The sequence below is a fragment of the Bradyrhizobium sp. 179 genome (assembly GCF_023073535.1).
Classification (GTDB): domain Bacteria; phylum Pseudomonadota; class Alphaproteobacteria; order Rhizobiales; family Xanthobacteraceae; genus Bradyrhizobium.
On the sequence record NZ_JADPJR010000053.1, the window covers coordinates 105,001 to 160,033 of the forward strand.

At 64.4% G+C, this 55,033-nt stretch carries 57 protein-coding genes and 2 pseudogenes (2 of these 59 running past the window's edge); 38 read left to right on the forward strand and 21 right to left on the reverse strand.

Annotation, left to right across the window (positions count from 1 at the left end; translation table 11 throughout):
- From IVB12_RS12105 to IVB12_RS12130, 6 genes are all read right to left on the reverse strand, one after another.
- A protein-coding gene (locus IVB12_RS12105) for an ABC transporter substrate-binding protein (RefSeq protein ID WP_247299107.1) crosses the window boundary here: on the reverse strand, positions 1–795 show its 5' portion. 294 nt of this gene lie to the left of the window's left edge; only the first 795 of its 1,089 coding nucleotides appear in the window; it begins with the start codon at positions 793–795; the stop codon falls past the left edge of the window.
- Between the two features lie 178 nt (positions 796–973).
- Positions 974–2,287 carry a Gfo/Idh/MocA family oxidoreductase gene (locus IVB12_RS12110; RefSeq protein ID WP_247299109.1) on the reverse strand — a complete coding sequence of 438 codons (1,314 nt, stop codon included), beginning with the start codon at positions 2,285–2,287 and terminating at the stop codon, positions 974–976.
- A gap of 158 nt (positions 2,288–2,445) precedes the next feature.
- Positions 2,446–3,246 carry a phytanoyl-CoA dioxygenase family protein gene (locus tag IVB12_RS12115; RefSeq protein WP_247299111.1) on the reverse strand — a complete coding sequence of 267 codons (801 nt, stop codon included), beginning with the start codon at positions 3,244–3,246 and terminating at the stop codon, positions 2,446–2,448.
- 140 nt (positions 3,247–3,386) lie between these two features.
- Positions 3,387–4,064 carry a GntR family transcriptional regulator gene (locus tag IVB12_RS12120; RefSeq protein ID WP_247299113.1) on the reverse strand — a complete coding sequence of 226 codons (678 nt, stop codon included), beginning with the start codon at positions 4,062–4,064 and terminating at the stop codon, positions 3,387–3,389.
- A 195-nt stretch (positions 4,065–4,259) separates the two neighbouring features.
- On the reverse strand, positions 4,260–5,516 hold the full coding sequence (locus tag IVB12_RS12125; RefSeq protein ID WP_247299115.1) for a M20/M25/M40 family metallo-hydrolase: 1,257 nt from the start codon (positions 5,514–5,516) through the stop codon (positions 4,260–4,262).
- Between the two features lie 84 nt (positions 5,517–5,600).
- Positions 5,601–6,458, reverse strand: coding sequence for a sigma-70 family RNA polymerase sigma factor (locus IVB12_RS12130; RefSeq protein ID WP_247299117.1), 858 nt, complete (start codon positions 6,456–6,458; stop codon positions 5,601–5,603).
- A 100-nt stretch (positions 6,459–6,558) separates the two neighbouring features.
- On the opposite strand from IVB12_RS12130, the gene IVB12_RS12135 reads away from it, so the two are divergent.
- Entirely contained in the window at positions 6,559–7,014 is a 456-nt protein-coding gene (locus IVB12_RS12135; RefSeq protein WP_247299498.1) for a carboxymuconolactone decarboxylase family protein, read from the forward strand.
- Between the two features lie 53 nt (positions 7,015–7,067).
- Here the strand turns inward: IVB12_RS12135 and IVB12_RS12140 are convergent, their stop codons facing one another.
- Together IVB12_RS12140 and IVB12_RS12145 are read right to left on the reverse strand one after the other, a co-directional pair.
- On the reverse strand, positions 7,068–7,880 hold the full coding sequence (locus tag IVB12_RS12140; protein WP_247299120.1) for an alpha/beta hydrolase: 813 nt from the start codon (positions 7,878–7,880) through the stop codon (positions 7,068–7,070).
- Between the two features lie 2 nt (positions 7,881–7,882).
- Positions 7,883–8,701, reverse strand: coding sequence for an alpha/beta hydrolase (locus IVB12_RS12145; protein WP_247299122.1), 819 nt, complete (start codon positions 8,699–8,701; stop codon positions 7,883–7,885).
- 136 nt (positions 8,702–8,837) lie between these two features.
- Between IVB12_RS12145 and IVB12_RS12150 the strand changes: the two genes are divergently transcribed.
- Entirely contained in the window at positions 8,838–9,380 is a 543-nt protein-coding gene (locus IVB12_RS12150; protein ID WP_247299123.1) for a methylated-DNA--[protein]-cysteine S-methyltransferase, read from the forward strand.
- A gap of 36 nt (positions 9,381–9,416) precedes the next feature.
- On the opposite strand, the gene IVB12_RS12155 is transcribed toward IVB12_RS12150, so the two are convergent.
- Positions 9,417–10,961: an acyl-CoA synthetase gene (locus tag IVB12_RS12155; RefSeq protein WP_247299126.1), complete on the reverse strand. Its 1,545-nt coding sequence runs from the start codon at positions 10,959–10,961 to the stop codon at positions 9,417–9,419.
- 120 nt (positions 10,962–11,081) lie between these two features.
- Positions 11,082–12,254 carry an acetyl-CoA C-acetyltransferase gene (locus tag IVB12_RS12160; protein WP_247299128.1) on the reverse strand — a complete coding sequence of 391 codons (1,173 nt, stop codon included), beginning with the start codon at positions 12,252–12,254 and terminating at the stop codon, positions 11,082–11,084.
- Between the two features lie 152 nt (positions 12,255–12,406).
- On the opposite strand from IVB12_RS12160, the gene IVB12_RS12165 reads away from it, so the two are divergent.
- The 8 genes from IVB12_RS12165 (at position 12,407) to IVB12_RS12200 (ending at position 21,589) form a co-directional block, all read left to right on the forward strand.
- Positions 12,407–13,066 carry a TetR family transcriptional regulator gene (locus tag IVB12_RS12165; RefSeq protein ID WP_346657673.1) on the forward strand — a complete coding sequence of 220 codons (660 nt, stop codon included), beginning with the start codon at positions 12,407–12,409 and terminating at the stop codon, positions 13,064–13,066.
- 53 nt (positions 13,067–13,119) lie between these two features.
- Complete coding sequence (locus IVB12_RS12170) at positions 13,120–13,878, forward strand: SDR family NAD(P)-dependent oxidoreductase (protein WP_247299132.1); 759 nt, start codon at positions 13,120–13,122, stop codon at positions 13,876–13,878.
- 182 nt (positions 13,879–14,060) lie between these two features.
- Positions 14,061–14,867 (forward strand): enoyl-CoA hydratase-related protein, encoded by an 807-nt coding sequence (locus tag IVB12_RS12175; protein WP_247299134.1) that lies wholly within the window; start codon positions 14,061–14,063, stop codon positions 14,865–14,867.
- A gap of 43 nt (positions 14,868–14,910) precedes the next feature.
- A complete protein-coding gene (locus IVB12_RS12180; RefSeq protein ID WP_247299136.1) occupies positions 14,911–16,782 on the forward strand; it encodes an AMP-binding protein in 1,872 nt (623 codons plus the stop codon).
- A 91-nt stretch (positions 16,783–16,873) separates the two neighbouring features.
- Positions 16,874–18,001: an acyl-CoA dehydrogenase family protein gene (locus tag IVB12_RS12185; protein ID WP_247299138.1), complete on the forward strand. Its 1,128-nt coding sequence runs from the start codon at positions 16,874–16,876 to the stop codon at positions 17,999–18,001.
- A 116-nt stretch (positions 18,002–18,117) separates the two neighbouring features.
- Positions 18,118–19,365: an acyl-CoA dehydrogenase gene (locus tag IVB12_RS12190; RefSeq protein WP_247299140.1), complete on the forward strand. Its 1,248-nt coding sequence runs from the start codon at positions 18,118–18,120 to the stop codon at positions 19,363–19,365.
- 133 nt (positions 19,366–19,498) lie between these two features.
- Entirely contained in the window at positions 19,499–20,743 is a 1,245-nt protein-coding gene (locus IVB12_RS12195; RefSeq protein WP_247299142.1) for an acyl-CoA dehydrogenase, read from the forward strand.
- A 147-nt stretch (positions 20,744–20,890) separates the two neighbouring features.
- On the forward strand, positions 20,891–21,589 hold the full coding sequence (locus tag IVB12_RS12200; protein WP_247299145.1) for a nitroreductase: 699 nt from the start codon (positions 20,891–20,893) through the stop codon (positions 21,587–21,589).
- Positions 21,590–21,679: 90 nt separating this feature from the next.
- On the opposite strand, the gene IVB12_RS12205 is transcribed toward IVB12_RS12200, so the two are convergent.
- Both IVB12_RS12205 and IVB12_RS12210 read right to left on the reverse strand, forming a co-directional pair.
- A complete protein-coding gene (locus tag IVB12_RS12205; RefSeq protein ID WP_008543571.1) occupies positions 21,680–22,228 on the reverse strand; it encodes a sigma-70 family RNA polymerase sigma factor in 549 nt (182 codons plus the stop codon).
- On the reverse strand, positions 22,228–22,461 hold the full coding sequence (locus tag IVB12_RS12210; RefSeq protein WP_247277731.1) for a NepR family anti-sigma factor: 234 nt from the start codon (positions 22,459–22,461) through the stop codon (positions 22,228–22,230). The genes IVB12_RS12205 and IVB12_RS12210 overlap by 1 nt, the downstream gene beginning before the upstream one ends.
- A gap of 229 nt (positions 22,462–22,690) precedes the next feature.
- On the opposite strand from IVB12_RS12210, the gene IVB12_RS12215 reads away from it, so the two are divergent.
- The 12 genes from IVB12_RS12215 to IVB12_RS12270 all read left to right on the forward strand — a co-directional run bounded on the left by IVB12_RS12215 (position 22,691) and on the right by IVB12_RS12270 (position 33,960).
- Positions 22,691–23,497 carry a response regulator gene (locus tag IVB12_RS12215; RefSeq protein ID WP_247299147.1) on the forward strand — a complete coding sequence of 269 codons (807 nt, stop codon included), beginning with the start codon at positions 22,691–22,693 and terminating at the stop codon, positions 23,495–23,497.
- A gap of 136 nt (positions 23,498–23,633) precedes the next feature.
- A complete protein-coding gene (locus IVB12_RS12220; protein ID WP_247299149.1) occupies positions 23,634–24,233 on the forward strand; it encodes a nuclear transport factor 2 family protein in 600 nt (199 codons plus the stop codon).
- A gap of 266 nt (positions 24,234–24,499) precedes the next feature.
- Positions 24,500–24,934: a hypothetical protein gene (locus IVB12_RS12225; RefSeq protein ID WP_247299152.1), complete on the forward strand. Its 435-nt coding sequence runs from the start codon at positions 24,500–24,502 to the stop codon at positions 24,932–24,934.
- A 114-nt stretch (positions 24,935–25,048) separates the two neighbouring features.
- Positions 25,049–26,926, forward strand: coding sequence for a molecular chaperone HtpG (gene htpG, locus IVB12_RS12230; RefSeq protein WP_247299154.1), 1,878 nt, complete (start codon positions 25,049–25,051; stop codon positions 26,924–26,926).
- A gap of 120 nt (positions 26,927–27,046) precedes the next feature.
- A complete protein-coding gene (locus IVB12_RS12235) occupies positions 27,047–27,325 on the forward strand; it encodes a DUF3551 domain-containing protein (protein ID WP_247299156.1) in 279 nt (92 codons plus the stop codon).
- Between the two features lie 34 nt (positions 27,326–27,359).
- Positions 27,360–27,629 carry a DUF3551 domain-containing protein gene (locus IVB12_RS12240; protein WP_247299158.1) on the forward strand — a complete coding sequence of 90 codons (270 nt, stop codon included), beginning with the start codon at positions 27,360–27,362 and terminating at the stop codon, positions 27,627–27,629.
- 235 nt (positions 27,630–27,864) lie between these two features.
- The gene (locus IVB12_RS12245) at positions 27,865–29,679 is read left to right on the forward strand and encodes a long-chain-acyl-CoA synthetase (RefSeq protein ID WP_247299159.1); all 1,815 of its coding nucleotides are present in this window, start codon (positions 27,865–27,867) and stop codon (positions 29,677–29,679) included.
- Positions 29,680–29,825: 146 nt separating this feature from the next.
- Positions 29,826–30,071 (forward strand): acyl carrier protein, encoded by a 246-nt coding sequence (locus tag IVB12_RS12250; RefSeq protein ID WP_015688794.1) that lies wholly within the window; start codon positions 29,826–29,828, stop codon positions 30,069–30,071.
- Positions 30,058–31,440 carry a fatty acid--CoA ligase family protein gene (locus IVB12_RS12255; protein WP_247299160.1) on the forward strand — a complete coding sequence of 461 codons (1,383 nt, stop codon included), beginning with the start codon at positions 30,058–30,060 and terminating at the stop codon, positions 31,438–31,440. The genes IVB12_RS12250 and IVB12_RS12255 overlap by 14 nt, the downstream gene beginning before the upstream one ends.
- A complete protein-coding gene (locus IVB12_RS12260; protein WP_247299162.1) occupies positions 31,433–32,155 on the forward strand; it encodes an SDR family NAD(P)-dependent oxidoreductase in 723 nt (240 codons plus the stop codon). Before IVB12_RS12255 ends, IVB12_RS12260 begins: the two co-directional genes overlap by 8 nt.
- Positions 32,156–32,282: 127 nt before the next feature.
- Positions 32,283–32,492, forward strand: coding sequence for a hypothetical protein (locus IVB12_RS12265; protein ID WP_247299164.1), 210 nt, complete (start codon positions 32,283–32,285; stop codon positions 32,490–32,492).
- A 322-nt stretch (positions 32,493–32,814) separates the two neighbouring features.
- On the forward strand, positions 32,815–33,960 hold the full coding sequence (locus tag IVB12_RS12270; protein ID WP_247299166.1) for a DUF3095 domain-containing protein: 1,146 nt from the start codon (positions 32,815–32,817) through the stop codon (positions 33,958–33,960).
- Positions 33,961–33,964: 4 nt separating this feature from the next.
- Here the strand turns inward: IVB12_RS12270 and IVB12_RS12275 are convergent, their stop codons facing one another.
- The 3 genes and pseudogenes from IVB12_RS12275 to IVB12_RS12285 form a co-directional block, all read right to left on the reverse strand.
- The gene (locus tag IVB12_RS12275; protein ID WP_247299168.1) at positions 33,965–34,399 is read right to left on the reverse strand and encodes a DUF2147 domain-containing protein; all 435 of its coding nucleotides are present in this window, start codon (positions 34,397–34,399) and stop codon (positions 33,965–33,967) included.
- A 109-nt stretch (positions 34,400–34,508) separates the two neighbouring features.
- Entirely contained in the window at positions 34,509–35,894 is a 1,386-nt protein-coding gene (locus IVB12_RS12280) for an MATE family efflux transporter (protein WP_247299500.1), read from the reverse strand.
- An 80-nt stretch (positions 35,895–35,974) separates the two neighbouring features.
- Positions 35,975–36,417 (reverse strand): annotated as a pseudogene (locus tag IVB12_RS12285) (GNAT family N-acetyltransferase).
- Here IVB12_RS12285 and IVB12_RS12290 point away from each other — a divergent pair.
- From IVB12_RS12290 to IVB12_RS12345, 12 genes and pseudogenes are all read left to right on the forward strand, one after another.
- Positions 36,325–36,693, forward strand: a complete 369-nt coding sequence (locus IVB12_RS12290; protein WP_247299514.1) for a hypothetical protein — start codon at positions 36,325–36,327, stop codon at positions 36,691–36,693. The pseudogene IVB12_RS12285 and the gene IVB12_RS12290 overlap by 93 nt on opposite strands.
- A 40-nt stretch (positions 36,694–36,733) precedes the next feature.
- Positions 36,734–37,330 (forward strand): superoxide dismutase, encoded by a 597-nt coding sequence (locus IVB12_RS12295; protein WP_027573470.1) that lies wholly within the window; start codon positions 36,734–36,736, stop codon positions 37,328–37,330.
- 273 nt (positions 37,331–37,603) lie between these two features.
- Entirely contained in the window at positions 37,604–38,215 is a 612-nt protein-coding gene (locus IVB12_RS12300; protein WP_247299170.1) for a permease, read from the forward strand.
- Positions 38,212–38,711 (forward strand): annotated as a pseudogene (locus tag IVB12_RS12305) (hypothetical protein). The gene IVB12_RS12300 and the pseudogene IVB12_RS12305 overlap by 4 nt, the downstream one beginning before the upstream one ends.
- Before the next feature lie 43 nt (positions 38,712–38,754).
- A complete protein-coding gene (locus tag IVB12_RS12310; RefSeq protein WP_247299173.1) occupies positions 38,755–38,979 on the forward strand; it encodes a hypothetical protein in 225 nt (74 codons plus the stop codon).
- A gap of 2 nt (positions 38,980–38,981) precedes the next feature.
- A complete protein-coding gene (locus tag IVB12_RS12315) occupies positions 38,982–39,737 on the forward strand; it encodes an ABC transporter ATP-binding protein (RefSeq protein ID WP_247299175.1) in 756 nt (251 codons plus the stop codon).
- Positions 39,738–39,743: 6 nt separating this feature from the next.
- The gene (locus tag IVB12_RS12320; RefSeq protein WP_247299177.1) at positions 39,744–40,613 is read left to right on the forward strand and encodes a metal ABC transporter permease; all 870 of its coding nucleotides are present in this window, start codon (positions 39,744–39,746) and stop codon (positions 40,611–40,613) included.
- 2 nt (positions 40,614–40,615) lie between these two features.
- The gene (locus IVB12_RS12325; RefSeq protein ID WP_247299179.1) at positions 40,616–41,479 is read left to right on the forward strand and encodes a zinc ABC transporter substrate-binding protein; all 864 of its coding nucleotides are present in this window, start codon (positions 40,616–40,618) and stop codon (positions 41,477–41,479) included.
- A 54-nt stretch (positions 41,480–41,533) separates the two neighbouring features.
- Entirely contained in the window at positions 41,534–42,559 is a 1,026-nt protein-coding gene (locus IVB12_RS12330) for a GTP-binding protein (protein ID WP_247299180.1), read from the forward strand.
- Positions 42,559–43,578: a WD40 repeat domain-containing protein gene (locus IVB12_RS12335; RefSeq protein ID WP_247299182.1), complete on the forward strand. Its 1,020-nt coding sequence runs from the start codon at positions 42,559–42,561 to the stop codon at positions 43,576–43,578. The genes IVB12_RS12330 and IVB12_RS12335 overlap by 1 nt, the downstream gene beginning before the upstream one ends.
- 30 nt (positions 43,579–43,608) lie before the next feature.
- Complete coding sequence (locus IVB12_RS12340) at positions 43,609–44,325, forward strand: MgtC/SapB family protein (protein WP_247299184.1); 717 nt, start codon at positions 43,609–43,611, stop codon at positions 44,323–44,325.
- A gap of 101 nt (positions 44,326–44,426) precedes the next feature.
- Complete coding sequence (locus IVB12_RS12345; protein WP_247299502.1) at positions 44,427–44,756, forward strand: hypothetical protein; 330 nt, start codon at positions 44,427–44,429, stop codon at positions 44,754–44,756.
- 114 nt (positions 44,757–44,870) lie between these two features.
- On the opposite strand, the gene IVB12_RS12350 is transcribed toward IVB12_RS12345, so the two are convergent.
- From IVB12_RS12350 to IVB12_RS12370, 5 genes are all read right to left on the reverse strand, one after another.
- Positions 44,871–46,313 carry a homospermidine synthase gene (locus IVB12_RS12350; RefSeq protein WP_247277706.1) on the reverse strand — a complete coding sequence of 481 codons (1,443 nt, stop codon included), beginning with the start codon at positions 46,311–46,313 and terminating at the stop codon, positions 44,871–44,873.
- Positions 46,314–46,362: 49 nt separating this feature from the next.
- Positions 46,363–46,752, reverse strand: a complete 390-nt coding sequence (locus IVB12_RS12355) for a RidA family protein (protein ID WP_247277705.1) — start codon at positions 46,750–46,752, stop codon at positions 46,363–46,365.
- 149 nt (positions 46,753–46,901) lie between these two features.
- Complete coding sequence (locus tag IVB12_RS12360) at positions 46,902–47,489, reverse strand: N-acetyltransferase (protein ID WP_247299187.1); 588 nt, start codon at positions 47,487–47,489, stop codon at positions 46,902–46,904.
- A gap of 131 nt (positions 47,490–47,620) precedes the next feature.
- The gene (locus tag IVB12_RS12365) at positions 47,621–48,763 is read right to left on the reverse strand and encodes a type III PLP-dependent enzyme (protein ID WP_247299188.1); all 1,143 of its coding nucleotides are present in this window, start codon (positions 48,761–48,763) and stop codon (positions 47,621–47,623) included.
- A 691-nt stretch (positions 48,764–49,454) separates the two neighbouring features.
- Entirely contained in the window at positions 49,455–49,709 is a 255-nt protein-coding gene (locus tag IVB12_RS12370; protein WP_247299190.1) for a hypothetical protein, read from the reverse strand.
- A 137-nt stretch (positions 49,710–49,846) separates the two neighbouring features.
- On the opposite strand from IVB12_RS12370, the gene IVB12_RS12375 reads away from it, so the two are divergent.
- The 3 genes from IVB12_RS12375 to IVB12_RS12385 are packed head-to-tail and all read left to right on the forward strand — an operon-like array spanning position 49,847 to position 53,669.
- Positions 49,847–51,928, forward strand: a complete 2,082-nt coding sequence (locus tag IVB12_RS12375) for a M3 family metallopeptidase (protein ID WP_247299192.1) — start codon at positions 49,847–49,849, stop codon at positions 51,926–51,928.
- Entirely contained in the window at positions 51,928–52,566 is a 639-nt protein-coding gene (locus IVB12_RS12380; RefSeq protein ID WP_247299193.1) for a DUF1007 family protein, read from the forward strand. The genes IVB12_RS12375 and IVB12_RS12380 overlap by 1 nt, the downstream gene beginning before the upstream one ends.
- On the forward strand, positions 52,563–53,669 hold the full coding sequence (locus IVB12_RS12385) for a nickel/cobalt transporter (protein WP_247299195.1): 1,107 nt from the start codon (positions 52,563–52,565) through the stop codon (positions 53,667–53,669). Before IVB12_RS12380 ends, IVB12_RS12385 begins: the two co-directional genes overlap by 4 nt.
- A gap of 69 nt (positions 53,670–53,738) precedes the next feature.
- Here the strand turns inward: IVB12_RS12385 and IVB12_RS12390 are convergent, their stop codons facing one another.
- Positions 53,739–54,137, reverse strand: a complete 399-nt coding sequence (locus IVB12_RS12390; protein ID WP_247299197.1) for an MAPEG family protein — start codon at positions 54,135–54,137, stop codon at positions 53,739–53,741.
- 80 nt (positions 54,138–54,217) lie between these two features.
- On the opposite strand from IVB12_RS12390, the gene hemH reads away from it, so the two are divergent.
- On the forward strand, positions 54,218–55,033 hold the 5' portion of the coding sequence (gene hemH, locus IVB12_RS12395) for a ferrochelatase (RefSeq protein ID WP_247299199.1). 222 nt of this gene lie beyond the right edge of the window; the window shows 816 of its 1,038 coding nt (coding positions 1–816); it begins with the start codon at positions 54,218–54,220; its stop codon lies beyond the right edge, outside the window.

The window sequence follows — 55,033 nt, forward strand, 5'->3', positions numbered from 1 at the left end:
CGAAATGGCCGCCTGATAATGCTTGGGCAGCGCATTCCACTTCTCGAGATTCATGATGTTGTGGCCCTGGCCGGTGCCTTCCCACCAGCCCGGATAATAATAGTACTTCGCCACCTTGACGAAGCCGAGCTTCTCGTCGTCATAGGGGCCCACCCATTCGGCCGCGTCGATCGTGCCCTTTTCCAGCGCGGGGTAGATGTCGCCTGCCGCGATCTGCTGCGGGACACCACCGAGCTTCGAGATGATGGTGCCGGCAAACCCGCCGACGCGGAATTTCAGTCCCTTGAGATCATCGACGGTCTTGATCTCTTTGCGAAACCAGCCGCCCATCTGGGCGCCGGTCGAACCTGTGGGCACGCCGATCGCGTTATGCTCCTTCAAGAGATCGTTCAGCATCTCCTGGCCACCGTTCCACAATAGCCAAGAGATGTGCTGGCGCGTGTTGAGCCCGAATGGCAGCGATGTGCCGAAGGTGAAGGCGGGATTCTTGCCCCAGTAATAATACAGCGCGGTGTTGCCGATCTCGACCGTGCCGTTCGAGACCGCGTCGAGCACTTGCAGGCCCGGCACGATTTCGCCGGCGGCGAAGGGCTGGATCTGGAATTTGTTGTCGGTGATCTCGGCGACCCGCTTACAGAAATATTCGCAGCCGCCATACAGCGTATCCAGAGATTTCGGCCAACTCGCCGCCAGGCGCCATTTCACCTCGGGCATCGATTGCGCGACAGCTGGCGCCGCGACTGCGCTTGCGGCGAGGCCCAGCCCGCCCGCCGTCAGGAATTTACGACGTTCCATGCGTTTCCCTCCTGTGATGTCGAGTCCTCGACGAGGGGATTGCGATCTTGGCGTCGCTTTGTCTTCGCCGGCGGCCGACGTTCCTTGGCGTCCGAAATTCGAATTCCGGATCGTGATCAGGATGACGAAAGGGCCGCAGCAAAGCAAGCGCACTTTGGTTGCGCTGCCGGCGACGCCCTCAATGCTGCGCTGCGAACGCGTCCTCCATGGCCTTGCGCGCCTTCACTGTCTCGTTGCCTGCATCGAACTCGACGTCGCTCCAGCGCACCACCGCGCCATGCGCGACGTCATGTTTCAGTTTCACACGATGCGCGAGACCGATCGGCAGCGCGCCGGCCTTCAGGCTCGCGGCCGCCGGTACCAGCTTGCCCCACACCGTGTAGCCGCCTTCGCCATCCAGCATCTCGCCGGCGCGCAGATTGCGTTTGGCCACAGCCGCGACGTCGCCGCGGAAGCCTGTGGCCTGTCCGGTCGGCTCGCTCCGCAGCGCCGCCGACAGCACCGAGATGTTCAGTTCGAGGCCGATCAGATGATAGGGCTTGTACATCGCCGCATAGCGCCCGCTGGCGTCGGTCTTCAGGCCGTATTGCCTGAAGCAATCGGCAGCATAGTCGTTCGGTGCCTCCAGCACGACATAGACGCCCCAGCGGAGGTCGCGAAACACCGGTCGGCCATCGCGCTCGAGCGAGGACACCACTTCCACCACGCCCGCTCGCTCCAGCACGCCGCCGCGTGAGCGCGGCCGCATGATATGTGGCAGATCGTCGACGCCGCAGGGCGGAAACAGTAGGCCGTCCGCGGGCACGTCGAGGGCGCAGGCATTGGCGATCGCGGCCATCTCGATCGCCGATTTGGTGCCGTCGAGGAAAGAGTTGAACATCTGCGGATTCATGCCGGCCGCCTGCGCTTCGCCCGGGGTGAGGCCGTAATGCTGCCAGACGCCGTCAGGCGTCACGTCATGATAGGCCGGCAGATATTTTGTGCCCTTGCCGGCGGCAACGACGCGGAAGCCGGTGGCCCGCGCCCAATCCACCATCTCCGCCGTCAGTGCCGGCTGGTCGCCATAGGCGAGCGAATAGACGACGCCGGCTCTTCGCGCTTCCTCGGCGAGCAGGGGGCCCGCCAGCACGTCGGCTTCGACATTGACCATCACGATATGCTTGCCCGCCGCAATCGCAGCGCGCGCATGCGTAATGCCGGCGGCGGGATTTCCGGTCGCCTCCACCACCACGTCCATCCCACCGCCGGCAATAGCGCGCACACCGTCATCGGTGAAGGTGGTCGCGGCGATGCGCTCGGCGGTCCAACCGACGGTGCGGCACGCCTCGCGGGCGCGATCGCGATCGATGTCGACGATGATGGGCACCTCCAGCCCCGGCGTGTGCGGCACCTGCGCCAAAAACATCGAACCGAATTTGCCGGCGCCGATCAGCGCGACACGAACGGGCTTGCCGGCGGACGCGCGGGCCTGGAGGAGGCGGAAAAGGTTCATGGGGTATGTCCGTAGTGTTAAAACCAAAGCTCGTCATTCCGGGGCGCGACGAAGTCGCGAGCCCGGAATCCATCGGGTCGGGCCGCAGAGACCGCGGATAAATGGATTCTCAGGTGCGCAATTGCGCACCGTAGTTCGCGCTTCGCGCGCCCCGGAATTTACTCCGCTGCCTGCCGCGGCGCACGCGCAAGCCGCAGCAGCGCGTCGTCCTCCACCGTCTTGATCGGTGTGAAATCGCGATGCGCGATGTAGTCCGGCCGCGTCGGGGTGCGGATGTAGTTCGAGACCGCATTCAGCGTCAAATACACGATTTTGCGCGGGTAGGGCGTGATGTTGCCGCCCGAGCCGTGCACGAGATTGCCGTGAAACATCAGCATGCCGCCGGGTTTGCCCGTGGGCGCAACGATGCCGCCCTGCTTGACGAGGCGTGTCACGGTGTCCTCGTCCAGCGTCCACAGCGGATAGGAGGTGGTGGCGAGGTCATGCGAGGCTTCGAGGTCGCCGGCATTCTGGCTGCGCGGCACCAGCATCAGGGGGCCGTTGATCGGCATCACCTCGTCGAGGAAGATTGCGATGTTCATCGCGCGCGGCTCCGGCATGCCGTCGTCGCGCTTCCAGGTGCCGTAATCCTGGTGCCACTGCCAGACGTCGCCGGTGAAGGCCGATTTAGCGTTGATCTTGAACTGGTGCATGTAGACCGGCTCGCCGAAGAGCTGCTCGACCGGCTCGATCATGCGCGGATGGGCGCCCAGGATGCGGAAGGCCTCGTTGTAGAGATGCGCGGCAAAGGCGGTGCGCGGCGCACCGCTCTTCTCGCGCCAGACCTCCGGCCGGTTGGTGTCATAGATGCCGACCGCCTCTCGCGCGAGCAGATCGACCTCCTCCTGGCTGAACAATTCGGGCAGGAACAGCCAGCCCTCGCGGTGGAAGAACTCCAATTGCTCCTGAGACAGTTTCATGGGTGGTCCTCCTGTTGTTTATTGTTGTCATTCCGGGGCGGTCCGCAGGACCGAACCCGGAATCCATTCATCCACAATCTCTGCCGCTCGATGGATTCCGGGCTCACACTTCGCGTGCCCCGGAATGACGGCGTTTGTGGTTACGCCGCCACCTCCTCAGTCGCCCGCAATCTCTCCTCGGTCATCCGTCCCGCCGTCTGCGCATGGGCCAGCGCCGCGCGTTCGGCAGCGTTCGCATCGCCCGCGAGAATGTGCTTGGCGATATTGGCATGCTCCGCCCAGGCGCTGGCGCGATAATCGAGCTCGGACAGCACGGTCGCCATCGAGCGGCGCATGTGTGGCCATTGCGGCGCCATCGTCTCCTCGATCACGGGATTGCCAGCGAGCTGGTAGATCGCGCGATGAAAATCGACGTCGAGCCCGATGAGTTCGGCCAGCGTCGTGTTACGGTCGATGGGGCGTCCGGCGGCAAGCGCCGCCTCCAGCCGCGCGCGACCCGCCGCGTCTGTGCCTGCACGCTCGGCAGCAAGCCGGGCGGCGAGTGCATCGATGGCGCCACGCACCTCGTAAAGCTGGCGGATGCGTGAAGGGTCAAGCTGGGTGACCTCAAAGCCGCGCTTGCCGCTCTCGGCGACGAGGCCCTGCCGGTGCAACAAATGCAGCGCGTGCGACACCGGCTGGCGGGAGACGCCGAGCTTGTCGGCGAGCTCGTTCTGCCGGATGCGCTGGCCAGGGGGAAGGGTGCGGTCGGAGATCGCCTCCAGGATCCGGGCATAGACCTGGTCGATCAAGTTCGGGAGTGGGTCGAGAGGGATCACGCCGGCAGCTCCGCGGGACATGAAAACGGAATACGGAATTCCGTATTCGAAGCTACGCGGTACGGCTGAGGGCGTCAAGCGGTCCTGGAGGATGGCCGCGTCTCATTTGGAAACGCGCTAAGCTATTGATATTGCTAGCACCGCCTACTGTGCATGGGGTTGTTTTTCGAGAAAAGGATCCGGCCCGGCGCCGTCCTACTTCATCTTGCCCTGCTCGATCAGCATCCGGCTCATCAGATAGAGCCGCGGCACGATCGAGTTGATGTCGATGAACTCGTCGCGGGCATGATAGCCGAAGCCGGCGAGGCCGAAACTCTCGACCACGACCGCCTTGCCGCTGCGGTTGGCGTAGCCGGCATCGGTGGCGCCTCCCGTCATCTCGGTGATGTCGAGCTTGCGGTCGATCTCGGCATAGATCGCCTGTCCCACCTCGGCCAGCGCGCGGCCGCGACCGCTCGCGACGAAGGGCGGGCGGCCTGCTGTGATCGTCACCTTGGTTTCGGTGTCGGGCACGAGCTTCTCCTTCACCTTCTCGTCGAGCGCCGCCTTCAACTTGGCGATGCCATCGGGAATGGTGAGGCGGATGTCGGCGCCGGCCTCGGCCTTTTCCGGAATCTGGTTGCGTACGGTGCCGGCCTGCGCCGTGGTCCAGTTGAGCTGCGTGCCGGGGATCGACTTGGCGAGGTCTTTGGTTTGCAGCAATTGATGGGCGAGCTCGATCAGCGCGTTGCGGCCGAGATCGGGCGCAGCGCCGGCATGCGAAGCGCGTCCTTTCACCTCCATCTTCGCCGTCGCGGTGCCGCTCGCCCCCAACAGCAAGGAGTCGTTCTTTGCCGGAGGCGAAGCCGCCGTCGGCTCGCAGGAGAGCACGACGTCGTGCTGGTCGGCGAGCTCCGCGATCATCTCGCCCGACCCGATCGACCCCACCTCTTCATCTGGATTGAACGACACGGTGAGCCTGGCATAATCGTGCCAGCCGGCATCCTTCAGTATCTTGAGCGCATGCAGCACCACGGCGATGCCGCCCTTGTCGTCGGCGACGCCGGGGCCATAGATGCGGTTGCCGTCGACGCGGTACGGCTCGCTCGCGAGGACGCCGCGCTGATAGACCGTGTCCATATGCGCGATCAGCATCAGGTTTCGCGTGCCCGAGCCCTTGAACGTGGCGATCACCATATCGGCGCCGGTGCCGGCGGTGGTCTTGCGTCGCTCGGTGGTGGCGCCGAGCGCCTTCAGGCGCGCTTCGGTGAAGTCGGCCATCTTCTTCAAGCCTTCGGCGTCGCCGCTGCCGCTCTCGATCATCACCATGTCACGCAGCGTCTCGATCAGCGGCGCCTTCTCCTGCTCGGCCGCGGCTTTCAGCTTCTCGTCGGCGGCCGCGACCGCGCTCGTAGCGCTGGCGGTGAGACCGAGCAGCGACAGAGCAAGCAAGGGAGTGAGGCGGAATGTCATGAGGTGTCCTTTCCCGTATCGAGCGGCGGCACCGCGCGATGCGACGGAACCGTAACACCTGGGCAATCCAGATGCCACGTTTGGCTAGCGCTCAAGCACCTCCACATCGAGCGCCGCAATCCGCTCGGCATCGGCCAGCGCCTCGATTCCCGCGATCCGGTCGCCATTGAAGGTGACACGAAGTGCGATGCGCAGATGTCCGTCGAGGATGACGGCGACGCCGATCTCGCCGTCGACCAGTGCGGTCCGTGCGGCCTGGGCGCGGCCCTTGTAGAGCTGCGCCACCGCATCGGCGCCGCGAATCTCGGGCAGCGAGCCGAGCCGCACCGCGGCTTGGTCGGCGCGGAATACGACGTCGGGATCGAGCACGGTCAGCAGGCCCTCGAAATCGCCTTCGCGCGACGCCTTGAGGAAGGCATCGACGATTCCGCGCTGGTGCGACAGGTCGGTCTCGGGCACCGGTGCGCCCTGCACCCGCCGCCGGGCGCGGCTCGCGAGCTGCCGCGACGCCTCGACCGAGCGGCCGACGATCGGCGCGATTTCCTCGAAGGGCACGGCGAACATGTCATGCAGCACGAAGGCGAGGCGCTCCGCCGGCTGCAAGGTCTCCAGCACGACCAACAGGGCCGCGCCGACGGAATCGGCCATCTCCGCCTCGCGCTCGCGCGTCTCGTCGATGGGCTCGGGCACGTGCGGGCCCATCGGATCCTCGCGGCGCGATTTCCGTGCGCGCAGCATGTCGAGGCAGATCCGCGCGACCACCGTCGTGAGCCAGCCGCGCAGGTTCGCGACATCGGACATGTCGTAGCGGCTGACCCGCAGCCAAGCCTCCTGCACGGCATCGTCGACCTCAGCACGCGACCCCAGCATCCGGTAGGCCACGGCGCGCAAATGGTCCCGGTTGGCCTCGAACTGATGGCTAAGAAAATTTTGTTCGGTCATCGGTCACATTCCCTCATTGCGATCCGTCATGCCCATGACGAAGCCAATCCGGCCGATGTGACCGGAACGTTCGAAATTCAACAGACGGAGACGCAAGATGATGCACGCTCGCATGAATCACCCGGTAATGGTCCTGCCTGAGGCCATGAACCATCTTCAATCCATTGGCAACCTGACCAAGCAGGGTCTGCCGGAAAAGCTCCTCGAACTGGTGCACCTGCGGGCCAGCCAGATCAATGGCTGCAGCGTCTGCGTCGATATGCACCCGAAGCTCGCCCGTAAGCTCGGGGAGACCGACGAGCGCCTGTTCGCCGTGTCCGCCTGGCGCGAAGCGCCCTATTTCACCGAGGCCGAGCGCGCCGCGCTGGCGCTGACCGAGGCGGTCACGCGCCTTGCCGATCGCGAAGATCCGGTGCCTGATGCGATCTGGAACGAGGCCGCAAAGCACTTTGACGAACGCGAGCTCGCAACGCTGATCCTCGCGATCGCGACGATCAACGTCTGGAACCGGCTGAATGCGACGATCAAGATGCCGGTCGGCGTTTGGAAGGTGTGAGGCCTCTTCCTTCCCCTTTCCCCGGACGCAGGGGAGGGGCGAAGAGAGCGCTCCTACTCCGCCAGGAACCTGTTCACCGCCTCGCCGAACTCCAGCGGCGCCTGTTCGAACATCCAGTGGCCGGCGTTCGGAATAACCGCCGTCTTGCTGCCCGCGATGTGCTCGGCGAGCACGCGCCACGTCACCGACAGGCTTCCCGTCGTCGCGCCGCCGCCGATCAGCAGCGTCGGCGTCCTGATCGCCTGCGCATCGGCGAGCGTGTAGGGCTTGCGCTGCTCGTTGATCTGGCCGAGGAAAGTGATCGCGTTGTCGCGCAGTTGCTGCTTGGCCGCCGCCGGTACGCGCCGCCAGGAGCCGTCGCCTTCGATGCCGTCGTAAAAATTCTGCAGCGCGCCCTCGATGTCGCCGGCGCGGATCATCTCGACGGAGCGCGCCGTGCGGGCGGCGAGCGGCGGATGCGCGGGCGTGCCTTCGGGAACCGGCAGGCTGGCATCGAGATCGCCGCCCGGCTCGGCCAACACCAGTTTTCGCAACAGATCAGGCCGTGTCTGCGCTACGCGGAAGGCGATGTGACCGCCGCGCGAATGCCCCATCAGGTCGACCGGTGCGGGCCTGACCTGCTCGATGAGGGCGATCACGTCGAGGACGTGCTGGGCCATCTTGTAATCGTCGCCGACGGCATCCAAATGCTCGGGAAAGAAGTGGCGCAGGCTGACCGAGATCACGCGATGATGCCTCGACAGCGGTCCGAGCACCGAATACCAGGTGCGGAAATCCCCTAACGTGCCGTGCACGCAGACCAGCGGCGGACCGTCTCCGACTTCGAGATAGGCCATGTCGTAGCCGTTGACGCGAAATGTCTGCATGATCAGCTCGCCAGAAAATCCAGGACCACTTCGGAGTATTTTTGCGGCGCTTGCTCGAACATCGGGTGCGTCGCGTTCGGGATGATCGCTGTCTTCGAATAGGGCACATGCGCCGCGAGCGCATGCAGCACCTTCGGCAGCAGGCCCTTGGTCCGCGCGCCCAGGATGAACAGCGTCGGCATTTTGATGGACTCCGCATCCGCCTTCGAGAACGGCGGGCGGTTGTCGCGGACCTGACCGATCAGCGTCATGGCGTTGTCGCGCAGATTTTGCTTCACCGTCGCCGGCAGCCGCGGCCAGGTGCCGGGGCCCTCCAGCGCGTCGACGAAGACGGCGAGGCCGCCGTCGACGTCGCCGGTCGCGATCCTCGCGGCCGACGCCGTAAAGCGCGCCAGCAGCGGCGAGGGGCCGCCGACATAATCGGGATCGAGGCTCGCATCGAGCTCGCCGCCCGGCTCGGCGAGGATCAGTCGCCGCAGCAAATCCGGCCTCCGCTGCGCCACGCGGAAGCAGATGTGCCCGCCGCGGGAATGGCCCATCAGGTCGACTGGGCCGAGGTCGAGCTGCTCGATGAAGGCGATGACGTCATCAACATGCTGGGCGATCGAATAGGTGTCCCCGACGCCGTCCCACCGCGCCGGGTAGAAGTGCCTCAAGCTGACAGCGATCACCCGATGTCGCTGCGACAACGGGCCGAGCACGCAACCCCAGACGCGGAAGTCGTTCAGCGAGCCGTGCACGCAGACCAGCGGCGGGCCGCCCTTGGCTTCGCCCACGTCCAGATAGGGCATGTCGTATCCGTTGACGTGGAGGCTTTGCATTCTGGGCCCGCGCGAAGGAACAGGAACTCTGTGCAAGATTCCCCGGAAACCGGGTGGATCGCAACTATTTCCAAGCCTAAATTCGAACGGACAACACAATCGGGCATGCGACAAGGACGCAGCCAGGAACCAAGCCATGACTGACCAGCATTTTGCCCTGTTCGACACCAGGATCGGCCTGTGCGCCATCGCCTGGGGCCCGCGCGGCATCAATGGCACGCAACTGCCGATGGGCGGCGAGCAGAAGATCCGCACCCGTATTCATCAGCGTCATGCCGAGGCGACCGAAGGCGAGCCCACCGCCGAGGTGCAACACGCGATCGATCGCATCGTCAAACTGCTCGCCGGCGAACCCGATAATCTCACCGACATCCTGCTCGACCTCGACGGCGTACCCGAGTTCAACCGCGGCGTCTACGACATCGCCCGCACCATCCCGCCGGGCAAGACCATGACCTATGGCGACATCGCCAAGCGGCTTGGCGGCGTCGAACTGTCGCGCGACGTCGGCCAGGCGCTCGGCCGCAATCCGTGCCCGATCGTCGTGCCCTGCCATCGCGTGCTCGCGGCCGGCAACAAACCGGGCGGCTTCTCGGCGAATGGCGGCGTGGTGACGAAGCTGAAGATGCTCGAGATCGAAGGCGCGCTGGTGAACCACACGCCGAGTCTGTTTGATTGAGGAGGCTGCCACCCTCCCCTGGAGGGTGAGCGCGCCCTAAATCTTCGCGACCGTGTTCGGCCAATATTTGTCGCGCAAGTGCCGCTTCACCAGCTTGCCCGTCGGCGTGCGCGGCAGCTCGGCTTCGAAATCGATCGAGCGCGGGCACTTGATGGCGGAGAGGCGGCGCTTGCAATAGGCGATCAGGTCGGCTTCGAGTGCTTTGCCGGCACGGCTCATGTCGTGCGGCTGCACCACCGCCTTCACCTCTTCGCCCATCTCCTCGTTCGGCACGCCGAACACGGCGACGTCGGCGACCTCGGGGTGGGTGATGAGCACGTCCTCGGCCTCCTGCGGATAGATGTTCACGCCGCCGGAGATGATCATGTAGGATTTGCGGTCGGTGAGGTAGAGGAAGCCGTCCTTGTCGAGATAGCCGACGTCGCCGAGCGTCGACCAGCCCTTGGCGTTGTAGGCCTTCTTCGTCTTCTCGGGGTCGTTGTGATAGGTGAAGGCCGGCGCGTCGGCGAAATAGACCGTGCCGATCTCGCCCACCGGCTGCTCCTCGTCGTTCTCGTCCAGAATCTTGATCGTGCCGACCACAGCGCGGCCGACGCTGCCGCGGTGCTCCAGCCATTGGTGCGAAGTGCAGACGGTGACGCCGTTGCCTTCTGAGCCGGCGTAATACTCGATCAGGATCGGTCCCCACCATTCGATCATCTTGGCTTTGACATCGACAGGGCAGGGCGCGGCGGCGTGGATCGCGCCCTTGAGCGTGGAGACATCGTATTCGGTGCGCACCTCGTCCGGCAGCTTCAGCATGCGCACGAACATGGTCGGCACCAGCTGCGACTGCGTGACCTTGTATTTTTCGACCAGCTTCAAAAATTCCTCGGCGTCAAAATGCTCCATGATGATGGAGGTGCCGCCGAGCACGATCGCCATCATGTTGAAGCGCAACGGAGCCGCGTGATAGAGCGGCGCCGGCGAGAGATAAATGCTTTCGGCGTTCATGCCGCACATGTCGGCGCAGAGCACGCGCAGAAACGGATTCGGCTCGTCGATCGCTTTGCCTTCGAAGGCCTTCTTGACACCCTTGGGCCGCCCGGTGGTGCCGGACGAGTAGAGCATATCGTAGCCGGCGACCTCGTCTGCGATTGGCGCCGTCGGCTGCGCGGCGGCTTCCTTATCGTAGGAGCGGAAGCCCGGTGAGGGCTCGTCCATCATGTAGAAGATCGGCTCGCCGGCGGCGCCCCTGATCAGGCCCTTGATCTGGTCGGCGCATTTCGGCGTGGTGATGACGACCTTGGCGCCGCAATCGTTCACGATGTAGTCGATCTCGTCCTGCTTCAAATAGCGGCTGATCGCGGTGTAATAGAGCCCGCTGCGTTGTGCTGCCCAGCAGATCTCCATGAAGGCGAGCCGGTTCTCCATCAACAGCGCGATGTGGTCGCCGGCCTTCAAGCCAAGCGAGCGGAACAGATGCGCGCCCTGGTTCGAGAGCTCGTCGAGCTCGCGATAGGTGATCGCCTTGCCGGTGCCGGCCATCCGATAGGCGATCTTGTTCGGCGTGGTGCGGGCGTGGATGGAGGGGTGAGTCATGGGCGTTTCCTCAAAACGCGAATGGCGAGTAGCGAATGGCGAGTAGGGAAGAAGGGCAAACCGCTCTTCGCCTGATCACCATTCGCTACTCGCCACTCACTACTCGCTTTTGTTTTTTTCTTACAGTCGTTCGACGATCGTCACGTTGGCCATGCCGCCGCCCTCGCACATGGTCTGCAGGCCGTAGCGCTTGCCGCGCTGGTGCAGGGCGTGGACCAACGTGGTCATCAGCTTGGTGCCGGAGCCGCCGAGCGGATGGCCGAGCGCGATGGCGCCGCCGTTGACGTTGAGACGCTCCGGGTCGGCGCCGGTGGTCTTCAGCCACGCGGTCGGCACCGAGGCGAAGGCCTCGTTGACCTCGAACAGGTCAATGTCACCGATTTTCATGCCGGCCTTCTCCAGCGCGCGCTTGGTCGCGTGCAGCGGGGCGTCCAGCATGATGACGGGATCGCCGCCCGTCATGGTCATGTGATGAATGCGCGCGAGCGGCTTGACGCCGAGCTGCTTCAGGCCGCGCTCGTTCACCACCATGACGCCGGAAGCGCCGTCACAGATCTGGCTGGCGCTGGCCGCGGTGAGCTTGCCGTTCTCGGCGATCAGCTTGACGCCCTTGATGCCGTCGAGGCTGACGTCGAAGCGGATGCCCTCGTCGATCTGATGGGTGTCCTTGCTGCCGTCCGCACGGGTAATCTCGAGCGGCACGATCTCCTGCTTGAAATGGCCGGCTTGCGTCGCCGCGATCGCGCGCTGATGGCTGTTGTAGGAATATTCGTCGAGCTCATCCTTGGAGAGGCCGTACTTCTCCGCCATCATCTCCGCGCCGGTGAACTGGCTAAAGACGATGTTCGGATACTTCTTCTCGATGCCCGGACTCTTGTAATTGCCAAAACCGTTCTTGGCCGGGAGCTGTGACGACAGGCCCATTGGCACCCGCGTCATCGATTCCACGCCGGCCGCGATCACGACGTCCATCGCACCGGACATCACGGCTTGCGCGGCGAAGTGCAGCGCCTGCTGCGAGGAGCCGCACTGGCGGTCGATCGACGTGCCCGGCACGCTCTCCGGCAGTTTTGAGGCCATCACCGCGTTGCGCGCGACGTTGTTGGACTGCTCGCCGACCTGCATCACGCAGCCCATGATCACGTCCTCGACCTGGGCGGGATCGACCTTGGTGCGGTCGACCAGCTCGTCCAGCACCTTGGCGGCGAGATCGGCCGGATGCCAGCCGGCGAGGCGGCCCCCCTTGCGCCCGCCCGCGGTGCGCGCAGCGGCGACGATGTAAGCCTCGGCCATGTCGGTTTCTCCCTGAATTCTTGATTGGGGTTGGTTGTCGGGGAGGGATTTAAGGGGCGTGAGATCGTTTAGTCAATCGATCAATTAACTCTTGTGATGCGGCGCGGCTTGGGCTTATCTGCGCGCCTCACGAGGCATGTTCAGGGATCTCTGTGGCTACCAGCGTACCGACCAAGCTCCCCAGCGGGAAGAATTCCACGGCAGAGAAATTGCTCGTGGCCGCAAGCGAGCTGATGATCGAACGCTCCTCGATCGAGATCTCGCTCTCCGATATCGCGCAGAAGTCGGGCGCCAACGCCGCATTGGTCAAATATCACTTCGGCAACAAGGACGGCCTGCTGCTGGCATTGCTCGCGCGCGATGCTGCGACCGAGCTGTCCAATCTCGAATACCTGCTGGCGCAGCCCATCACGCCGACGGCGAAGCTGAAACTGCACATCGGCGGTATCATCCGCGCCTATTACCGGTTCCCTTACATGAACCGGCTGATCCACTATCTGCTGCACGAGACCAGCGCGAGCTCCGCCGACGAAGTCTCGAAATTCTTCGTTGCGCCGCTGCTCGACTTTCACCGCCGCCTGCTCGCCGAGGGCGAGCGAAGCGGCGAATTCCGCGCCACCGATCCGGTGCTGTTCTACACCAGCCTGATCGGCGCCTGCGACCATCTGTTCTTCGGCCGGCACGCGATGTCTCGCGCGACCGGGGTCGGCCCGGTCACCGACGAAGTCTGCCGGCAATACATCAAGCACATGGAAACGCTGATCTGCGGCGGCATCCTCGCGCAAGCCGAGGAAGCTGTCGCGGCCGGATGATCCGGCCGAGCTTTCAAGTCCAGAGAAGAAACGCCCAAGGAAAGGTACAAGCGATGCAGTTGAAAGACGTAGCCGTTCTCATCACCGGCGGCGGTTCGGGGCTTGGTGCCGCGACCGCCCGGGCCATGGCCGCCAAGGGCGCCAAGATCGGCGTGATCGACCAGAGCAAGGAAAACGCCGAGAAGGTTGCCGCCGAGGTGAAGGGCGTCGCGCTCCATGCCGACGTCACCAGCGAAGAGCAGATCAAGGCGGCGATCGCCAAGGCAGAAGCCGCGCATGGCGTCGCGCGCGTACTGATGAACTGCGCCGGCATCGGCGGCTCGCAGCGTATCGTCGGCCGCGACGGCGTTTACCCGCTGGAAAAGTTCGCCCGCATCATCAACGTCAACCTGATCGGCACTTTCAACTGCCTGCGCCTGTTCGCCGAGCGCCTGGTCACGATCGAGCCGCTCGGTGAAGAGCGCGGCGTCATCGTCAACACAGCCTCGGTCGCCGCTTACGAAGGCCAGATCGGCCAGATCGCCTATTCGGCCTCGAAGGGTGGCGTCGTCGGCCTGACGCTGCCGGCCGCGCGCGACCTCGCCAGCCAGAAGATCCGCGTCAATACCATCGCGCCCGGCCTGTTCTTCACGCCGCTCTTGATGGGCCTGAACGAGGAAGCCCGCAAGAGCCTGGGCGCCCAGGTGCCGCATCCTTCGCGCCTCGGTGACGCCGCCGAGTACGGCATGCTCGCCGTGCACATCGTGGAGAACCCGATGCTGAACGGCGAGACCATCCGCCTTGACGGCGCGATCCGTATGGCGCCGAGGTAGACTCTCTTCTTTCCTTCTCCCCTTGTGGGAGAAGGTGGCGCGAAGCGCCGGATGAGGGGTCTCTATCCGCGGACGCAGACCCCTCACCCGAGCGAACTCGTGGCTACCGACGTGCATGCCCTCTCCCACAAGGGGAGAGGGCACAATAATAGGCACCTCACGCGCACATGCACGAGGCCCCAATGTCCCGACCGCTGCTGATCGAGCATGATGACGGCGTTGACCGGGTGACGCTGAATCGTCCTGAAAGCCTCAATGCGCTCGATCCGGCCTTGATCGATGCGCTCAATGTCTATTTCCAGCGCATTCAGCGCAATCGCGACACGCGCGTGGTCGTGCTGAAGGGCGCGGGCAAGAATTTCTGTGCCGGCCTCGATCTCAAGGCCGCGATGGCTCGTCGTGTCGGACAGCAGGAGCCGCCTGGCGTTACCGAGTCGCTGGATTCGCAGCGGCGCATCGCCGACATCGTGATGTTGATGCGGCGCTGTCCGCAGCCGATCCTGGCTCTTGTGCAGGGCGCCGCGGCCGGCGGCGGCTTTGCGCTGGCGCTTGCCTCCGACATCCGCATCGCCACGAAATCGGCGCGCATGAATTGCGCTTTCATCAAGCTCGGCCTCGGCGGCTGCGACATCGGCACTAGCTATTTCCTGCCGCGGCTCGTCGGGGTGTCCGTGGCGTCCGAGTTGATCCTGACGGGGCGTTTCATCGGCGCCGACCGCGCGCTCGCGGTCGGGCTCGTCTCGGAGGTCGTCGACGAGGACAGGCTCGATGATGCAGCCGCGCCTTATGTCAACGCGATGATGACGGCCTCGCCCGTGGGGCTGAGTCTCTCCAAGGAATGTCTCAACATGAGCGTCGATGCCGGTTCGCTGGAAGCTGCGATCGCAATGGAAGACCGCAACCAGGTCCTGTGCAGCCGTTCCGAGGAATTTTCGGAAGGCATCAGGGCCTTCCTTGAGAAGCGAAAGCCTGTCTATATCAAACGCTAAAGACAAAGATCCGCCAAGGACAAGAAATTCCGGGAGACGCAAAATGAGTGGAAGCGCGGCGGCGGTGATGACGAAACCCGCCTTTCGCAAGGTCGAGTGGCTCAAGCGCGACATCGCCGTCGAGCGCCGCGGCGACGGCACGGTGGTGCTGAAGTCGCGCATTCCGCTGCAGCCTTACGACAAGCACATTCCGGCTTCGCTGGCGAAATGGGCGAAACAGGCGCCCGAGCGCATCTGGCTCGCGCAGCGCGGCGGAGCGAATCGCGAATGGCGCAAAGTGTCCTATGGCGAAGCCAAGCGCACCGTGGATGCGCTGACGCAAGCGCTACTGAACCTCAAGCTCGAGGGACGGCCCGTCACGATCCTCTCCGGCAATTCGATCGAGCACGCCCTGATGACGCAGGCCGCGATGCAGGCGCGCGTTCCGGCGGCGCCCGTGTCGCCGGCCTACTCGCTGATGAGCCACGATCATGTCAAGCTGAAATATCTGTTCGATTTGATCAAGCCGGCCGTGGTGATGGTGCAGGACGGCCCGATCTTCGAAAAGGCACTGAAGGCGCTCGACCTCACCGGCGTTACCGTCGTTCACGTCGCGCGTCCCTGCGACGGCATCAAGAGCGTCAGCTTTGCCGAGCTCGCCGCAACGCCGGTGACCGCCGAGGTCGAAGCGTCGATTGCACAGATCACGCCCCAGACCGTCGGCAAACTGCTGTTTACCTCCGGCTCGACCGGCATGCCAAAAGCCGTCATCAACACGCAAGAGATGATGTGCGCTAATGCGGCGATGATGATGCAGGTGCGGCCCCGTGATCCCACCGGTCCGATCTCGACCATGCTGGACTGGATGCCCTGGAACCACACCATGGGCGGCAATGCGGCGTTCCACCCGATCCTCGTCGAAGGCGGTACGCTCTATATCGATGACGGCCGGCCGATGCCGGGCCAATTCGAAGAGACGCTGCGAAACTTGCGCGAGATCTCGCCGACCTATTACGCCAACGTGCCGGCCGGCTATGCTGCGTTGGCGGCGGCGATGGAGAAGGACGACGCGCTGTGCCGCTCGTTCTTCAAGAACCTGTCGATCATGGCCTATGGCGGCGCGCGCCTGCCGGACGATCTCTACGATCGCATGCAGGCGCTCGCGGTGAAGACGACCGGTGAGCGCATCGTGTTCTACACCGGCTGGGGCTCGACCGAGACCGCGCCGACCTCGACCGGCACGTATTGGGAGACCGAGCGCGTCGGCCTGATCGGCCTCCCGTTCCCCGGGGTCGAATTGAAGATGGTGCCGTGCGGCTCGAAATACGAACTGCGACTGCGCGGCGTCAACGTCACGCCCGGCTATTTCGGTCAGCCTGAGCTAACGAAGAAGATGTTCGACGAGGAGGGTTTTTACTGCATCGGCGATGCCGGCATCTTCGTCGACGAGAAGGATCCGGTGCAGGGCATCATCTTTGCCGGGCGCGTGGTGGAGGATTTCAAGCTCACCACGGGCACCTTCGTGCATGTCGGCTCACTCCGTACAGATGCGATCGCGGCCGCAACGCCCGTCGTGCATGACGCGCTGGTCGCGGGACAGGATCGCCCGTTTATCGGCCTGCTGGCTTGGCCGAACCTGCACGCTTGTCGCCAACTCGTCGGCAATCCCGATCTGAGCTTTGCGGATGCGGTCAGGCACCCCGAGGTGATCGCCTGCTTCAGGCGCGGGCTGGAGACGCACAACCGGGAATGCGAAGGCGCCAGCAGCCGCATCATCGCGCGTGCCATGCTGATGGCCGAACCGCCCTCGATCGACGGCAACGAGCTCACCGATAAGGGCTACATCAACCAGCGCGCCGGCTTAGAGCGCCGCGCATCGCTGGTGGAGCGGCTTTATGCGGATGAGCCGGATGAAGATGTGATCGTACTGCGATGAATGCGCAACTCTCAAACTCGTCATTCCGGGATGGCCGAAGGGCCAGGCCCGGAATGACGGCTCAATGAGTACGACGAAAAGGTAGCCCGCCATGAACTTCGATTTCTCCGACGATCAGAAGCAGCTCCGCGACCAAGCGCGCAAATTCCTCGCCGAAAAGTGCTCGCCGAAAGCCGTGCGCGTCGTCCTCGACGGCAAGGCGCCCTATGACAAGGAGCTGTGGAAGGGCCTTGCCGAAATGGGGTTTCTCGGCGTCGCGATCCCGGAAGAGTTCGGCGGTGCGGGCGCCGGCCATCTCGAGCTCTGCGTGATCGCGGAGGAAATGGGGCGCGCGAACGCGCCGGTGCCGTTCTCCTCAACTGTCTACCTCGCCGCCGAAGCGCTGCTGATCGCCGGCAGTGACGCGCAAAAGAAAAAGTGGCTGCCCGCTATTGCCTCGGGCGAGGCGATCGGCACGCTGGCGCTGTTCGAAGGCAAGGGCAATCCGTCGCCGAAGAACGTCAAGCTGACCGCTTCGAATGGCGCGCTCAATGGAGTCAAGAAGCCGGTCGCCGACGGCGCCATCGCCAATTTCGCGGTGGTGGCCGCGCGCACGGGATCGAGCGGACGTGAGAATGACATCTCGCTGTTCCTGGTCGATCTCAGGGCCGGCGGCGCCGAAGTGAAAAGCCTCACCAACCTCGATCCGACCCGTGGGCAGGCCGAGATCACCTTCAAGGACTGTAAGGCCGAGCCGCTGGGGGGCGCCGGCGAGGGTTGGAGCATCCTCACCCAGGTGCTCGACCGCGCCGCGGTGCTGTGCGCGTTCGAGCAAGTAGGCGGCGCCGACCGCGCCCTGGAAATGGGCCGCGACTACGCCCTCGACCGCATCGCCTTCGGCCGGCAGATCGGCTCGTTCCAGGCCGTAAAGCACATGCTCGCCGACATGTATGTCTCGGCGACGCTGGCACGCTCCAACAGCTATTACGGTGCCTGGGCGCTCTCGACCAACGCAGCCGAATTGCCGGAAGCCGCCGCCGCCGCGCGCATCAGCGCGACGCAGGCGTTCCAGCACTGCGCCAAGAACAACATCCAGGTTCACGGCGGCATGGGTTTCACCTGGGAGTTCGACTGCCACATGTACTACCGCCGCGCCAACGCCATGGCGCTCGGGCTCGGCAGCCTCACCTATTGGGAAGACCAGTTGATCGACCGCATGCGCAAGAAGAACGCGGCCTGATGTGATTCCGGGACACGCGAAGCGCGAACCCGGAATCTCGATTTGAGTCGGTAACCTCTGGATTCCGGGTTCGATGCTTTGCATCGCCCCGGAATGACCGAAGAAGAGAAAGAGCCATGAACTTCGACGACACCCCGCAAGAGGCCGAATTCCGCGCCACCGCCCGCGCATGGATTGATGCGAACGCGCCCAAGCAATACGAAGAAGAGCTGCGCAAATCTTCGCTCGGCCGCACCCAGCTCAGGAACGCGAACATTCTCGAGGTCGCAAAGGCCTGGCAAAAGAAGAAGGCCGATGCCGGCTGGGCCTGCCTGCACTGGCCGAAGGAGTATGGCGGCCGCGGCTCATCGCCCATCGAGCGCGTGATCTGGCAGCAGGAGGAAGGTCCGTTCGGAAAGCTCTCCCACATGTTCATCATCGGCCACGGCATGTGCGGGCCGACCATGATGGCGTTTGCGCGCGAGGAACATAAGCGCACCTATCTGCCGCCGCTCGCTTCCGGCGAGAAGGTCTGGTGCCAGCTGTTCTCCGAGCCGGCCGGCGGCTCGGATGTCGCGGGGCTTCGTACTCGCGCGGAGAAGGACGGCGATGAATGGGTCATCAACGGCCAGAAGATCTGGACATCAGGCGCGCATTATTCGGACTACGGCATCCTCTTGACCCGCACCGATCCGACCGTGCCCAAGCACAAGGGCCTCACCATGTTCTTCCTGGACATGAAGAGCCCGGGCGTCGAGGTCAGGCCGATCAAGCAGGCGAGCGGTGCGTCCGATTTCAACGAGGTCTATTTCACGAATGTCCGCATCCCCGATCACCAGCGCCTTGGCGAGGTCGGTGACGGCTGGAATGTCTCGCTGACCACGCTGATGAACGAGCGCATGTCGATTGGCGCAGGCGTCTCGACCGGCTTTCCGGAGCTGTTCGAATATTGCTCCAGCCTGATGCTCGACGATGGTCCTGCGATCGATGATCGCGCCGTGCGCGCGAAGCTGGCGAATTGGGCGGCGAAGGCGAGCGGCCTGCGCTACACCAGCATGCGCGCGATCTCGGCGCTATCGAAGGGCGAGCGGCCGGGGCCGGAGAATTCCATCGGCAAGCTGGTGGCAGGCTCGATGATCCAGGACGTCGCGACCTACGCGCTCGAGTTGCAGGGTGCGGCTGGTGTCGTCAGCAGTCCAGAGGATGCCGAAGTCGCGGGCCGCTTCCAGGCGATGCTGCTGCGTGCACCGGGTACGCGCGTCGAAGGCGGCACCGACGAGATCATGCGCAACATCATCGCCGAGCGGGTGCTGGGCCTGCCGGGCGACATCCGTGTCGACAAGGACGTGCCGTTCAACAAGATCCCGACAAAGGGAAGAGGTTAATCATGTCCCGGACGCGGTACGGTACGAAGTACCGCTCCGCCGCGCCGGGACCCCGAGCTACAATGGGCCCCGGCTTGGCAGCGCACCGCTTTGCGCTGCGCGGCGTCCGGGTCAGGGAGAGGAGAGTTCGAAGATGAATTTCGACGACACCCCGCAAGAGGCCGCATTCCGCGAGACCGCGCGCAAATGGGTCGAGGCCAACGCACCGAAGGAACTCCATGCCGAGCTGTCAAAATCTTCGCTTGGCCGAATCCGCCTTGCCAAGCAAGACATCGTCGAGGTCGGCAAGGCCTGGCAGAAGAAGAAGGCGGAAGGCGGCTGGGCCTGCCTGCCCTGGCCGAAGGAATATGGCGGCCGCGGCGCGACGCCGATCGAACGCGTCATCTGGCAACAGGAAGAGGGCGTCTACGGCAAGCTGACGCAACCGTTCCAGATCGGCGAAGGTATGTGCGGCCCGACCGTGATGGCCTTCGGCAGCGAAGATGCCAAGCGCCGATACTTGCCGAAGCTCGCCTCTGGCGAGGAGATCTGGTGCCAGCTTTTCTCGGAGCCGTCGGCCGGCTCCGACGTTGCGGGCCTCCGCACCCGTGCCGAGAAGAAGGGCGATAGCTGGGTCGTCAATGGCCAGAAGATCTGGACCTCGGGCGCGCATTATTCCGATTACGGTCTCTTGATTGCGCGTACCGATCCGAACGTGCCGAAGCACAAGGGCCTCACCATGTTCTTCCTGGACATGAAGAGCCCGGGCGTCGAGGTGCGTCCGATCAAGCAAGCCAACGGCATGCAGGAATTCAACGAGGTCTATTTCACCGACGTCGTGATCCCCGACAGCCAGCGCCTCGGCGCCGTCGGCGAGGGCTGGAGCGTGTCGCTGACCACGCTGATGAACGAGCGCATGTCGATCGGCGCGCGGCTCGCAACCGGCGTGCCTGAGATATTCGAGTTCTGCTCGAATCTGATGCTGGAGGACGGACTTGCGATCGACGATCCCGCCGTGCGCTCGAAGCTCGCCAGTTGGGCCGTGAAGGCGAGCGGGCTGAAATACACCAGCTACCGCGCGATCTCGGCGCTGTCGAAGGGCGAGCGACCGGGCCCGGAGAATTCGATCGGCAAGCTGGTCTCGGGCATGATGCTCCAGGACATCGCGACCTACGCCATGGACCTCCAGGGCGCAGCCGGTGTTCTCACAGGCAGCGACGAGGAGACGGCGCAGGGCCAGTTCCAGCAAATGCTGCTGTCCTCGCCCTCGATGCGTATCGCCGGCGGCACCGACGAGATTTTGCGCAACATCATCGCCGAGCGGGTGCTAGGTCTGCCGGGCGACATCCGCGTCGACAAGGACGTGCCGTACAACAAGATCCCGACCAAGGGACGGTGATGCGGCATTGTAGGGTGGGTTAGCGCTGCGGATGCGCGAAGCGCGATCCGCTGGGCGTAACCCACCACTTCGGTGGCCGCGGAAACAAAAGAGGTGGGTTACGCCTTCGGCTAACCCACCTACGAGGAAAGCAACGCGAGCTGATCCATGGACGCACAAGTGAAACAAATCGACCGCATCGGCGTGCTCGAAGAGCTGCTCAACGAGCGCTACTCCGTTCGCGCTTTCCTCCCCAAGGAAGTCGACCGCGCCACGATCGAGCACGTGCTGAAGACGGCGCAGCGCACGGCGTCCTGGTGCAACAGCCAGCCCTGGCAGGTCGTCATCGCCAGCGGCGCGGCCAAGGAGCGCTTTCGCCAGGCGATCTATACGGAAGCCTCCGGCGGTCTTGGCGACGATTACGATTTCACCCCGCCGCGCGAATATGTCGGGGTCTATCTCGAACGCCGGCGCGAAAGCGGCTTTCAGCTCTACAACACGCTCGGCATCGCCCGCGGCGACAAGGCGGCCTATGCCAGGCAGGCGCTGGAGAACTACAATTTCTTCGGCGCGCCGCATGTCGCGATCATTCACACCAACGAGCCGCTCGGCATCTACGGCGCGATCGATTGCGGCGCCTATGTCTCCAACTTCATGCTGGCCGCGCAGGCGCTTGGGCTCGGCACCATTCCGCAGGCGGCGCTGGCGCGCCATTCCGGTCTGATCCGCCGCCACTTCAGCCTGCCCGACGATCGCCGGATCGTCTGCGGCATCTCGTTCGGCTATGCCGACCACGCGCACAAGGTCAACAGCTACCGCACCTCGCGGGCGAGTGTGGCCGATACCGTGACCTTCGTGGAGGAGTGATCGGCGCTGCGAGCTTGGCGCCATCGGCGACGCGCAAAGGCGGCCGCGGAAGCGGCCGCCTTTGTTTGTCTCACCCAGTTGACGCCGCCGTCAGCCGCCGCTGCCGCCGATCACGGCCCTTACGGTCTCGTCGGGCCCAAAGTCCTCGGCGCCCTCGACATAGAGCAGCGCAGCGAGCTTCGAGCGGGCGCGGTTGACGCGGCTCTTGATGGTGCCGACCGCACAGCCGCAGATCGAGGCCGCATCCTCGTAGGAGAAGCCGGAGGCGCCGACCAGGATCAGCGCTTCACGTTGGTCCTGTGGAAGCTTGTCGAGCGCCGTACGAAACTCCTCGAATTCGAGATGCGCGTTTTGCGATGGTTGCGTCTTCAGCGTCTTGGCGTAATTGCCTTCGGCGTCCTCGACCTCCCGCCGCCGCTTGCGATAGTCGGAGCGGAACAGGTTGCGCAGGATCGTGAACAACCACGCCGGCAGATTGGAGCCAGGCTGGAACGAGTCGATGTTGGCGAGCGCGCGAAGCAGTGTCTCCTGCACCAAATCGTCAGCGCGGTCCGCATTGCCGCTGAGCGAGATCGCGAACGCGCGCAGACTCGGCACGGCCGCCAGGATGTCGTTACGCAGGGAGTCGGTGAGAGGCATTAATCCCTCCCATTGCTGTTGTCGTTGGATCCGCCCTCATTTTCCACTTGGGAAGTCGCTCCTTGTGCATCAAGCTTCTTGATCAGTTCAGCGAACCGATCCGGAACCCCCTGCCGCACGACATCGTCGTACATGGCGCGCAGCTGATGCCCGATCCGGGATTGGATCTCCGGAGTGAGCCCTCCCTTGCCGGGGGTCGTGCTTTTGCTGGCTTGAGACTTAAGATCTTTCATGACCTGTTCCACGTTTCCCCGAGTTAAGTGACTGTAAAATCGAGAAATTTTCTCAACCGGGAGCCGTTCCCTGGATAGGCACAATGCGAGCTGCGAGAAAAAGTTCCGCGCAATGCGGAACTTTTCTGAAGCTGAGGCGTAAACAGCCGAGCAGGGGAACCCGGGCCCCCCGCGTAACGCCTGACCTAAGGGTGACCTCAAGGCTGGCCCGAAGATGAATGGAGTGGGGATGTCCCGTTCACAGCTCGTTGCTGAACACTTGCCGCTGTTGCGCCGGTATGCACGTGCCCTGACGGGCAGCCAGGCCTCCGGTGACGCCTATGTCGCCGCCATGTTGGAAGCCATGCTTGGCGATCCGTCGGTGCTCGACGAGAGCCATGGGCCGCGCGCCGGCCTGTTCCGGCTGTTCACCCAGATCTGGAATTCGGTCTCCGTCAACGACGATGCCGAGGTGACGACACTGCCGATGCCGCCGGAACGGCGGCTGTCGAACATCACACCCCTGCCGCGGCAGGCCTTCCTGCTGCTCTCGCTCGAGGGCTTTTCGGAAGAGGAAGTCGCCTTCATTCTCGGCACCGACGTGGGCGAGACGCGGCGGCTTGCGGACGCCGCCGGACGCGAGATGGCGGCCGAGATCGCCACCGACGTGCTGATCATCGAGGACGAGACCTTCATTGCCATGGACCTCGAGAGCTTGGTGAAGAATCTCGGCCATAACGTCGTCGGCGTCGCGCGAACCCATGCCGATGCGGTGGCGCTGGCCAAGAACAAGCGGCCCGGCCTGATCCTCGCCGACATCCAGCTCGCCGACGGTTCGTCCGGATTGGACGCCGTCAACGAGCTGCTCCGCACCTTCGAGGTGCCGGTGGTGTTCATCACCGCGTACCCCGAGCGATTCCTCACCGGCGAGCGCCCCGAGCCCGCGTTCCTGATCTCAAAACCGTTCCAGCCGGCGATGGTGTCTGCGGTGGCGAGCCAGGCGCTGTTCTTCCAGCGCAACTCGCGCAACCGCACGCCGAAGGCACCGGCGGCCTGATAGAGGCTCCCGCGCAAGATTGATCCGGCGTGCTGCAAGGGCACGCCGGATTTTTAGTGTTTGCGTGCCACGGCTTGACTGGCATCGAATTGGCCGCTCATACCTCGTGCATCGGACTTCCCTCGGAGGCGTGCACATGGACCAGCAACTCCTCGATCGCCTGGCCATCCGCGACCTCGTCGAGAACTGGGCGGTGTGGCGCGACGCCGGCGACTGGGAGCGCTTTGCCACGGTCTGGCATGATGAAGGCTGGATGTCCGCCACCTGGTTTCAGGGGCCGGCGCGGGATTTCATGCGCGTCAGCCAGGAGGGGTTCGCCAAGGGCGTGCGCATCCTGCATTTCCTCGGTGGCACCAGCATCGACCTCGAGGGCGAGCGGGCCATCGCCCAGACCAAAATGACGATCTCACAGCGGGCCCTGGTGCACGACGTGCTCTGCGACGTCGTCTGCACCGGACGCTTCTACGATTTCCTGGAGAAGCGGCACGGCCAATGGGGAATCGTCCGCCGCCAGCCGATCTACGAGAAGGACCGAATCGACCCCGTCGATCCCGCCGCGCCGCTTCAGCTCGACCAGAAAGCGCTCGCCGCCCTTCCCGAAGGCTACCGCCACCTCGCCTACATGCAGGAGCTGATCGGCTACAAGGTCAAGCGCGACATGCCGGGCCTCACCGGGCCTGAAGTCGAGAAGCTCTATGGTGAAGGGCGGGACTGGCTGGCGGGGACGGCCAAATAACGCGAAGCAAAAGTGAGCCCCAGACAAAAGTAAGGCGCGACTGGCATCACCACAGTCGCGCCCTACGTCGCCGGCTTATGGGGCAGGGGGGAATAGCCGGCTGCTGAGACGACTCCTGCCCGCGAAAGTCGTTCCACGCCTTGCAAAATATTTTGCGCGGCCGGCGACTTTTTTCGCACACGGTTAAGTGATCGTGACGGCCGAGAACCCCTGATCCTTCGTCAGCGTTGTTCCCGCGATCGCCATGGGGCGAGGGATCGACAGCCATGTCACAGACTCAAAAGGCATTTTTAGGCGCCGTCGCGATTGCCGCAACGCTGGGCGCGGTGCAATTGGCCTCCGGCCACGATCTGGCCGACCGCTGGCAGGCCGTCGCCGATATTCCCAGCCACAGCACCAACTACGCGCCAAGCCACAACGTCAACCGAACCGGCAAGGCCGACCGCCTTGGCGAGATCAAGCCGGCACCGGTTCCGACCCGAACCGTGTCGATGCGACTGAATGACCTTGCCGATACGTCGGTGCTGCTGCGGGTGCCGGCGGTGATCGAGACCGGCAATGCGAAGCCGCCGGTGCTGCTCCAAAACCAGAATCAGAGCCTGCAGAAGGCGCGCAGCAAGCCGACGATCGCCTGCGAGCCGATGGTCAGCTCTCTGACCGAGATCGCCAAGCTGCTCCAGCCCGGCCGCTGCGTGACCTGATCTGGGCATTCGTCCAGTCAAGGCAGGCTCTGCCGCGCCCCTTCACATCCTCTTGATCCGCCGTGTCGTCGCGCTATATCCGGGTTCCTCCCTTTGATTTGACCGGGTAAGCGCATGACGACGTTAGATACGGCTGTGCATACGCAGCCTTTCCAGGCCGAAGTTTCCGAACTGCTGCACCTCATGGTGCACTCTGTTTATTCGGAAACCGATATCTTCCTCCGCGAACTCATTTCCAATGCCTCCGATGCCTGCGACAAGCTGCGCTACGAGGCGATCGCAAGTCCGGCGCTGCTGGGTGAGGGCGACGCGCTCAAGATCCGCATCATCCCGAACAAGACAGCCGGAACGCTCACGGTCGCGGACAATGGCATCGGCATGGAGCGCCAGGAGCTGATCGATCATCTCGGCACCATCGCCCGCTCCGGCACCAAGGCGTTCGTGTCGAAGCTGAAGGAAGCCAAGGACGGCCTTGGCCTGATCGGTCAGTTCGGTGTCGGCTTCTATTCCGCCTTCATGGTCGCCGAGAAGATCGTCGTGATCAGCCGCCGTGCCGGTGAGAGTGACGTCTGGAGCTGGACGTCCTCCGGCGGCTCCGGGTTCGAGATCGCCCGTGCCAGCGACGAGGACGCGGCACGCGTGGCGCGCGGCACCGAGATCGTCCTGCACCTGAAGGACGACGCCAAAAAATACCTCGAGACCTACGAGATCGAGCGCATCGTCGGTGCCTATTCCGACAACATCCTGTTTCCCATCGAGCTCGTGCCTGGTGAGGGCGAGCCGCGCCAGATCAATTCGGCAAGCGCGCTGTGGCAGCGCTCGAAATCCGAGCTGACCGCAGACGACTACAAGAAGGCCTATCAGCAGATCGCCTCCGCCTTCGATGATCCCGCGATGACGCTGCATTACCGCGCCGAGGGCCGATATTCCTACGCCGTGCTGCTGTTCGCGCCATCGACGAAACCGTTCGACCTGTTCGAGCCGAACCGCAAGGGCCGCGTCAAGCTTTACGTCCGCCGCGTCTTCATCACCGATGATGCCGATCTGTTGCCGGGCTATCTCCGCTTCATCCGTGGCGTCGTCGACAGTGAGGATCTCCCGCTCAACATCTCCCGCGAGATGCTCCAGAACAATCCGCAGCTCGCGCAGATCCGCAAAGCCGTGGCGACCCGCGTTGTGTCCGAGCTCGAAAGCCTCGCCGAGAAGGATCCGGAGAATTTCGCCAAGATCTGGGATGCCTTTGGCGCCGTGCTGAAGGAAGGCATCTACGAGGATTTCGAACGTCGTGAAAAGCTGCTGGCGCTGTCGCGCTTTACCACGACGTCGGGTGAGAAGCGGTCGCTGAAGCAGGTGATCGCCGATTTCAAGCCGAACCAGACCGAGATCTACTATCTCGTCGGCGACAGCATCGAGCGGCTGAAGTCCAATCCGCGGCTTGAGGCCGCGACCGCGCGCGGCATCGAGGTGCTGCTGCTGTCCGATCCCGTCGACGCCTTCTGGACCTCGATGCCCTCGGAATTCGAGGGCAAGCCGCTGAAATCGCTGAGCCAGGGCGATCTCAACCTCGACCTGATCCCGCGCGTCGACGACAAGGACGAGGCGAAAAAGGATGAGCCTGAGGCGGATGAAGCCGCTACTATCGCGGTGATCAAGGCGGCGCTCGGCGAGCGCGTCAGCGACGTCAAGGCCTCGACGCGGCTCACCAGCTCCGCCTCGTGTCTCGTCGCCGACAGCCAGGGCCCGAGTCGCGAACTGGAGCGCATCCTGGCGCAGCAGAATCGCGGCATGAAAACCAAGCCGATCCTCGAGATCAATCTGCGCCATCCGATGGTGGGCGCGATCACCAAGGCGCAGGCGGGCTCGAAGGTGGTCGATGATCTCAGTCTGCTCCTGCTCGAACAGGCGCAGATCCTGGACGGCGAATTGCCGGAAGATCCGGCGGCGTTTGCGGCGAGGCTGAACCGTCTCGTGCTGCAGGGGCTCGGCGGCTAGCTTGCTCCACTCACCTTGCCGTCATCTGTCCCTGGGAACAGTCGCCTCTTGCGTGGTGTTATGCCATATGAGGCGGCTGGCATCCGCGCCGGCGCGCCTGACCAAATCGAGGATTTCGCCATGCGCCTGTCAATCTTGATGCTCATCGCGGTCGTCACGGTGCTGGGCGCGTCAGATGCCGGCGCCCAGACCTATGATCCGCGATACCCGGTGTGCATGCACGTCTATACGCCCGGCGGCTTCACCGGTGGCGGCGGTGACTATTTCGACTGCTCGTTCACCTCGCTGCCGCAATGCCGCGCCACGGCGTCGGGCCGCTCGGCCAGCTGCGACGTCAATCCTTATTACGCCTTCGATGAACCGCCGCCGCCGCGCCGCCGCCACAAGAAGGTGCACTAGCGCTTCCACGATGCGACCTCTGGGGACTGTCTTCATGCGCCACTCACTCGGCCTGATCATGACTTTCGGTGCCATGCTGGCGGCTGCGCCGCTGCATGCGCAGACCTTCGACCCCCGCTATCCCATCTGCATGCACGTCTATTCCGGCGCGAACGGCGGGGGCGGTGAGTGGTACGACTGTTCCTTCATCTCGATACCGCAGTGCCGCGCCACGGCGTCGGGCCGCGCCGCGACCTGCGACCTTAATCCGTACTATCCTGTCAACGCCCCGGCCTCGCGCCCGCGTTACAGGCTAAACGGTTAGCGCCGGGCGTATCGCCGCTCCGCCTCGCCTGGGGCTTACCGCTACACTTCCTGAACCCCGGCAACTCGACCACCTGCGCTAGCGATCGTCTCGGCCATCGGCATGCCGCCGATCCCTCCGGCTTGATCAAGGGTCACTAGCGTTAATCCCGTACTAACCGGGTTTACCCTGTCTCTTAACATCTGGGCAGGCTCGCAGGTCTAAGCTGCTGGATCAGCACACACGGCCTGAGAGAATGAACGGCATGACCACCAGTGTCATTGAGCAACCGAAAGTCGCGCGCGCGCCCTCAGCTTCGAAAATCTGGCTGAAGGCGATCGAGCTCACCGCGCGGATCGAGACTCTGCCGGGCCGTCTGTTCGCTGACGTCGTCGACGATTGGGCGCGACGCCAGCCCGATCGCGCAGCGCTGGTCACGGACGAGGCCACTCTCGACTACGAAGGTCTGTCGAAGAGGATCAACCGCTATGCGCGCTGGGCGCGCTCGGCTGGAATTGCCAAGGACGACACCGTTGCTCTGATCATGCCGAACGGCATCGACTATGTCGCGGCCTGGCTCGGCATCGGCCGTGTCGGCGGCGTGGCCGCGTTGATCAACACCAAACTCGTTGGGCAATCGCTCGCGCATTGCATCGATGTCGCAAAGCCGTCGCATGTCATCGTTGCGCATGAGCTGACGCGGATGCTGGATAGCGCCGCGCCGTATCTGAAGACCGAAGCAAAAGTCTGGACCCACGGCGATGCCCGCGGCGAACGCGCGATCGACGTGGCGCTGGCCGCGTTCGACGATGGAGCGCTCTCGCCGGACGAATATGGCAACGTCACCATCGATGACCGCGCGCTGCTGATCTATACCTCGGGCACCACCGGCCTGCCGAAGGCCGCCAGCATCAGCCACCGCCGCATCCTCAACTGGAGCTTTTGGTTCGCCGGCCTCACCGGGGCGACGCCGCAGGACCGGCTCTACGATTGCCTGCCGCTGTTCCACTCGGTCGGCGGCATTGTCGCGCCCTGCAGCATGCTGGCTGCCGGCGGGTCGGTGGTGATTGCGGAGAAGTTTTCGGCTTCGCATTTCTGGTCCGACATCGTCCGGCATGACTGCACGCTGTTCCAGTACATTGGCGAGCTCTGCCGCTATTTGCTCAAGGCGCCGCCGTCGGAATATGAGAACGCGCATCGTCTGCGGCTCGTCTGTGGCAACGGCCTGCGTGGCGACATCTGGGAAGACTTTCAGGCGCGCTTTTCCATTCCCCGCATTCTCGAATTCTATGCGGCGACCGAAGGCAATTTCTCGCTGTTCAACGTCGAGGGGCAGCCCGGCGCGATCGGCCGCATTCCACCGCTGCTCGCGCACCGCTTTCCCGCGAGCCTCATCAAGCTCGACCCCGACAGCGGCGCGCCGCTACGCAACGAAGAAGGCTTTTGCATCGCCTGCGCCCGCGGTGAGACCGGTGAAGCGATCGGCCGCATCGGTACCGCGGACCAGGGCGGCGGCCGTTTCGAGGGCTACACCGACGCGGGCGAGACCGAGAAGAAGATCCTGCGCGGCGTCTTTGCCCGCGGCGATGCCTGGTTCCGCACCGGCGACCTGATGCGGCTCGACGACAAGGGCTTCTTCCACTTCGTCGACCGCATCGGCGACACCTTCCGCTGGAAGGGCGAGAACGTCGCGGCGTCGGAGGTGAACGATGCCGTGCGCGATTTCACCGGCGTGATCGATGCCACCACCTACGGTGTCGGCATCCCCGGCACTGACGGTCGCGCCGGCATGAGCGCGCTTGTCGTGAACGAGGGCTTTGACATCGCCGCGCTGCCCGCGCATCTGGGACAGCGCCTGCCGCCCTATGCCCGCCCCGCTTTCATCCGCATCTGTTGCGAGATCGACGCGACCGAGACCTTCAAGCAGAAGAAGGGCGACCTCGCGCGCGACGGCTTCGATCCGGACGCGATAGCGGATCCGCTGTTCATGCTGGACCCGAAATCCGGCGCCTATGTCGCGCTCGACGCCGAGGCCTATGCGCAAATCGTGAACGGCACGATCAGGCTGTAACGCTGCGAAAATGCGCAGATAGGTCCAATTTTATCTGAATTGTCCAAGAAGCCATTTACTTCTGTCGGGTAAACAGGCGGTGATGGGGAGGCGGTCAGCAAGAGCCGCCGCAACGCGAACGATCGATAACAACAAGCGAGCCAGCCATGTCGGTAAGGTCTAAGGTCATTGAAGCGATCCAGCAGATCGCCAAGGAGCAGCACGTCACGCTTCCCGCACTCTCGGACGATCTGTCCCTGCACGAGACGGGCTTCGACTCGCTCGCCTTCGCGATCCTGGTCGCGCGCCTCGAGGACGAGACCGGCGTCGACCCCTTCACCATTTCCGAGGACGCAGCGTTCCCCGCCACCGTGGGCGATTTCGTGCGGGCCTACGAAAATGTCCCCGCGTGAGATCTTTGCGCTTCGCGACCATCTCGGCGCGGAGCTGAAGGGCCGCACGCTCTCGGACGCGCACCAAGTTGTGTCGCTGACGGACATCCTGTCGCACACCGTCCTGGGTGGCTGCCTGCGCGAATTGTCCGGCCGCTGCGTGCTCCTCAAGCTATCCGACCAGCTCCGGTCGGGCCTTGCCATGATCGAGCTCGACGGCATCGCCCGTCGCATGCTGTTGTGCCCGCCCGATCTCAATCCGGCGTATCTCGACACGTTGATCGCGGATGCCGGAATCGATGCTGTCGTCGCCGACGACGACGATGGCTGGACCAGCACCGGTGTCGCGCTCATCGTCACGGCGAAATTGCCGCTCGAAGCGGCCGCGCCGGCGAAGACCGAACGTGCCACGGAATGGCTGATGCTCACCTCGGGCACCTCGGGCGTGCCAAAGATCGTCGGCCATACGCTGGAAGCTCTCACCGGCGCGATCGTCGCCGAAGGTCCGCCGCGCGGGCCTGCGCCGGTATGGGCGACGTTTTACGACATCCGCCGCTATGGCGGCCTGCAAATCTTCCTCCGCGCCATCCTCTCCGGCGGCTCCATAGTACTGTCGGATCCGCATGAGGCGTTGGCCGATCACGTCGCGCGGCTGAACGCGCGCGGCGTATCGCATATTTCCGGCACGCCCTCGCACTGGCGCAAGCTCCTGATGAGCGGCTCGACGACACAGTTCGCGCCGGCCTACGTCCGTCTCTCCGGCGAGATCGCCGACCAGGCGGTGCTGGACGGCCTGAAGGCGGCATTTCCCAATGCCTCGGTCGGTCATGCCTATGCCTCGACCGAGGCCGGCGTCGGCTTTGCTGTCAATGACGGGCTTGAGGGCTTTCCGGCCAACTATCTCGGCAACCGCAATGGCGTCGAGATGAAGGTGGTCGACGGCTCGCTGCGCATTCGCTCGACGCGCACCGCACATGCTTACATTGGCCGCGACGCTGCCGCGCTCACCGACGCGGACGGCTTTGTCGACAGCGGCGACATCGTTGAGTTGCGCGGCGATCGCTATTATTTCATCGGCCGCCGCGGCGGCATCATCAATATCGGCGGGCTGAAGGTTCACCCCGAGGAGATCGAGGCCGTGATCAACCGCCATCCCGACGTGCGGATGTCACGGGCCAAATCCCGCCGCAGCCCGATCACCGGCGGCATCGTTGTCGCCGACGTGATTCTCGCCGACGGCTGCGATCCTGCGCGCACGAAAGAGATCCGCGACCAGATTCTGGATCAGTGCCGCGCGCAATTCGCCTCACACAAGGTGCCGGCGGTCATCCGCTTCGTCGAGGCGCTCGATGTCACTCCGGCCGGCAAACTGGCGCGCACCGATGCATAACGTTCTGGTCACCGGCGGCAGCCGCGGCATCGGCCTTGCGATTGCAAGGCGCCTCGCCGGCGCAGGCTTCAACGTGATTGCGGCCGCACGGCGCGAGAGCGAGGAGCTCAAGGCCGGGATCGCGGCGTCCGAAGCACGCCTGCATTTCCGCGCCTGCGATCTCGCCGTGATCGATGCGATCCCGGCGTTCGCAAAGCTCATCCGCGACGAATTCGGCCCGATCTACGGCCTCGTCAACAATGCCGGCCTCGGCACCGAAGGCCTGCTCGCGACCATGCACAATTCCGAGATTGCGGCGCTGGTGCAGCTCAACGTGCTGTCGCCGATCATCCTCACCAAATACGTGGCGCGGCAGATGATGGCCGATGGCGCCGGCCGCATCATCAACATCTCATCCATCATCGCCACCACCGGCTATAACGGCCTCTCGGTCTATGGCGCCACCAAGGCCGCCGCCACCGGCTTCACCCGCTCGCTGGCGCGCGAGGTCGGCAAGCTCGGCATCACCGTGAACGCGATCGCGCCGGGCTTCATCGACACGGAGCTGACGCACAATCTCTCCGACGAGGGACGCAAGCGGATCGCCGGCCGCAGCGCGCTGCGCCGCCTGCCGGAGACCGAGGACGTCGCGCGCATGGTGGAATATCTGCTCGGCGAGGGCGGGCGCAACGTCACTGGCACCGTGTTCACGATCGACGCGGGGAATACGGCCTAAGTGGAACTCCGCTGCCGCCGTAGAGTTGATCCGGCCCAATTTCAATTCACCGGACGTGGTCGTAAGATGCTCGCAACCGGTTGGGTTACGTCAATCGATCTGCCCTAACCGACAGGGGGAGCAGTCCATGACCATGCCTGACATGACCGCTTCAAATCAGGGCCAGACGGAGCAATCCCGCGCGACGTCCGATGACGGCCATTGTCCGCCGATGACGCATCAGAATTCCGGTGGCAACGGCCATGAGATGTATCCGCAGCAATTCGTGCATCTGATCGGCTGTCATGACGCCTCTCTCGATGTCTTGCGCAAGCGTCAGGACGAGAAGCTGCACTAGCCGCTCACGTCCGGTGCTTCAAGGTCTTCGGCAAATCAATCAGCGACGGTGGCGGTCAGCCTTTCCGGCATCTTCACCGATTGCGGTCGAGGCCCGTATGCCGGCGTACGGCAATCATTTTCGATAGATCAAGAGTAAACACTATTTGCGATGCGCTGTTGATGTCGATCAAAGTGCGGCATTGCATCGCGGTGCGAGCTTGTTGTTCAGCTCCATTTGACCAATGATCGGGACGTCGCGGCGAGACCGGCCGGCGAACCCGGATCGGTCCTGCCGCGTACCTGTTTTGCAACGTGCCATCCCAACCATCCGGCATCTCCCGATGACATCAGGCGAATCCTTTTACAGCGGCATTCCGGTCTTCCGCGGTTTCACCAGCCTGATGGATCCGGTGCTGTATTCGCCGCTGCCGGACAATTGGAGCATCGGCGTTGCCGACATCGTCGATTCCACCAAGGCGATCGCGGCGCAGCGCTACAAAGCGGTCAACATGGCCGGCGCCGCCGTGATCGCGGCGGTGACGAACGCGTTGGAGGGGCGCGAATTCCCTTTCGTGTTCGGCGGCGATGGAGCGAGCTTTGCGGTCGCGCCTCACGATCTCGAACTTGCCCGCGACGCGCTGGCGGCAACCGCGACCTGGGTACGGGAGGAGCTCGATCTGAAGATGCGCGTCGCCCTGGTGCCGGTCAGTGCCATCCGTGCGCAGGGCCTCGACGTACGCGTCGCACGCTTCGGTCCGTCGGCGAACCTGTCCCATGCGATGTTCTCCGGCGGCGGCCTGGCCTGGGCGGACGCCGCGATGAAGCGCGGCGAGTTCGCGGTGGCTGAAGCGCCAAACGGTACGCAGCCCGATCTCTCCGGCCTGTCCTGCCGCTTCGAGGTAATGCCTGCGTCACGCGGATTGATTCTGTCGGTGCTGGTGATGCCGGCGCGCGGCGCTGACCCGCTGGCTTTCCGCAAGGTGATCGAGGACGTCATCCATCTCGTCGAGCGCAGTCCGGATGGCGGCCGTCCAGTGCCTGCGCAGGGGCCGCCGCTGAAATGGCCGCCGCAGGGGCTGGATTATGAAGCCCGCACCAAGCGCGGCGGCCCTCTGCTCGTGCGCCGCGCCACCGTCCTGGCCTACACGTTGTTCGCCTATCTGATCATGCGCTTCGACATCAAGGTCGGCGGCTTCGTGCCAAGCGTCTACAAGCGTCAGGTGGTCGAGAACTCGGACTTCAGGAAATATGACGACGGACTGCGCATGATCCTCGACTGCACGGCCGAGCTCGAACGCGCGCTGAGCGATCGTCTCGCTGCGGCCGCGCGCGATGGCATCGTGCGCTACGGCCTCTACCAGCAGGACGCGGCGATGATGACCTGCTTCACGCCCTCGGCGCTGCGCAGTGATCACGTCCATTTCATCGACGGCGCGCGGGGCGGCTATGCTTCGGCTGCCACGGCGTTGAAGGCGATGGTGGCGTGAACCGCTAGCGTCCCGCGCGCGTCCAGGTCTCGCCGCCGCAGAGTGCGCCGACGCAGCCTTCGACCCGCAACGAATCCGCGCCAGTCACCGTGACGCTGCTCGCATAGGTGCTGCCGTCATCGGCATTGTAGATCTGGCCCGACCATTTGTTCGGAGCTGACGGCTGCATGTCGCTGAACAATGGCAGGCCGATCATCGGACGCCTCGCGAGCGCGGGATTGGGATTCTTGCTGTCGGTCGCGGCCTGGCCGGTCGCGGTGTCATAGGGTTCGCGCAGCCAGACGATGTGGCCGCAGATGCCACCGCCGCATCTGCTGATCTTCACGCGCGCATCGCCTGCCTGGGTGAGCCACGTGCCGTCGGCGCTCTGCGCCTGGGCGCTCGTTGCGCCAAGCAGTGCAGCCAGGACGACGAAGGGAAGCGCGAATTTGCTGAACATGGAGAGTGCCCCGAAAATGAAGGCGCCTCCCATAGCAGGCCGGCAGGATAGTGCAACGCTGGATAGAATCACATTCCCGCGCTTATTGCCTGCGCCTATTCGCCTGCGCTCATTTGCCCCAGCGCACGAAGGCGACCGAGGCGGCAGTCGACAGCCCGAACACGACCATGGCGCCGCCGACCAGAGCGAACAAGGTCCAGGCCGGCGCCTGCACCATCATGAGGCTGACGCCGCCGACCGCGACGATCAGGAGCCGCGCCGTGGAGGCGAGCACGGGCCCGCCGACGCGCGCCGCGCCTTGTGAGGAGAAATACAACGATACGCCCATGCCGAAGAACACGAAAGCCGGACCTGCCCAGTAGAAATAGCTGTAGGCAGCGGCGGTTACGCCGGGATCCCGTGTGAAGAGCGCGACCCATAGCGACGGATCGAGCGCGATCACGAGGCCGATCAGGCCGACCGTGAGCCCGGAGGCGGCGGCCGCGGTCCAGGCCACGCGCCGCGCGCGCTTCAAATGTCCGGCACCGATCGCCATGCCGACCATCGGCACCGATGCGATGCCGAAGGCGAAGGTGATCGGGATCAGCAGGAATTCCAGCCGCGACCCGATGCCGTAGCCGGCCAGCATCTCGGTGCCGAAGGTCGCGAGGATTTTTGTGAAGATCAGAATGGTGAGCACGGTCTGGAGCGGCGACAGGCAGGCCACCGCGCCCACCTTGAGAATGTCCAGGAACATCGCCCGGTCGAAATGGAAGGCGCGGACGTCGAGCTGCAACCGGCTGCGGCCGGACAAGAGATACCAGAGCAAAAAGACCGCGGCGCAGCTGAACGCGATCAGTTGGCCGCTCGCGACGCCCGGCATGCCGAACTGCTTCACGCCGAACAGGCCGAGGCCCAGCGTGCCGCCGAGCGCGACCTGGAGCACGCTCGCCCCGATCAGCGTCATCGAAGGCAGACGCATGTCGCCGGTGCCGCGGATCGCCGAGGCCAGCGTGTTGACGAGCCAGATCGCGACCGCGCCGGAGAACAGCACCTGCGAATAGCCGCTGGCCTCCTCGAGCACGCGCTCGCGGCCCCCGAGCAGCGCAAAGAACGAGCGGCCGAACACGAGCATCATCACTGTGAAGAACAGCCCGCCGCAGAGGCCGATGATGGCCGCATGCAGCGCGAGCGTCGCGGCGCGGTCGCGATCTCCCGCCCCGAGCGCGCGGCTGATCGCGGAGGAGACGCCACCACCCATCGCGCCCGCGCTCATCATCTGCGTCAGCATTGCGAATGGAAACACCAGCGCGATCGCGGCGAGCGGGATCGTGCCGAGCCGGCCGATATAGGAGGTCTCGGCGATCGCAACCAGCGTGCTGCCGACCATCGCGATCATGTTGGGGATCGCGAGCCGCAGCAATGTCGGCAGGATCGGCGCCGTCAGCAGGCTGGCGATGGGGGAGACGACCGGCGCAATCGGCGGGACGGCGTCTGCAGAGGCGTCGATCGTCATGTTCACCGGGCGGGATTTTAAATGATGGCTGACATATTATAGGCGTGAGGCGGCCGGCGCAGCCCTCGCTCACGCAGGGCTCACCACGGCAGGCCGCATAGGTCGATGGTGCCCAGCGTCGGCGCGCGGACGATGTCGAAGACGTAGGGTGCCATGTAGTCGAAGCGGATTCGGCCCTCCGGCTGCTCGCAATAGACCTCGCCCTTGAAGGGCTGCCATCTGCGTGCCTCGTAGAACGCGAAATTGTGCGGCTCGCAGAACAACAGCGCGAAGCGCACCGCCTCGTTGGCGCGCATGGTGTGCACCGCTGCGTCCATCGCCATGGTGGCATAGCCGCGGCCGCGCCGGTCCTCGCGGGTGCAGACGCCGCCGATGCCGCCGACATGGACCTTCTGCCCGTTCCAGGTGACGGTTCGGAAGTAGACGCGACATGGCAGACGAGACCATCCTCGGGCGTTTCGATCAGCACGCGGAGATCGGCATTGGCCCATTTGACATAAGCCCAGGGCTTATCCGCAACCATGTGCGGGCCCCAGACCGCCTGGTGCAGCGGCTCCGCGATCGGCCACGAGGCGTCGCCGTTCAGAATGTCGATTTCGATGCTCATGACTTTCTCTTTCGCGGTCGAAGCATTCGTTCTGCGATAAGCGCCTCAAAGGCAATGATATTTTGTACCAGGGCACCCAGCCGTGCGAATGCCCGTGCTGCGACGATTTTTGCAATCGTGCCAAGCGTCCGCCTCACGCATATTCGCAAATTGGCGGTATTTAACGGCGACGGAACCTTCTATAAGGGGTGACCGTTAGAACTCGTTCCCCACCAGTTGCGGACAAGAAGCCATGACCTTTACGCTGCCCCCCCTCCCTTACGCCTATGACGCCCTCGGCCAGTACATGTCGAAGGAGACGCTGGAATATCATCACGACAAGCATCATCAGGCCTACGTCACCAACGGCAACAACGCGCTCAAGGGGACCGAATGGGAAGGCAAATCCCTTGAAGAGATCGTCAAGGGCTCGTTCGGCAAGAACCCCGCGGTGTTCAACAATGCCGGCCAGCACTACAATCACATTCATTTCTGGAGCTGGATGAAGCCCAATGGCGGCGGCACCAAGCTGCCGGGCAAGCTCGAGAAGAAGATCAACGAGGACCTCGGCGGCTTCGAGAAGTTCAAGACCGACTTCCAGGCGGCCGGCGTCGGCCAGTTCGGCTCCGGCTGGTGCTGGCTCCAGGTCAAGAACGGCAAGCTTGAGATCTCCAAGACCCCGAACGGCGAGAATCCGCTGGTGCACGGCGCCACCCCGATCCTCGGCTGCGACGTCTGGGAGCACTCCTACTACATCGACTATCGCAACCGCCGTCCGGACTATCTCAAGGCGTTCGTCGAGAACCTCGTGAACTGGGAATACGTCGAGTCCCTGTTTGAGAAGGCGTAAGGTCTCACCTCGTTATCCGGGATGGTGCGCCAGCACCAGACCCGGAATCTCGAGATTCCGGGTTCGCACTTCGTGCGTCCCGGAATGACAGACAAGGCGGTCGCATGCGCGGCCGCCTTTTTGCTGTGCGGAATTCGTCTGCTCTGCGGAATTCGTTGGCGTCTCGCATGGCCCTGCGCAGGGCACGCAACGCGCCCGCCGCGCTAATGTTTGCATCGTGAGGACGGCGCCCCTAATCAGGACGGGCATCCCCTCGATCCGACCCAAGCCCGTTTGTCAGAACCTTCCCCGAAAGACCCGGCGTCTGCCGAGGACGCGGACTCCGAGCCGCGGCCTGGGCGTGTGCGCAAGCCGATCGGCTGGTCGACCATCATCATCGCGGTCCTGGTGGTGGTGAGCGCCGCTCTGGTCTGGCGGCGTGACGGCACGGGCGGTGTTCTCGACATTCTCACACACGACCTTTCGCTATTCGGCGGCATCCTGCCGCGCGTGCTGGCCGGCTGTCTGCTCGGCGCCTTCATCTCGGAGATCCTGCCGCATGAAAAAGTCTCGCGCTCGCTCGGGCCGAAATCCGGCCTGATGGGGCTTCTGATCGGCACCGCCTTCGGCGCGATCCTGCCGGGCGGTCCCTTCACCGCCTATCCGGTCGCGAGCGCGCTGCTCGCGGTCGGCGCCGATTTCGGAGCCACCATCGCCATGGTCGTGAGTTGGACCCTGATCGGCTACGGTCGGGCTGTGGCGTGGGAAATCCCGATCATGGGCACCGATTTCACGCTGTGGCGGATCGTGATCTCGCTGCCGCTGCCGGTGCTTGCCGGCGCGCTCGGCCGCTTCGTCTATGTCCGGCTCTATCCGAAGCCGATCACGAAGGATGACGAGACGTGAGCGCCGCGTTTCTGATCGACATCTTGTTGTGGAGTTCGGTGTTCGGCGTCGGCCTGATCGCCTTCCGCCGCGGCCCTGCCGTGTTCAAGGCTTCGCTGCGCGAAGGCTCGATGGACTTCATCAACATCGTGCCGCGGATCGCGCTGGGAGTGATCGGCGCCGGCTACATCGCCGCCATCATCCCGCAGGAGGTGATCACCGGCTGGCTCGGGCCGGACAGCGGTTGGCTCGGGGTCGCATCTGCTGTGGTCGCCGGTGCCGCCACGCCGGGCGGACCTGTCATCGGCTTCTCCATCGGCACGGTGGCGCTGAAGTCGGGCGGCGGGGTGCCCCAGGTGGTTGCCTATGTCGTTGCCTGGGCCCTGTTCGCGTTCCAAAGGGTGATCCTGTGGAGATCCCGTTCATGCCGGCCCGTTTCGTCTGGTTCCGCTGCGCCGTATCGATGCCGTTCCCGTTCGTGGCGGCCGCCATCGCCATGCTGATCGGCAAGCCTTGAGCCCGGCGTGGACAGACGAAATGTTATAATATAACGTCCTGCCATGGTTCCCGCCGTGTCTCACGCCCGTCACCACGACCACTCCCACGACCACGTGCATTCGCACGGGCACGACCACACCCATGCCCATGTCCATGATCCCGCTTCGCCGCATCCGGCCCAGGCGGCCCCGTGGTCGATCCTGCGCATGACCATGGCCGGCCGCCTCGCGGCCGCGCTCGCCGTCTGCGCGGTGCTCTGGGGCATGGTCTTTCTGGCGATGAGGTGACCATGGCGGCGCTACACTTCCACAATGTCACGCTCGGCTATGACCGGCATCCGGCCGTGCACCATCTCAATGGCGAGGTCGCATCCGGCGCGCTCGTCGCAGTGATCGGCCCGAACGGCGCCGGCAAGTCGACGCTGCTGCGCGGCATCGTCGGCATCCTCAAGCCGCTCGACGGCAGCATCCATCTGGGCGGCCTCGACAGCAGGGACATCGCCTACCTGCCGCAGAGCGCCGAGATCGACCGCAGCTTTCCGATCTCGGTGTTCGATTTCGTCGGCACCGGGCTGTGGCGCGGGACCGGCCTGTTCGGCGGCATCGGCAAGGCTGCGCGGGACAAAATCCTGCGCGCAATCGCCGCCGTTGGCCTCAACGGTTTCGAGAACCGTCCGATCGGCACGCTCTCCGGCGGCCAGATGCAGCGCGTGCTGTTTGCCCGGGTGCTGCTTCAGGACGCGAGCCTGATCGTGCTCGACGAGCCTTTCAACGCCATCGACAGCAAGACCACGGCCGATCTGCTCGCGCTGGTGAAGGATTGGCACACCGAGGGCCGCACCGTGCTGGCCGCGCTGCACGACATGGAGATGGTGCGTACCCATTTCAGCGAGACACTGGTGCTGGCGCGCGGCCCCGTGGCCTGGGGGCCGACGGCCGAGGTGCTGACGCCGGAAAACCTGATGGTCGCGATGCGGATGTGCGAGGCTTTCGACGACAGCGCGGCGGCCTGCGCGGGCGACGACGGGCGGTCGCAGGCGGCGTGATTGCAAATGACCTATGACGCGCTGATCGGTCCGTTCACCGAATTCGAGTTCATGCGGCGGGCACTCGCCGCCGTGATCGCACTGTCGCTGGCAGGCGCGCCGATCGGCGTATTCCTGATGCTGCGGCGGATGAGCCTCGTCGGCGATGCCATGGCACATGCGATCCTGCCGGGCGCCGCCGTCGGCTTCCTGCTCTCCGGGCTCAACCTGTTCGCGATGACCGCCGGCGGCCTGATCGCCGGCTTTGCGGTCGCGATCCTCGCCGGTGTGGTCGCGCGCTCGACCGGGCTGAAGGAGGACGCTTCGCTGGCCACCTTCTATCTGGCCTCGCTGGCGCTCGGCGTCACCATCGTCTCGATCAAGGGCACCAATATCGACCTGTTGCATGTGCTGTTCGGCAACATTCTCGCCATGGACGACCAGACGCTGCTGGTGGTGGCCTTCAACGCCACTGTGACGCTGCTCGTGCTGGCGGTGATCTACCGCCCGCTGGTGATCGAGAGCGTCGATCCCTTGTTCCTGCGCACGGTGAGCCGCGCCGGGGGCCCTGCGCATCTCGCCTTCCTCGCGCTCGTCGTGATCAACCTCGTCAACGGCTTTCAGGCGCTCGGCACGCTGCTTGCGGTCGGCCTCATGATCCTGCCGGCCGGCATTGCGCGATTCTGGTCGCGTGATCTCACCGCCATGATCTGCATCGCCGTGATTGCTGCCGCGGTCTCGGGTTATGCCGGCCTTGTGCTGTCGTTCCAGACCCGAGTGCCGTCGGGCCCTGCGATCATTCTGGTGGCGACGGTGCTCTACGTGGCCTCCGTCCTGTTCGGCCGCGTTGGCGGCATCGTCCGGCAATTGTTTCCCGGCCGGCATCTGGAAGCGTGACGATGCGGCTCATCCTGCTTTGCGTGCTGTTGCTGATCGCCTCGCCGCTGCACGCCGCCGAGCGGCTCAACGTGGTTGCGAGCTTCTCGATCCTGGCCGATTTCGTCCGCAATGTCGGCGGTAACAGGATCAATCTGACCACGCTGGTCGGCGCCGACAGCGACGTCCACGTCTACACGCCTGCGCCGAGCGATGCGAAGCGGATCGCCGATGCAAAGCTCGTCGTCGTCAACGGGCTCGGCCTCGAGGGATGGCTGCCGCGGCTCGTGCAGTCCTCGGGCAGCAAGGCGACGGTCGTGACTGCAAGCGCCGGTATCACGCCCCTGAAATTGGGTTCGGCCGCAGATCCGCACGCCTGGCAGTCCATCCCCAATGCCAAGATCTACGTCACCGACATCGCCAATGCGCTCGCCGCTGCTGCCCCGGATGACGCGGCGTTCTTCCGCGCCCGGGCCAAAGCCTATCTGGAAACGCTCGAAACTCTCGACAGTGAGGTCCGCGAAGCCGTGGCGAGAATCCCACTGGAGCGGCGCAAGGTGATCTCCACCCACGACGCCTTCGGCTATTTTTCCGCCGAATACGGTATCCAGTTCATCGCCCCCTTGGGCGTCTCCACCGAGACCGAGCCCAGCGCGCGCGACATCGCCGCGATCATCGGCCAGATCAAGGCCCAAAAAATCCCGGCTGTATTCCTGGAAAATATCAGCGACGACCGGCTGATCCGGCGGATCGCGGCCGAGACCGGCGCAAAGGTCGGCGGGACCCTGATTTCCGACGGTTTAACCGGCGAAAAGGGGCCTGCACCCACTTACATTGACATGGTCAGGCACAATATAAAGAGCCTGATCAGCGCGCTTGACCATTAGGGCAGGGGGCCACCCCGCCTCGCGTCGCGCGAAAGCCCGAAGTCCGGAGTTGTTATGTCTGAAGTGACCTCCCCAAAAATTCCCGTGACCGTCCTGACCGGCTATCTCGGTGCCGGCAAGACTACGCTTTTGAACCGCATCCTGTCGGAAAACCACGGCAAGAAATACGCTGTCATCGTCAACGAATTCGGCGAGATCGGCATCGACAACGATCTTATCATCGGCGCCGATGAGGAAGTGTTCGAGATGAACAACGGTTGCATCTGCTGCACCGTGCGCGGCGACCTCGTGCGCATCATGGACGGCTTGATGAAGCGCAAGGGAAAGTTCGACGCCATCATCGTCGAGACCACGGGCCTTGCCGATCCCGCGCCCGTCGCCCAGACCTTCTTCGTCGACGAGGACGTGCAGAAAAACGCGCGGCTCGACGCAGTGGTGACGGTCGCCGATGCAAAGTGGTTGTCCGACAGGCTGAAGGACGCGCCCGAGGCGAAGAACCAGATCGCGTTCGCCGACGTGATCGTGCTGAACAAGACCGATCTCGTCAACAAGGGCGAGCTCGCGGAGGTCGAGGCACGCATCCGCGCCATCAATCCCTATGCGAAGCTGCATCGCACCGAGCGCTGTTCGGTGGCGCTAGCTGACGTGCTCGATCGCGGCGCGTTCGACCTCGACCGCATCCTCGACATCGAGCCGGATTTCCTTGAGGCCGATGATCATGATCACGACCATGATCATCATCACCATGATCACGGCCATGGCCTGAAGCACTACCACGACGAGGACATGCAGTCGCTGTCGTTGAAAACCGACAAGCCGCTCGATCCGAACGTGTTCATGCCCTGGCTTCAGAACCTGGTGCAGGTCGAGGGCGGCAAGATCCTGCGCTCCAAGGGCATCCTCGCCTTCCACGATGACGATGACCGCTACGTCTTCCAGGGCGTCCACATGATGCTGGAGGGCAACCACCAGCGGAAGTGGAAGGAGGGTGAGCCGCGCGAGAGCCGCCTCGTCTTCATCGGCCGCGAACTGCCGGAAGAGGCCATCCGCAAGGGTTTTGAGAGCTGCATCGTCTCGTGATGAAAGAGTTTACGCCGGCTCCCGAGTCCGCCTCGATCGTCTCCGTCACCGACCGCGTCAAGCCGATCGCGCTCGGCATGGGCGTGACCTCGGCGCATTTCCTCGCCGATCGGGCCGCCTTCGTCGGCGGCGAGGAGAAAGTCGCGCTGGTCGACCCCAAGGGCGAGATCAGCACGGTCGCCGTGCACAGCGGCGGCATTCTCTCGACCGCCTCCGACGGCAAGCGCCTCGTCATGGGCGGCGACGACGGCAAGGTCGTCTCCCTCGATGCCAAGGGGGAGGTGACGCTGCTCGCCACCGACCCCAAACGGCGCTGGATCGATGCGGTGGCGCTGCATCCAGATGGCGCCTTAGCCTGGTCGGCCGGCAAGACGGCGAACGTCAAGAGCGGCAAGAACGAGGAGAAGTCGATCGAGGTGCCCTCGACCGTCGGCGGGCTTGCCTTCGCGCCAAAAGGCCTGCGGCTTGCGATCGCACATTACAACGGCGCGACGTTGTGGTTTCCCAACATGGCTGCCACAGCCGAATTCCTGCCGTGGGCCGGCTCGCATCTCGCCGTCACCTTCAGCCCGGACAACAAGTTCCTGGTCACCGCGATGCACGAGGCGGCGCTGCACGGCTGGCGGCTCGCCGATAACAGGCACATGCGCATGACCGGCTATCCCGGCCGCGTCCGCTCGATGTCCTGGAGCGCCGGCGGCAAGGCCCTGGCGACCTCGGGCGCCGACGCCGTCATCCTGTGGCCGTTCGCCAGCAAGGACGGTCCGATGGGCAAGGAGCCGGCCATGCTCGCGCCGCTGCAGGCCCGCGTGTCCGTGGTGGCCTGCCACCCCAAGAACGATATCCTTGCCGCCGGCTACAGCGACGGCACCGTGCTGATGGTGCGGCTGGAGGACGGCGCGGAGATCCTGGTCCGCCGCAACGGCACGCCACCGGTGGCCGCGCTCGCCTGGAACGCCAAAGGCACGCTGCTGGCGTTTGCGGATGAAAATGGGGACGGCGGCCTGCTGGAGCTTTAATCTGTCATGGTCCCGGCCGTATAGGGGGCCATGCGGTTTCTGACGACATTCCAAATTGCCGATTTCGCAGACACGCTGATCAGCCTGTTTACGGCCTTCGTGCTGGGGACGCTGATCGGCGCCGAGCGGCAGTACCGCCAGCGCACCGCGGGCCTGCGCACCAACGTGCTGGTCGCGGTCGGCGCCGCCGCCTTTGTCGATCTCGCCATGCATCTGGATGGCGCCGCCGGCGCGGTGCGGGTGATCTCCTACGTCGTCTCCGGCATCGGCTTCCTCGGCGCCGGTGTCATTATGAAGCAGGGCATGGACGTGCGCGGGCTCAATACGGCCGCGACGCTGTGGGCCTCCGCCGCGGTCGGCTCCTGCGCCGGGGCCGACATGGTCGCGCAGGCCGCGGCGCTGACCGTGTTCGTCATTGCCGGAAACACACTGCTGCGTCCGCTGGTCAATGCCATCAACCGCATTCCGCTGAATGAGCGGGCACTGGAGGCGACCTATTACTTCAAGCCGGCGGTGGCGGCCGACGCTCTGCCTGACATGCGCGACCGCCTCGTCGAGAGGTTGGAAGCCGCGAAATATTCGGTCGCTGATATCGACCTGGTAGAGATCGGCGAGGACATCCTGGAGATCGTCGCAAAGCTGGTAGCGACCGCGGTCGATCCGAACGAGCTGAACGCGGTCGCGACGGATCTCCAGCACCTTCCGGGCGTGCGCCACGCCACCTGGGAAGTCAGCACCACGGATTAAGCGCGGCGTTTTAGCGCGCAGGGGTGCAGTTCCCGCCCGGCCAAGCGCGGAACCCGCGCGCGGCCATTTCGTTGGTCCCGTGGACAAACGCGGTGATCGACATGACAGGCAATGACAAGCGCAGACTGAAACTCGACCTGATGATCGCCTGCACGCTGTTCGCCGCGGGCGTCGTGGTGTCGGGCCTGTCGCTGGCGCAGATTCGCGCCGAGAACCGGATGCAGATGGCGCAGGCAACGCCACCGCTCCAGGGCACTCCTTCGGACGATCAGGGCAAGACGCCTGCGGAGTCCAAGCCCGGCGGTGATCGCCCGACCACGCCGGCTCCCGAGCCCGCACGGCCCGAATCCCAGACGCAAGGCGCGGCGACCAAGCCCGCGCTGCCGGCCGCGCCTGCGGAGAAGATCGCGCCGCCGATCAAAGAGAAATAACGACAGCCAGTTGCGGCGTCACGGGTGGGCTTGTCCCGGCCGTCCACGTTCTTGGCGTCCCGCGAAAGAAAGTGCGTCGATGCCCGGGACAGGCCGGACATGACAGCAGAGCCCTCACCGCACCAAAATATTCCGGAACTGCCACGGATCGCTCGTGTCGATATCTTCCGGGAACAGTCCCGGACGATCGGTCAGCGGCGTCCAATCGGTGTAGAAGCCCTTCACCGGGCCGAGATAGGGCAGCTGGATTTCCAAGAGACGTTCGAAATCCATCTCGTCGGCTTCGACGATGCCTTCGTTCGGATTCTCCAGCGCCCATACCATGCCGGCGAGCACGGCGGAGGTCACTTGCAAGCCGGTGGCGTTCTGGTAGGGCGCAAGCCTGCGGGTCTCTTCGATGGAGAGCTGCGATCCGTACCAATAGGCATTGTTGTCATGGCCGAACAGCAGCACGCCGAGCTCGTCGATTCCGTCGACGATTTCGTTCTCATCGAGGATGTGGTGCTTTTCCTGCATCTTCGCCGCGCGGCCGAACATTTCATGCAGCGAGAGCACGGCATCGTCGGCCGGATGATAGGCATAGTGACAGGTCGGCCGATAGATCGCGGTGCCCGATGCGTCGCGCACCGTGAAGTAATCGGAGATCGAGATCGACTCGTTGTGGGTGACGAGGAATCCATACTGCGCGCCGCGGGTCGGGCACCAGGTACGCACGCGCGTGTTGGCGCCCGGCTGCATCAGATAGATGGCGGCGCCGCAGCCCGCTTCGTGGGTCCGCGCATTCTCCGGCATCCATTTCTCATGGGTGCCCCAACCGAGCTCTGAGGGCTGCACGCCTTCCGACAGGAAACCTTCCACCGACCAGGTGTTGACGAAGACGTCAGGCTCTTTCGGGTTCCTGGAGCGCTGGGTGTCGCGTTCGGCGATGTGAATGCCCTTGACGCCGGCCTGCCGCATCAGGTCCGCCCATTCGGCCTTGGTCTTCGGCTTGGGGGCATTGAGCTTCAGATCCGCGGCGACGTTGAGCAGCGCCTGCTTGACGAAGAAGGAGACCATGCCAGGATTGGCGCCACAGCAGGAAACGGCCGTCGTGGAGCCCGCGGGGCGCGCCTTCTTGGCGGCCAGCGTCACTTCGCGAAGAGCGTAGTTGGAGCGCGCTTCCGGGCCCTTCGAAGCATCGAAATAGAAGCCGAGCCAGGGCTCGTTGACGGTGTCGATGTAGAGGGCGCCAAGTTCGTTGCAGAGCTCCATGATGTCGGTGGAGCCGGTGTCGACCGAAAGATTGACGCAAAAGCCCTGACCGCCGCCTTCGGTGAGCAGCGGGGTCAGCAACTCGCGATAATTGTCCTTGGTCACGCCCTTCTGGATGAAGCGTACATTGTGCTTCTCGCAATGCGCCTTGCGGCCCTCGTCCTTGGGATCGATCACGGTGACGCGCGACTTGTCGTAATCGAGATGCCGCTCGATCAGCGGCAACGTGCCTTTGCCGATAGAGCCGAAGCCGACCATGACAATGGGACCGGTGATCTTCGCGTAGATCTGCGAGGCGGGGCTCATGGGATGGTTTCTCCGGAACGTGATGGCAGACAAAGAGCGACGGTGTGGATCAGGCGCTGCGGCGCTTGGCGGTGACTTCGATCTCGACCTTCATCTCAGGCTTGTAGAGCGCCGAGACGACCAGAAGCGTTGCGGCCGGGCGGATGTCGCCGAGGACTTCGCCGCAGACGGCGAAATGGGCGTCAGCGTCTTTGATGTCTGTGAGGTAGTAGGTCGCGCGGACGATGTCGGCCATCTCGAAACCACCCTCCTTCAGGGCGGCTTCAATGGTCTTGAAGCAGTTGCGTGACTGGCTCGTGACGTCGGCCGGCATCGTCATCGTCGTGTAGTCATAGCCCGTGGTTCCCGCGACGAAGGCGAACTCGCCGTCGATCACGGCGCGGCTATAGCCGGCGGCCTTCTCGAATGGGGAGCCGGTGGAAATCAGGCGACGGGACATGCTCTCGGACCTCAACTGAAGAGGGGGATGTTTCGCGGGTTTAAAGGGCGTTTCTCGGGCCCGTGCAACCCCAAACGAACGCATCAAGTCAGCCGCAGCCGGGCATGGCCGCTGGCTGCGGCTTCGGTCGTTGCGATCACCGCAATGCCTTAGGCCGCGTGTGCCTGGAGAGCGCGAACCGCCCTCCGTTTGGGCAGGGCCGCTCCGGTCGGAACGATCATCCCTGCGGCGCCGTCGAGCGCACCTTCCGCAAACTCGATCGCCAGCAGCCGGTTGCGCTCGAACGGGCCGGGCAGCGACAACGCGCCGGTTTTCTCGGGCGAGAAGCCGAAGCGAGCGTAGTACGGGGCGTCGCCGAGCAGGATCACGGCACCATGCCCGCGCGCCCGGGCGGCGGCCAGCGCTTGATGCATCAGCGCGGCGCCGATCCCGAGCTCGCGGCAGGCAGGGTCGACCGCCAGCGGTCCGAGGACCAGAGCGGGCCTGCCTCCGGCGCTGACGTGCCACAGCCGCACGGTTCCCACGAGCTGTCCCTCGCGCACGGCCGACAGGGCAAGGCCTGCGGCGGGGGCGCGTCCGTCGCGCAGGCGCTGGCAGGTCCGGCCATGGCGGTTCTCGCCAAAGCAGGCATCGAGCAACGCTTCACGCATCGCGACGTCGGCAGCACGCTCCGCTCGGATCGCGAACGGAGCGGCTTTCGAAGTGAGGGCGATCTGTGGCTTCCGAGGAGCAGTCATGGCGCGTCAGTCCCCGCTTGAACGGACATGCGAGAGGCACATCGGTCCAAGACGTCGTCAGAAATCGAAATTGTGAGGGAGGAGCCGGCAAGCCGGCTCCCGGGTTCGTCAGGCCCCAAGAGAGAGGCGGATCAGATGTGGTACGTCTTCAGCGGCGGGATGCCGTTGAACGCCACCGACGAGTAGGTTGACGTATACGCCCCGGTGCCTTCGATCAGCACCTTGTCGCCGATCTCGAGCGTCACGGGGAGCGGATACGGGGTCTTCTCGTACAGCACGTCGGCGCTGTCGCAGGTCGGGCCCGCGAGCACGCACGGCGTCATGTCCGCACCGTCGTGACGGGTACGGATGGCGTAACGGATCGACTCGTCCATCGTCTCGGCGAGACCGCCGAACTTACCGATGTCCAGGTACACCCAGCGCACCTCGTCCTCGTCGCTCTTCTTCGAGATGAGCACGACCTCGGACTCGATGATGCCGGCATTGCCCACCATGCCGCGGCCCGGCTCGATGATGGTCTCCGGGATCTGGTTGCCGAAGTGCTTACGCAGCGCGCGGAAGATCGACCGGCCGTAGGTCACCACTGGCGGCACGTCCTTGAGGTACTTGGTCGGGAAGCCGCCGCCCATGTTGACCATGGAGAGATTGATGCCGCGCTCGGCGCAGTCGCGGAACACCTGCGAGGCCATCGCCAGCGCACGGTCCCACGCCTTCACCTTGCGCTGCTGCGAGCCGACATGGAAAGAGATGCCGCACGGCTCCAAACCAAGGCGCTTGGCGAGGTCGAGCACCTCGACCGCCATCTCCGGGTCGCAGCCGAACTTGCGCGACAGCGGCCATTCGGCGCCGGCGCAGTCATAGAGGATGCGGCAGAACACCTTCGCGCCGGGGGCGGCACGGGCGACCTTCTCGACCTCCGCGGCGCAGTCCACAGCGAAAAGCCGAATGCCCAGCGCGAAGGCGCGCGCGATATCGCGCTCCTTCTTGATCGTGTTGCCGAAGGAGATGCGGTCGGGCGTCGCTCCAGCGGCCAGCGCCATCTCGATCTCGGCGACGGTCGCGGTATCGAAGCAGGAGCCCATGGAGGCGAGCAGGGCCAGCACTTCCGGCGCCGGGTTCGCCTTGACGGCGTAGAACACGCGGCTGTCGGGCAGCGCCCTGGCGAAGCTCTGGTAATTGTCGCGCACGACCTCGAGGTCGACGACGAGGCACGGCTCGGTGTCGAGGCCATCCTTGCGGCGGTTGCGCAGGAATTCCTGGATACGTTCGGTCATGGCACTCTCCCAAACGGCCCAGCGACGGGCCCGTTCAAAACATGACGTCGGATAAGAGCGCTCTGGCCAAATCGCGCGATGGAGGCGCGACGAAGCCAAAAAACTCAAACCAGACTGTGCTGCCGTGGATTGGTTGGGAGTGTTCCCGCCCGCACACCTGGCAATGAAGGACAAGCCTTTTCAGTAGCCCGCGCCGGCGTTGGACTGCCGGTAGAGACCAAAAAAGCCCGATCCGTCGTTGCTTTAAGTCGCGTCCCCCGTTGAGAGCGGGGTGCGCCGGTTCGCCTCCGGCTGCCAGTCACGGTTGCAAAGAGTGAAGTCACCTTCGACAAGGCATCCCTTGAGAGAGATGCTGGGCGCTCCGGGTTTGCTTTCAGTCCGTCGACTTTTCAGTCTTTCGACTTTCAAGTCTTCCGGCTTCTGCACGTCCGAAGAGCCCCTCGGCTTCTTCACCCCTTGGCGGCTGTCCGGCCTCTTGTCCGGATACCTACCGACTGACACACGACCACAGGCACGTGCGAAATTGGGCAAGTCCGCACATAAGCGTTTTGAATCGGCTTCGCAAGAATTTTTTTAGGCTGAGAACAGAATTGCCTAACACCTGCTTGCGCAGTGTTGAGCGAGCGAGGCGGAAGATGAACGAGCGTTAAGTTTTTTCGTGCAGCGCGCGTATCTCGCGCGCGAAGACGCGTCAGCGGCGCTTCGTGAACGGCTCGATGCGCTGAGCTGTGCGGATGAACGCGGTCATCACCAGCACGCCGAGTGCGAACAGCACGGCCTGGAGGATGTGCGCGCCCTGGTCGCCGAGCCCGAACAGGATTGCGAGCGCCCAGCCGCCGGCAAACGCCGCGCCGAACACCTCCGCGCCGATCAGGATGGCGGCGCTGATGACGGTGATGACGCTCGGCCAGGCGATCTGGCGGGAAGAGGAGGCAGGCGCGTTCATGAGTTCAGGGACCCCGTGTCTTCGAGGGCCGCAATCTCCCCGAAAAGGCGGTCGGGAGCAAGGGCAAACGGCCCAAAAAAGCCCCATCGCGTGCTATAGCTGGCCACAACAAATCGGCTCAAAAACCGGGACTTGTGATGTCAGAACTCCGCCAAATTACGGACGCCGAGACCAACCCGCTGCTGAAGGCCTGGGTGACGCCGTTCGCGACCCCGCCTTTCGACGAGATCAAGCCGGAGCACTTCCTGCCCGCCTTCGAGCAGGCCTTCGCCGACCATGCCGCCGAGATCGCGGCGATCACCAACGATCCGGCCGCGCCCGACTTCGCCAACACCATCACGGCGCTGGAGCGCTCGGGCAAGCTCTTGAACAAGGTCGCGGCGGTTTTGTACGACCTCGTCTCGGCGCATTCCAACCCGGCCATCCTGGAGATCGACAAGGAGGTCTCCTTGCGGATGGCGCGGCACTGGAATCCGATCATGATGAACGCCGTGCTGTTTGGCCGCATCGCCCAGCTGCACGAGAACCGCGCCAATCTCGGTCTCACGCCCGAGCAGCTGCGCCTCCTGGAGCGCACCTACACCCGCTTCCACCGCTCCGGCGCCGGCCTCTCCGACGAGGCCAAGACGCGGATGGCGGAGATCAACGAGCGGCTCGCCCAGCTCGGCACCAGCTTCAGCCATCACCTGCTCGGCGACGAGCAGGACTGGTTCCTGGAGCTCGGGGAGGCGGACCGCGAGGGCCTGCCGGAGAGCTTCGTCGCCGGCGCCAAGGCTGCGGCAGAAGAGCGCGGCATGGAAGGCAAGGCCATCGTCACGCTGTCACGCTCCTCGGTCGAATCGTTCCTGAAGAGCTCGGCGCGGCGCGACCTGCGCGAGAAGGTCTACAAGGCCTTCATCGCGCGTGGCGACAACGGCAATTCCAATGACAACAACGCAACCATCGTCGAGATCCTGAAGCTGCGCGAAGAGAGCGCCAAGCTGTTGGGCTACCCGACCTTCGCCGCCTATCGTCTCGAAGACTCGATGGCCAAGACGCCGGAAGCGGTGCGGAGCCTCTTGGAGCGGGTCTGGACGCCGGCGAGGGCGCGCGCGCTCGCCGACCGCGACGACATGCAGGCATTGATCACGGCCGAAGGCGGCAACTTCAAGCTCGCCCCCTGGGACTGGCGCTTCTACGCCGAGAAGCTGCGTCTTCAGCGTGCCAATTTCGATGACGCTGCGATCAAGCCGTATCTTTCGCTCGACAACATGATCGCCGCCGCCTTCGACTGCGCCACGCGCCTGTTCGGCATCACCTTCGAGGAGCGCAGCGACGTTCCGGTCTGGCACCCGGACGTTCGGGTTTGGGAGGTGAAGGGCAGGGACGGCAAGCACAAGGCGCTGTTCTATGGCGACTACTTTGCCCGGCCCTCGAAGCGCTCGGGCGCCTGGATGACTTCGCTGCGCGATCAGCAGAAGCTCGACGGCGAGGTCGCGCCGCTGGTTCTCAATATCTGCAATTTTGCCAAGGGAGCCGGGGGCGAGCCTTCGCTGCTGTCGCCGGACGACGCCCGCACCCTGTTCCACGAGTTCGGCCACGGCCTGCACGGCATGCTCTCCAACGTCACCTATCCTTCGCTGTCGGGCACTTCCGTGTTCACCGACTTCGTCGAGCTGCCGTCTCAGCTCTACGAGCACTGGCAGGAGCGGCCCGAGGTGCTGCAAAAGTTCGCGCGCCACTACCAGACCGGCGAGCCGCTGCCGGACGACCTCCTGCAGCGCTTCCTTGCCGCGCGAAAATTCAACCAGGGTTTTGCCACTGTCGAGTTCGTCTCCTCGGCGCTGATCGACCTCGAATTCCACACTCAGCCGGCTTGCGCCGCGCAGGACGTGCGCGCCTTCGAGAGACGCGAGCTGGAGAAGATCGGCATGCCCGAGGAGATCGCGCTGCGTCACCGGCCCACGCAATTCGGCCACATCTTCACCGGCGATCATTATGCCGCCGGCTATTACAGCTACATGTGGTCGGAGGTGATGGACGCCGACGCTTTCGGCGCGTTTGAGGAGGCCGGCGACATCTTCGACCCTGCCGTTGCCAAGCGCCTGCACGACGACATCTACGCCTCGGGCGGATCGGTTGATCCGGAAGCCGCCTATGAGGCCTTCCGCGGCCGCCCGCCGGAGCCGGACGCGCTGCTGCGCCGGCGCGGCCTGCTCGACGCCGCGAAGGCGGCGTGATGGGCATGCGCGTCCTTCTCGGCCTGCTGCTCGCCGCCGGCCTGTCGCTCGCAGCGGGGCCGGCGCGCGCGCATCCGCATGTCTGGATCACCGCGACCAGCGAGTTGCTCTTCGCGGCCGACGGCACCATCACCGGCGTGCGCCACGCCTGGACCTTCGACGACATGTTCTCGGCCTATGCGGTGCAGGGGCTCGAGAGCAAGACCAAGGGCGCCTATACGCGCGAGGAGCTAACGCCGCTGGCGCAGACCAATGTCGAGTCGCTGAAGGAATACGCCTACTTCACCTTCGCGAAGGCCGACGGCAAGAAGGAGCGGTTCCAGGAGCCGGTCGACTACTTCCTCGACTACAAGGATACGGTGCTGACCCTGCACTTCACTTTGCCGCTGAAGAACCCCGTCAAGCCCAGGCAGCTGATGCTCGAAGTGTTCGACCGCTCCTTCTTCATCGACTTCCAGATGGCCAAGGACAATCCGGTCAAGCTGGTCGGCGCGCCCGCCGGCTGCCAGATGAAGCTGGAGCGACCGAACGACGGCACCGCGAGTGCGCAGAAGCTCAACGAGCAGACCTTCCTGAATGGCGAGAACTCGAATTTCGGCATGATGTTCGCCAACAAGATCACCGTGGATTGCCCTTGAAGCCGTATCTCTCCCCGTTCGCGCGCGGGCTGCTCGCCAGCGCCGCGGTTTGGTTCGTGGTGGCAGCTGCCGACGCCGCGCTCCACGATCTTCTTGCGCAAAATCCGTTCGGCGCGCCGCGGCCCACGCAGGCGGCGGAGCCTGAAGCCAGCGGCCTCATCGGCTGGCTGTTGGCAAAACAGTCGGAGTTCTATCGCCAGATGTCGGCGACCATCCGCGCCGCGAAGTCCGACGGCTCGGCGGTGTGGACGCTGCTCTTTATCTCGTTTGCCTATGGCATCTTTCACGCCGCCGGCCCCGGCCACGGCAAGGCGGTGATTGCCTCTTATCTCGTCGCCAATCGCGAGACCGCGCGGCGCGGCATCGCGCTGTCGTTCGCCTCCGCGCTGATGCAGTCGCTGGTGGCGATCCTGATTGTCGGGATCTCCGCCTGGATCCTGAATGCGACCGCCAAGACCATGTGCAAGGCGGAAGGCGCGATCGAGATCGCGAGCTATGGCCTGATTGCGCTGTTCGGCCTGCGCCTTGTCTGGGTCAAAGGCGGCGCCTTCATCCGCGCGCTTCAGGTAGCCCAGCCGGTGCCAGCGATGGCAGGCGTGCCGCATGACCATGGCCACGGCCATGATGCGGATGATCATCATGGCCACGATCATCATCACCATCACGATCGCAGCCACGCTCGCCATGAGCATGGGCATGGCCACGTCCATGACGAGCACTGCGGTCATTCCCATGGGCCCGCTCCGAGCGAACTCGCCGGCCCCGGCGGCTGGCAGCGCGGCTTTGCCGCGATCCTGACCGTCGGCATCCGCCCCTGCTCGGGCGCGATCCTGGTCCTGGTGTTCGCGCTGGCGCAGGGCCTGTTCTGGGCCGGCATCGCCGCGACCTTCCTGATGGGGCTCGGCACCGCGATCACGGTCGCTGCCATCGCGGTCGTCGCGGTCTCGGCTAAGAACATTGCCGCGCGCCTCAGCGCCGGCCGCGACGGGGGCGGCGCCCTCGTCATGCGCGGCATCGAGTTCGGCGCCGCCGGCCTGGTATTGCTATTCGGCGTCGGCCTGTTGTTCGGCTACATCGCCGCTGAACGGACAACGTGTTTTTGAGCCGCGCTCGCGTGCCCCGGCTCTGCGGAGCAGCGCATAGGGCGCCGGACCGCGTGCGGGCACGGCACCTTAAACCGGCAGAAACCGCTTTAAGGCCGGCATGAAGAAGATCCCGAGATTGATGGCAAAGCCGATGCTCCAGAGGATCGAGCGCAGCGTCGGGCGGTTGCCGAGATAGGTCAGCACATAGGCGATCCGCACGATCAGGAACAGTGCCGCGAGCTCATCGATCAGCCGCTGCGGCGAATCCCGGAATTCGGCGAGCAGCACCGCGAAGGCGAAGAACGGGAAGGTCTCGATGCCGTTCAGGTGCGCGCCGAGCGCGCGCTGCGCGAGGGCGTCCTCGAAGAAGGCGGGGTCGCGCGGCTGGGAATTGTCGAACGTGCGAAACCTGGCCCATTTGATCGAGACGATCGTTGCAAGGTAAAGCAGCAGCGCTCCCAGGACGCACCATTCCGCGAGTGTCATCTTCCCTCCCGCTTGGGTGCGACCCTAGCGAAATCGGCCTCATCTTGACAAGTTCGGAGCAACGCGCGACCCACGGAGCCATGACCAGCGTCGTTCCCATCGAAAGCGCGAAACCGGCAGCTCAATCCGCTCTGCCCCGCGTTGGCGTGCTTCTGATCAACCTTGGAACGCCCGATACTGCTGACGCGTCCGGCGTGCGGGTCTATCTGAAGGAGTTCCTCTCGGATGCCCGCGTCATCGAGGACCAGGGCCTGGTCTGGAAGCTGGTGTTGAACGGGATCATCCTGCGCAGCCGCCCCCGCACCAAGGCGCTGGACTACCGCAAGATCTGGAACAACGAGCGGGACGAGTCGCCGCTGAAGACCATCACGCGCTCGCAAGCCGACAAGCTCGCGATCGCGCTGTCGGATCGCAGTCATGTCGTCGTGGACTGGGCGATGCGCTACGGCAACCCGTCGATCCAGGCGGGCATCGACGCGCTGATCGCAAAAGGCTGCGAGCGCATCCTCGCCGTCCCGCTCTATCCGCAATATTCCGCCTCGACCTCGGCGACCGTCTGCGACGAGGTGTTCCGCGTGCTCGCCCGCCTGCGGGCGCAGCCGACGCTGCGGGTGACGCCGCCTTACTACGCGGACGCGGCCTATATCGAGGCGCTCGCAACCTCGGTCCAGACGCATCTGGCGAGCCTGCCGTTCAAGCCGGAGCTGATTGTGGCGTCCTTCCACGGCATGCCGAAGTCCTACGTCGACAAGGGTGATCCATACCAGAACCACTGCATCGCCACGACGGAGGCGCTGCGCCGCCGGCTCGGCATGGACGAGACAACGCTGCTGCTGACCTTCCAGTCGCGCTTCGGCAATGACGAGTGGCTTCAGCCGTATACGGACAAGACCATG

Excerpts from the sequence above, each read along its gene's own strand:
- IVB12_RS12365 (WP_247299188.1), bottom strand. The coding sequence starts at position 48,763 with ATGACCGAACGTATCCAGGAATTCCTGCGCAACCGCCGCAAGGATGGC.
- IVB12_RS12255 (WP_247299160.1), top strand. The coding sequence starts at position 30,058 with ATGTCCCCGCGTGAGATCTTTGCGCTTCGCGACCATCTCGGCGCGGAG.
- IVB12_RS12140 (WP_247299120.1), bottom strand. The coding sequence starts at position 7,880 with ATGCAGACATTTCGCGTCAACGGCTACGACATGGCCTATCTCGAAGTC.
- IVB12_RS12350 (WP_247277706.1), bottom strand. The coding sequence starts at position 46,313 with ATGAGCCCCGCCTCGCAGATCTACGCGAAGATCACCGGTCCCATTGTC.
- IVB12_RS12375 (WP_247299192.1), top strand. The coding sequence starts at position 49,847 with ATGTCAGAACTCCGCCAAATTACGGACGCCGAGACCAACCCGCTGCTG.
- IVB12_RS12370 (WP_247299190.1), bottom strand. The coding sequence starts at position 49,709 with ATGAACGCGCCTGCCTCCTCTTCCCGCCAGATCGCCTGGCCGAGCGTC.
- IVB12_RS12145 (WP_247299122.1), bottom strand. The coding sequence starts at position 8,701 with ATGCAAAGCCTCCACGTCAACGGATACGACATGCCCTATCTGGACGTG.
- IVB12_RS12115 (WP_247299111.1), bottom strand. The coding sequence starts at position 3,246 with ATGAAACTGTCTCAGGAGCAATTGGAGTTCTTCCACCGCGAGGGCTGG.
- IVB12_RS12295 (WP_027573470.1), top strand. The coding sequence starts at position 36,734 with ATGACCTTTACGCTGCCCCCCCTCCCTTACGCCTATGACGCCCTCGGC.
- IVB12_RS12205 (WP_008543571.1), bottom strand. The coding sequence starts at position 22,228 with ATGCCTCTCACCGACTCCCTGCGTAACGACATCCTGGCGGCCGTGCCG.
- IVB12_RS12110 (WP_247299109.1), bottom strand. The coding sequence starts at position 2,287 with ATGAACCTTTTCCGCCTCCTCCAGGCCCGCGCGTCCGCCGGCAAGCCC.
- IVB12_RS12290 (WP_247299514.1), top strand. The coding sequence starts at position 36,325 with ATGGCAGACGAGACCATCCTCGGGCGTTTCGATCAGCACGCGGAGATC.
- IVB12_RS12215 (WP_247299147.1), top strand. The coding sequence starts at position 22,691 with ATGTCCCGTTCACAGCTCGTTGCTGAACACTTGCCGCTGTTGCGCCGG.
- IVB12_RS12345 (WP_247299502.1), top strand. The coding sequence starts at position 44,427 with ATGACAGGCAATGACAAGCGCAGACTGAAACTCGACCTGATGATCGCC.
- IVB12_RS12190 (WP_247299140.1), top strand. The coding sequence starts at position 18,118 with ATGAACTTCGACGACACCCCGCAAGAGGCCGAATTCCGCGCCACCGCC.
- IVB12_RS12185 (WP_247299138.1), top strand. The coding sequence starts at position 16,874 with ATGAACTTCGATTTCTCCGACGATCAGAAGCAGCTCCGCGACCAAGCG.
- IVB12_RS12275 (WP_247299168.1), bottom strand. The coding sequence starts at position 34,399 with ATGTTCAGCAAATTCGCGCTTCCCTTCGTCGTCCTGGCTGCACTGCTT.
- IVB12_RS12210 (WP_247277731.1), bottom strand. The coding sequence starts at position 22,461 with ATGAAAGATCTTAAGTCTCAAGCCAGCAAAAGCACGACCCCCGGCAAG.
- IVB12_RS12160 (WP_247299128.1), bottom strand. The coding sequence starts at position 12,254 with ATGGCCGAGGCTTACATCGTCGCCGCTGCGCGCACCGCGGGCGGGCGC.
- IVB12_RS12320 (WP_247299177.1), top strand. The coding sequence starts at position 39,744 with ATGACCTATGACGCGCTGATCGGTCCGTTCACCGAATTCGAGTTCATG.
- IVB12_RS12325 (WP_247299179.1), top strand. The coding sequence starts at position 40,616 with ATGCGGCTCATCCTGCTTTGCGTGCTGTTGCTGATCGCCTCGCCGCTG.
- IVB12_RS12195 (WP_247299142.1), top strand. The coding sequence starts at position 19,499 with ATGAATTTCGACGACACCCCGCAAGAGGCCGCATTCCGCGAGACCGCG.
- IVB12_RS12280 (WP_247299500.1), bottom strand. The coding sequence starts at position 35,894 with ATGACGATCGACGCCTCTGCAGACGCCGTCCCGCCGATTGCGCCGGTC.
- IVB12_RS12155 (WP_247299126.1), bottom strand. The coding sequence starts at position 10,961 with ATGACTCACCCCTCCATCCACGCCCGCACCACGCCGAACAAGATCGCC.
- IVB12_RS12340 (WP_247299184.1), top strand. The coding sequence starts at position 43,609 with ATGCGGTTTCTGACGACATTCCAAATTGCCGATTTCGCAGACACGCTG.
- IVB12_RS12360 (WP_247299187.1), bottom strand. The coding sequence starts at position 47,489 with ATGACTGCTCCTCGGAAGCCACAGATCGCCCTCACTTCGAAAGCCGCT.
- IVB12_RS12270 (WP_247299166.1), top strand. The coding sequence starts at position 32,815 with ATGACATCAGGCGAATCCTTTTACAGCGGCATTCCGGTCTTCCGCGGT.
- IVB12_RS12260 (WP_247299162.1), top strand. The coding sequence starts at position 31,433 with ATGCATAACGTTCTGGTCACCGGCGGCAGCCGCGGCATCGGCCTTGCG.
- IVB12_RS12175 (WP_247299134.1), top strand. The coding sequence starts at position 14,061 with ATGTCCCGACCGCTGCTGATCGAGCATGATGACGGCGTTGACCGGGTG.
- IVB12_RS12380 (WP_247299193.1), top strand. The coding sequence starts at position 51,928 with ATGGGCATGCGCGTCCTTCTCGGCCTGCTGCTCGCCGCCGGCCTGTCG.
- htpG (WP_247299154.1), top strand. The coding sequence starts at position 25,049 with ATGACGACGTTAGATACGGCTGTGCATACGCAGCCTTTCCAGGCCGAA.
- IVB12_RS12180 (WP_247299136.1), top strand. The coding sequence starts at position 14,911 with ATGAGTGGAAGCGCGGCGGCGGTGATGACGAAACCCGCCTTTCGCAAG.
- IVB12_RS12150 (WP_247299123.1), top strand. The coding sequence starts at position 8,838 with ATGACTGACCAGCATTTTGCCCTGTTCGACACCAGGATCGGCCTGTGC.
- IVB12_RS12130 (WP_247299117.1), bottom strand. The coding sequence starts at position 6,458 with ATGACCGAACAAAATTTTCTTAGCCATCAGTTCGAGGCCAACCGGGAC.
- IVB12_RS12330 (WP_247299180.1), top strand. The coding sequence starts at position 41,534 with ATGTCTGAAGTGACCTCCCCAAAAATTCCCGTGACCGTCCTGACCGGC.
- IVB12_RS12225 (WP_247299152.1), top strand. The coding sequence starts at position 24,500 with ATGTCACAGACTCAAAAGGCATTTTTAGGCGCCGTCGCGATTGCCGCA.
- IVB12_RS12335 (WP_247299182.1), top strand. The coding sequence starts at position 42,559 with ATGAAAGAGTTTACGCCGGCTCCCGAGTCCGCCTCGATCGTCTCCGTC.
- IVB12_RS12235 (WP_247299156.1), top strand. The coding sequence starts at position 27,047 with ATGCGCCTGTCAATCTTGATGCTCATCGCGGTCGTCACGGTGCTGGGC.
- IVB12_RS12240 (WP_247299158.1), top strand. The coding sequence starts at position 27,360 with ATGCGCCACTCACTCGGCCTGATCATGACTTTCGGTGCCATGCTGGCG.
- IVB12_RS12310 (WP_247299173.1), top strand. The coding sequence starts at position 38,755 with ATGGTTCCCGCCGTGTCTCACGCCCGTCACCACGACCACTCCCACGAC.
- IVB12_RS12220 (WP_247299149.1), top strand. The coding sequence starts at position 23,634 with ATGGACCAGCAACTCCTCGATCGCCTGGCCATCCGCGACCTCGTCGAG.
- IVB12_RS12135 (WP_247299498.1), top strand. The coding sequence starts at position 6,559 with ATGCACGCTCGCATGAATCACCCGGTAATGGTCCTGCCTGAGGCCATG.
- IVB12_RS12315 (WP_247299175.1), top strand. The coding sequence starts at position 38,982 with ATGGCGGCGCTACACTTCCACAATGTCACGCTCGGCTATGACCGGCAT.
- IVB12_RS12355 (WP_247277705.1), bottom strand. The coding sequence starts at position 46,752 with ATGTCCCGTCGCCTGATTTCCACCGGCTCCCCATTCGAGAAGGCCGCC.
- IVB12_RS12250 (WP_015688794.1), top strand. The coding sequence starts at position 29,826 with ATGTCGGTAAGGTCTAAGGTCATTGAAGCGATCCAGCAGATCGCCAAG.
- IVB12_RS12125 (WP_247299115.1), bottom strand. The coding sequence starts at position 5,516 with ATGACATTCCGCCTCACTCCCTTGCTTGCTCTGTCGCTGCTCGGTCTC.
- IVB12_RS12265 (WP_247299164.1), top strand. The coding sequence starts at position 32,283 with ATGACCATGCCTGACATGACCGCTTCAAATCAGGGCCAGACGGAGCAA.
- IVB12_RS12170 (WP_247299132.1), top strand. The coding sequence starts at position 13,120 with ATGCAGTTGAAAGACGTAGCCGTTCTCATCACCGGCGGCGGTTCGGGG.
- IVB12_RS12200 (WP_247299145.1), top strand. The coding sequence starts at position 20,891 with ATGGACGCACAAGTGAAACAAATCGACCGCATCGGCGTGCTCGAAGAG.
- IVB12_RS12390 (WP_247299197.1), bottom strand. The coding sequence starts at position 54,137 with ATGACACTCGCGGAATGGTGCGTCCTGGGAGCGCTGCTGCTTTACCTT.
- IVB12_RS12245 (WP_247299159.1), top strand. The coding sequence starts at position 27,865 with ATGAACGGCATGACCACCAGTGTCATTGAGCAACCGAAAGTCGCGCGC.